The following is a 57,671-nucleotide window of genomic DNA, read 5'->3' as shown; positions in this document are numbered from 1 at the left end:
CCGTCGACGGGAAGGAGCCGATCTTCTTGAAGACCTTCACCTGCTGCTCCGGCGCGGTCAGCCAGGCGGCGAGCTTCGCGGCCTCCTCGGGGTGCGGCGACTGCGCCGGCACCGTCAGGTACGAACCGCCCCAGTTTCCGCCGCCACCCGGGAACACGTCGGCGACGTCCCACTTGCCCTTGCCGTAGGCGCCGGCGTTGTCCTGGATCACGCCGAGCAGCCAGCCCGGGCAGGCCATCGTCGCGAACTTGTCGCTGCGGAACGCCGCGTTCCACGCGTCGCTCCAGGCCGGCAGCCGCGCGGACAGCCCGTCCTTGCTGCCCCCGACCACCTGGTCCCAGGTGTTCTTCAGCAGCGGGTTCTCGTCGCCGAGGAAGCGGTCCTCGTTCGAGTAGTAGGCCTGGATCAGCTGGTTGCGCATCGCTTCCCAGGTCAGCACCGCGGAGTCGTACCAGGCCGAGCCCGGCACGCGCTGCTTGAACTTCCGGCCGGCCGCGAAGTACGACGGCCAGTCCTGGAACAGCTCGGCCACCTTGGCGCGGTCCGTCGGCAGCCCGGCCTTCGCGAACAGGTCGCGGCGGTAGCAGATCGCCTCCGGGCCGATGTCGGTGCCGTAGCCGATGATCTTGCCGTCCTGCGTGGTCGCGCCGGCCACCTTCCAGTCCAGCCAGCGGTTCCGCAGGTCGTCCCCGCCGTACTGGCGCAGGTCGACGAACTTGTCGTCCTTGGCCAGGTACTTGTAGATCCAGCTGACCTCCATCGCCTCGATGTCGGCCAGGCCGGTGCCGCGGGCCAGGTTCGCGTCCAGGTTCTTGACGTGGTCGTCGACGGTCTTGGCGTGCTTCTCCACGATCGTGATGTTCGGGTGCTGCGCCTCGTACTCGGCGTACAGGTCGGCGTACCCGAACTCGTTGAAGGTGGCGATGGTCAGCTCGATCTTCGGCCCGTCGGCACTGGACCCGGCCGATTCGGTGCTGCCGGAGCCACTGCCGCAGGCGGCGACGAGCAGGATCGCGGCGCATGCCAGCACGCCGGCTACGGGGCGATAGCGGGCACTGGGCCGCATGCAAAGCTCCCTGGAACTTGGACGGAGTTGAGAGCGCTCTCGGATCGCGAAAGTGAGCTGAGTCTCAGGGGTCCGCACTGGATATGTCAAGCACCCTGTCGTCACTCTGAGATACGAGGCCGAACAGGTCCGGACATAGTGTCATCGCTGGTCACGCTGCGAATCACGACGATCACCGAGGGCGCTGAACGCCGGGAGTTCGCTGTGCGTGATCAGCGCTTCACAGGTGGGCCGACGGAGTCGCGGACCACGACGACGGTGCCGAGCGTGGTCATCGGCTGCTGGTGCGCGAACGGATCCGCACTCGGCTCCTGACCCGCCAGACCGGCCCGTACGGCGGCCCGTCCGAGCTCCTCCAGCGGCACCCGGACCGTGGTCAGCGCCGGCTGCAGCTCGGTCGCCACCGGTACGTCGTCGTACCCGACCACCGAGACGTCGTCCGGGATCCGCAGACCGCGCTCGCGCAGAGCGGCGTACACACCGGCGGCGACGATGTCGTTGGCGGCGAAGATCGCGGTGAAGTCGAGGCCGTCATCGAGGGCCTTGAGCGTCTGCTGATAACCCCATTGGCGGCCGAACGCGCCGGTCCGGACCAGGCGCGGGTCGTGCTCCAGCTTGCGGGCCGCGAAGGCTTGGTGGAATCCACGCAGCCGGGCGGTGGTCGTGGACAGGCTCGTCGGGCCGCCGAGATACAGGATCTTGGTGTGCCCGGCGCTGAGCAGGTGGTCGGTGATGGCGGCGGCGCCGCCGATGTTGTCGTACTCCACGGCGTACGCCGGGACGCCGTCCTCCAGCCCCGGCCGGCCGCACAGCACCAGGCTGGACCCGCTGCTCGCCAGCTGCCGGGCCCGCTGCCCGACCGCGGCGAAGTACTCCTTGTCCTCGACCGCGCCGCCGACCAGGATCACGGCGTCGGCGCGCTGCTCGAGCAGCAGGTCGACGAACCGCAGCTCGGCGGCCTCACCGCCCTGCGTCGAGCAGACCAGGCAGAGCCGCCCGGAGGCGAGCGCCTCGGCCTGCACGCCGCGGGCGATGTAGGCGAAGAACGGGTCGACGATCTCGCTGACCACGATGCCGACGACGCGGGTGGTGGAACCGGCCAGCGCGCGGGCGTGCGCGTTCGCGACGTACCCGAGGTCGCGCATCGCGCGCTCGACCGCGGCCCGGGTCGAGGCCGCGACCGGATAGTTGCCGTTGACAACTCGGGAGACGGTCGCGGTGGAGACACCGGCCCGGGCGGCCACGTCCCGGATCGTCCGGGCCGCCTCGGGGTCACGCCGGCGCGCCCGTGTCCGGGGCGGTTCCGCCGCCATCACCCACCTCCTCACCCAGCTGTACGCCGGCCCGGGTACCGTCGGCGAACCGCACGGTGACGTGGAACCCGTCCACCGTCACCTCGATGCTCTCCGCCAGCTGCCGCGGCCAGACCGTGTCGCCGGACAGTACCACCGCCGAGACCAGCACCCGCGGACCTTTCCCGTCGTGCTCGGCGTCCAGGTACGGCGTGGCGGAATGCGGGCCGAACGCGTTGGTGTCGAGCCCACGCCGTACGTCGGCGCCGCCGTAGCCGTACAGGCCGATCATCGCGGTGGTCAGTCGATCGATCCGCGTCGCCTGCGCCCAGACATCGCCGGTCTTCGCCTCGGGGCGGTGCTCGCCCGCGACGGCGTACCCTCCGTGCCGCACGACTCCGGCCGGGCCGTCCACGAGGACGCAGCGCACCTCGATGCGCCCGTGCACCAGGCTCGCGATCTCGATCCGCGACTCGCCCGCCCGCCACCAGGAATGCGCGTCGGCGATGCGCTCGATCCGGGTCCGCTCGCCGGCCAGGCTGATGTGGTTGTCGAGCTGCTCGTCGGTGAACTCGGGGCCTGTCCGGCTCGAGTAGGCGAGACGGTTGTAGTGCGGATCGCCTTCGGCTCCGTGGTCGCTGCCGTGGTTGAGGAGGCGGACCAGGCCGTCGTGTTTCGTCGCCTGGACGAGGAAGCCCGGCGCCGGCATCGCCCGGATCTGGTCGTGCTCGTCGAGCGGCAGCGCGGCCTCGCGGGCGGTCCACACCTCGTGGTCGGCCGGGAGCAGCAGCCCGAGGAATCCCTTGGACGCCCAGTACGGCGACGCGGGTCCGGAGTACGGCTGCGTCGTCGGCAGGAAGTGGTGGTGCCAGCCGAGCGTCAGGAGGCCTCGGTCGTCCGGCACACCGTGGTCGACGAAGTGCCTGAGGGTGCCCGAGCAGAGGCGGCGGGTCTGACCCGGAGTGAGCGGCGTGGCCTCGAGGAGCGCGCCCATCCAGTACGGCGCCGCCGTGGCCATCCGGTAGCAGAGGGAGCGACCGAAGTGGATCGGTGCGCCGTCGGTACCGGTCAGATGGACGGCGTCCTCGAGGAAGCGGTGCAGACGTTCCTTGTAGACCTCGAGGCGGCCGGCCGCAGCAGGTCCGGCCATCCGCGTCCACAGGCCTGGGTACAGGTGCATCGCCCAGCCGATGTAGTGGTCGAAGTTCTGCCCGGGGCCGTCGGAGTACCACCCGTCGCCGACGTACCAGTCCTCGATCCGGTCGAGGCCCGCGTCGATGTCGTCCTGCGCGTACGGCGCTCCGACGGAGGCGAGGAACTGCTCGCCGACCACCTGGAACAACCGCCAGTTGTTGTCCCACGTCCGTGACCCGACGAACCCGCTGAGCCAGTCGACGACGTGTTGCTGCTCGCGTCCATCGAGCTTGTCCCACAGCCATTCCCGCGACTCGTGCAGACCGACCGCGATCGCCGCCGCCTCCACCATCTGCTGGGAGCACGGCGTCAACCGCGGCCACTCACCCGCCGCACCGGCCACCAGGCCACGCGCGTACCGCTCGACCAGCCGGTCGTCTCCCCCGGTCGCAGCAATCCGGAACGCGGCCAGCAGGAACGACCGAGCGAACCCCTCCAGCCCGTCACAGTCCGCCCCCGACCAACTCCCCCGCCCCGGCAACCGCACCTGCGCCCCACTCGGCGTGAACCAAGGCACCAGCGAATCGAGCAAGTGATCCGCCACCGCCAGCCAGGTCTCCCGCGTGTACCCGGTCCGCGAAGAAAGAACCCGATCCGGCGCCGGCAACCGCAACTGCCGCACACGCCCCTCCTGCTCCGCATCCACACCCCATCCGGCGCTCACGCGCCCCGCCCCACTCCGCAGGCACGCGACGTCACACGAGGGGATAACCCCTGGCGGTGGGGGTTCTCTGCTGGCACACCAACGGAGAACCCCCAACTCGCGGGGATATCCCCTCGTGCGACGGACAGCCGGATCCTCTGCTCGGTGCGGCTCATGCGATTCGCCTCAGGTCTTCGTGGGTGATGCCGTGGGCGAGGGGCCGGCCGGCGGCCAGTCGCTCGATCTCGGCGATCGCGGAGTCGCCCAGGCGGGTGGATTCGTTGCCCATGGCACCGGCCAGGTGGGGGGTGATGAAGACGTTGGGGAGTCGGAGCATCGGGGAGTCGAGCGGGAGTGGCTCGGGGTCCGTGACGTCGAGGATCGCGTCGAGGCGGCCGGAGACGCACTCCCGTTCCAGGGCGGCGTGATCGACGACCGGGCCGCGCGCGGTGTTGATGAGCACGCCGCCGTCCGGCATCGCGGCCAGCAGCTCCGCCGACACCAGCCCCTCGGTCTCCGGCAGCAGTGGTGCGTGGACGCTGACGATGTCGCTGGCCGCGAACAACTCCGGCAACTCACACCACCGCGCGCCGTACGCCGCAGCCTCCGCCCGACTCAGGAACGGGTCGTACACCAGTACGTCGACGTCGAGCCCGCGGAGCCGTTCGAGCACCAGCCGGCCGATCCGGGACGCCCCGAGGACGCCGACCGTCGTACCCAGCGCGCCGAGGATCGGTGCCCCCGGCAACGGTCGCTTCACGCCCGAGGTCCGGAACCAGTCGCGGTGCCGGAAAGCCCGCTTGCCCGCCATCACGATCGCCGCGACGGTGAACTCCGCGACCGGCACCGCATTCGCGCCCGCCGCCGACGACACCTCCACCCCGCGCTCGAAGACCACCGGGTCCACGAACGTCTTGATCGTCCCGGCCGCATGCACGATCGCCCGCAGCTTCGGCGCCGTGTCGAGCACGTCAGCGGTGATCCGCGGGCACCCCCAGCCGGTCAGCAAGACCTCCGCGTCGGCCAGATCGTCGGCCACCTCCGCGAACGAACCGGCCAACCGCGGCACACCGTCGACCACCCCGCCCCGCGGCAGGCCGGTGTCGAGGCCTCCCGGGACGTCGAGGCCGAGCACCTCGGCGACGGCAGCGAGACGGGCGCGCGCCGCCGGCGTGACCACCTCGGACCAGGTGTCCGCGGGCATCGCCACGAGCGTGCGCAACCGCGGACTGCTGCCCCGGTCGGGTTCAGGATTCGGCACGGATCACTCCTAGTAAACGGTTACTAAGAACCGTAGGCAGACCGTCGACCATCGGTCAAGACAAGTTCCACGAACGTTTGACAGCAAGGCGCCGAACGTTTCATGGTTGCTGCCACCACGACAGCAACCGTTTACTATCAGGAGGCGCCCAATGCACCGCGTCCGCCGCTCCCCCGGCCGCGCCACGTCCTGGTCCGCCCGCCGGGCAGCCTCCCGAGCCGCCCGCCGAGAGCAGCACGGCCGCGGAGGTCCTGGGTTGGGGGCCCGGTTGTGGCGGGATCGCGTGATGCTGTTGCTGGTGTTGCCCGGGTTGCTGTTCTTCGTGGTGTTCCACTACGTGCCGCTGCTCGGCAACGTCATCGTCTTCCAGGACTACCAGCCGTATCTCGGGTTCAAGGAGAGCCCGTGGGTCGGCTTCGGCAACTTCGCGGTGTTCGCCGAGCCGGACTTCTACCGCGCGCTGCTCAACACGCTGAAGTTCGCCGTCCTCCAGCTGGTGCTGTTCTTCCCGGCGCCGATCGGGCTGGCGCTGCTGCTCAACAGCATCGTCAGCCCGAAGATCAAGCGGTTCGTGCAGAGCGTCGTGTACCTGCCGCACTTCATCGGCTGGGTGATCCTGATCTCGATCAGTCAGCAGCTGATCGGCGGCACCGGACTGCTCCCGCAACTGCTCGGCGAGCTCGGTCTGCCACGCGTCGACCTGATGACGAGTTCCGGCTTCTTCCCCTGGCTGGTGACGCTGCAGCTCATCTGGAAGGACGCCGGCTGGGGCACGATCATCTACCTCGCCGCGCTGCTGAACATCGACACCGAGCACTACGAGGCCGCGGCGATCGACGGCGCGGACCGCTGGCGGCGGCTGTGGCACGTCACGCTGCCGGGCATCGTGCCGGTCACGTTGCTGCTGCTGATCCTGAACCTGGGCAGCATCCTGTCGGTCGGGTTCGAGCAGATCCTGCTGCAGCGCGACGCGGTCGGCGCCGACGCGGCCGAGGTCCTCGACACCTACGTCTACTTCCACGGCGTCCTCGACGGCCAATGGGGGCCGGCAGCAGCCGTCGGCCTGGTCAAGGGCGCCATCGGCCTGGTGCTGATCCTCGGCGCCAACAAACTCGCCCACCGTTTCGGCCACGAAGGGATCTACAGCCGATGAAGACCTCGCAGCGGCCGCCGTGGATGGAGGCACCGAGCAAGGCCGGGCTGGCGATCAAGGGCGTGGTGATCGCGGTCGTCTGTCTCCTGGTGCTCTACCCGTTCGTGAACATCGTCGCGACGAGCCTGGCCGGCGAGTCCGAGATCACCCGGCGCGGCGGCATCATCCCGTTGTTCCCGAGCGAGCCGACACTCGCGGCGTACAAGACGATCTTCGCCGGCGGCGTGGTAAGCCATGCGCTGCTGGTCAGCGCGGGCATCACGGTCATCGGTACGGCGCTGAACCTGGTCGTCACGATCGCGCTCGCGTACGGGCTCAGCCGGCCGATCGTCGGCGGGCGGTTCGTGTTGACAGCCGTATTGTTCACAATGCTCTTCGGGGCCGGGATCATCCCGAACTTCCTGCTCGTCAAGGCGCTCGGGCTGTACGACTCGTACGCGTCGCTGATCGTCCCGGGCCTGGTCAGCGCCTTCAACTTCCTGGTGCTGCGCAACTTCTTCCAGAACATCCCGGCCGAGCTGCTCGACAGCGCCCGGATCGACGGCGCCGGCGACCTCGCGATCCTGCTCCGGATCGTGCTGCCGCTGTCGAAGGCGGTGCTCGCCGTCGTCGCGCTGTTCTACGCGGTCGGGCACTGGAACGCGTTCTTCAACGCACTGCTCTACCTCAGCGACACCGGCAAGTGGCCGCTGCCGCTCGTACTGCGCCTCTACGTCCTGCAAGGACAGCCGGTCGGCGGTGCTGCCGAGTCGCCCGGCGAGGCGGTCGCGTCGATCCAGGCCGTGCAGATGGCGGTCGTCGTCGTGGCGCTCGTCCCCATCCTCTGCGTCTACCCGTTCCTGCAGCGCTACTTCACCAAGGGCGTACTCACCGGCGCCATCAAGGGTTAGGAGAAACACCGTGACCACCAGTCGCAGAAGCTTCCTGCGGAGCGCAGTCGGCGTCGCCGTGATGAGCGCCACCGGCGTCCCGACGCTGGTTGCCTGCAGCAACGGCAGTACGGCGTCCGGGCCCGCCCGCGCGTCGTCGGTGACGTTGCCGACGTACGTCGCCTTCGACGGGCCGAAGCCGGACCTCGCCGGCACCGCGGACGGCGTACCGCCGGGATACCTGACGTACCCGAAGGACCTCGTCACCACGGTGAAGACGCCGCCGCTGTCCGGCGGCAAGGTGAGCGTGATGACCGACATCTTCGACCCGCTGCCGCCGGCCAAGGACAAGAACGCAGCCTGGCAGGCGGTCGAGCAGAAGCTCGGCGGCACGCTCGACCTGACGATCGTCCCGGACAGCGACTGGGCGACGAGGTTCCAGACGGTGCTCGCCGCCAACGAACTGCCGGACCTGGTGCTGTTGTCGGATTCGAGTCTTGTCAACAATCTACCGGCCTTCTTGTCGGCAAAGTGCACCGATCTGACGCCGTACCTGTCCGGTGACAAGGTCAAGGACTACCCGAACCTCGCGAACATCTCCCAGGTGATCTGGCAGGCGTGCGTGGTGCAGGACAAGATCTACGGGCTGCCGATCCCGCGCAGCATCACCGGCGGCGCGGGCTTCTACAACAAGCGGCTCTTCGACGCGGCTGGTATCGAGTACCCGGCGACCGCCGAGGACTTCCTGGCCGCCTGCAAGGAGCTGACCAGGCCGCAGCAGGGCCAGTGGGCGATCGTGAACTCCAAGGGCAACACGTTCTTCACGATGATCCAGCAGATGTTCGGCGTCCCGAACGGCTGGAAGGACGACGGCGGCAAGCTGACCCGCAGCTTCGAGACCCCGGAGTACAAGGCCGCCCTCGAGTTCGCCGTCCAGCTCGTCAAGGCCGGCGTGACCGTGCCCGGCTCCGACGGGATCGACGGCACCGCCCGCAAGAACGCGTTCCGCGCAGGCAAGGGCGCGCTGGTGTACGACGGCTTCCCGGCGTACTCCGGGTACGTCAAGGACATGTCCCGGCTGGACCCGAAGAACGACCCGCGGGCGTTCGTGCCGATGGCGCCGAAGGGCGGCAAGGCGAACACCTGGTCGGACAACATCCTGTTCGCGTACACGCTGATGAAGAAGGCCGACGAGCAGCGCGCCAAGGAGCTGCTCGCGGTGGCGAACTTCTTCGCCGCGCCGTTCGGCAGCACCGAGAATCTGCTGCTCACGTACGGCGTCGAGGGCGTCGACTTCACCCGCGACGCGAAGGGCAACCCGACCCTGACCAGCAAGGGCGAGGCCGAGATGACGGTGCCGTGGAAGTACATCACCGCCCCGCCGCAGGCGCTCTACAACGCCCAGTTCCCGACCTATGTCGAGCGCGCGCACGAGGACCTGACCAAGCTGATCGGCATGGTGGTCAAGGACCCAACCGCGAGTCTGATCTCGCCGACCAACGACAAGTCCGGCGGCGACATCGGGCAGGCGCTGACCGACGTCCGCAACGACGTGATCGCCGGGCGGAAGCCGATCAGCGCGTTCGAGGCCGCGGTGCAGAAGTGGGCGAAGGACGGCGGCGACAAGATCCGCGGCGAGTTCGAGTCGGCGCTGAGCGGCGGTGCGAGCCCGCGATGAGCTGGCTGACCGAGGCGAGGTTCGGGCTGTTCGTGCACTGGGGCATCTACGCGGCCGCCGCACGGCACGAGTGGGTGAAGTCGTACGAACAGCTCAGCGACGACGACTACCAGCCGTACTTCGACCACTTCGAGCCGGACCTGTACGACCCGGTGCGCTGGGCGGACGACGCGTGGAACACCGGGATGCGCTACCTGGTGATCACCACCAAGCACCACGACGGGTTCTGCCTGTGGGACTCCAAGCTGACCGACTACTCGGCGCCGAACACGCCCTGGGGCAAGGACCTGCTCGCGCCGATGGTCGACGCGTTCCGGGCGCGCGGGTTCAAGATCGGGCTGTACCACTCGTTGCTCGACTGGCACCACCCGGAGTTCCCGGTCGACCTGTACCACCCGCAGCGCAAGGACGTCGACTTCATCGACCGTACGGCCGACCGCGACGTCTCGAAGTACGCCGACTACCTGCACGGCCAGGTCCGCGAGCTGCTCACGGAGTACGGGCAGATCGACGTGATGTGGTTCGACTTCTCGTACGCCGATCGCGGGTTCAACGCCAAGGGCCCGGACGAGTGGCGGTCGGCCGAACTGCTCGCGATGGTCCGCGAGCTGCAGCCGGGCATCCTTGTCAACAATCGACTGGGACTCGGTGCGGGTGACTTCACCACGCCCGAGCAGGTGCAACCGCCGGGGAACGAGGTTGCTGCCGGCAACGGGACGCAGGTGCCGTGGGAGGCGTGCCACACCCTCAACGGCAGCTGGGGGTACCACCGCGACAACCACGACTGGAAGTCGCCGGCGCTGCTGATCCGGATGCTCGTCGACGCGGTCTCGAAGGGCGGCAACATGCTGCTCAACGTCGGCCCGAACGGGCGTGGCGCGTGGGAGCCGCGCGCACTCGACGTCCTCTCGGGCATCGGGGACTGGATGCGGCTGCACGAACGGTCCGTGCGCGGCTGCGGTCCGAGCTCGTACGTGCCGCCGGCGGACTGCCGCTACACGCAGAACGGGCGGCGGCTGTACCTGCACGTGTTCGCCTGGCCGATGGGTCATCTCCATCTGCCCGGGCTGGGCGACCGCGTCGAGTACGCGCAGTTCCTGCACGATGCATCGGAGGTCAAGCGGGTGGACGTCGATCCGGCGGCGCCCGGGCACACGTACCTCACCGGCCTGCCGGAGAACACGCTGACGCTCAAGCTGCCGAACCGCGCCCCCGAAGTCGACAGCTGCGTGATCGAGCTCTTCCTCCGCGACTGAGCCCGCCCCGAACGACGAAGGCACCCACCTCGACCCGGTGGGTGCCTTCGTCCTTTTGTCTACTCGCGGATTGTCTACTCGCGGATCGCGGACGGGTCGGTCGGCGGCGGGGTCAGGTGCAGCGCGCCGATCCGGGCGATCGCCTCGGCGTCGACCGGGACGCCCCAGGCCCGGAAGAAGTCGCTCAGGTCGTAGCCGGCCGTCTGGCTGGACAGGACGACCAGGTTGCGCAGCCGGAGTACCTCGTCGGTGTAGTCGCTCGCGTACGGCCGCTCGACCCGGACCAGCTTGTGCAGGTCCGGCCAGAAACTGTTGCCGAACGCCAGCCGCAACTGCTCGAACATCACGAGCTTCTCGTAAGGGTCGAACGTCGTGCCGTAGTTCACGCCCGGCGTCCGCAGCTTGCCGGGGGCGCTCTGCCACGGCGTCAGCCCGGTCTTGGCGTCGGGTGCGTGCAGCCGCGGCACCTGGCCGTACTTCGTGGCGAAGACCGCGTTGACCGCGAGCGAGTAGATGTTGACCGTCACCTCCGTCAGCGAACTCGGCTTGTAGGTGATCTGCTGATGCTGGTGACCGAGCTCGTGGTAGATGCCCCAGCCGCGGGTCCGCAGGCCGGACACGGTCAGCATCCGGTCCTGGATCGGCGGCGGGAACGACATGTGCCCGTGCGTCGCGTACGCCCCGACGCCGGTGATCGCCGACGGGTAGCCGACGAAGTGGTACCGGTGCGCCAGGCGGGCGTGCGCCGGCGCGGATCCGTCGTACCCGCTGGTCGCGTCCTCGATCCCGATGATCTCCTCGTAGGTGGCCAGCAGGTCGGTGTGGTTCTCGGTGCGGTACGTCAAGGCCGACGCGCGTTCCACGGTGATCATCGCGTGCGGGCCGACGAGTTCGACGTACGGCGTGGTGCGCTCGTCGAGCTGGCGCTGGAAGTCGGCCTCGCCGGTGCAGCCGAGGACGAAGGACGGCATCGGCTGCGCCTGCTCGCCGATCGAGACCTTGGCCTGACCGGTGTCGCCGATCAGCTTCAGGTAGACGACACCGCCGCCGGCGTCGGTCACGGTGTTGCGACCGACCTGGAGCGGGTACTCGCGGGGCGACTTGAACTCCTTGCGGGCGTCGGCGTCGGGCGCGCCGATCACGAGCGTCGGAGCCTGGCTGCCGGCGTGGACGACCACGGTGAGCGCGGTGGCCGCCGGCAGGTAGAAGCCGGTCGGGCGGAGTTCGCTGGCGCTGAGCGAGTCCTGCGTCCGGTCGAGCTCGGTGGTGCGCGCCGACGGGAGCGCGGGGATGGTAATCGTGCTGGTTTGCGCTCTCGCGACAGCTGGTACGGCGGCCAGCGCCAGGCCGGCTCCGGCTACTTGAAGGACACGTCGCCTGGTGAGCTGCAGGGGGCGGGCGTGCGGCATCATCGAACAACCTCCTGGGGTTGTACTTGCCAGCACCCGGCGACCCGGCCGGCCCTGGTGGCCGGCCCCGGTTGCTTGCGAAAACTCAGTGGAAGGACACGCTGTGGGTGGCACCCTTGGTGCCGCCGACCGCGACGTCCAGGACAAGCTGCTTGCCAGCAGCAACTACCGTGACCGCCGGATCCTTCGCGATCACCTCGCCGACCTGCCGATCGACGGTCAGCCGGACGGTCTGCGCGGTCCGGCTCGGATCGGACACCGCGACAGTCGTCGTCGGTCCCTCCTTGCCGATCACCACCGAAGCAGGCCCGTCACACGCCACCGAAGGCGCTCCGGCGCCGCCCGGCACCTCGGACACGGAGCCTGCGGTCCAGAAGTTCACCAGCACGAGGTTCTCGCGGTGGGATCGAATGGCTTGGACATTCGGATTGTTGACAAGGATCGTCATCCCGGGATCGGCCGCCAACTCGGCCGTCCGCCGGCTGGTTGCGTTGGGCAACACCACGTACGCGTACGAGCCGACGTCCGTTCCGTGCTCCAGGACGAGCTTCGCGTAGCGGCGGGTGTACGGCGTGGTCGAGCCAGCCGTGTCGTTGCCGACGTTGATCTCGGACCAGGCCCCGGTCCGGTCCTCACGCTGCACCCGCAGACGACCACCGGCCGGGAAGACGTAGCCGGCAACGCCGTCCAAGTGGGCCCAAACCGGGTCTGAGTACGTCTGGTCCGCTGCCGGCCGCCCGTCGATCTGCAGCGCGGCCGTCCCGTTCTCGTGGAGATTCCGATTGTCGACAATCGTCTCCACCGGGTAGCCGTCGGTGCCGCTGATCCCGGCGCCGAGCGCCACGATCGAGTCCCGCAGACAGAACCAGGACTTCCTTGCCTGCAAGGTCTTGTCGTGGTTGATCAGGTGCATGCCGACCGCACCGGCGACGCCCCGGTACGACGCTCCGCCGACCCATTCGGCGTACGCCGCGACCGTCCCGGTGCCGCTGCCGGACCCACCCGGTTGCCGCGGCTGCGTGCTGACCGTCGTACCCGGCATGCGCTGCGCGTCGACCGTCGGCCAGTACGCGTCGTTGAACTGGGACTGGTCGTCGTTGTACAGGTACGTCATCCCGTCGCCGACGTACCAGCCGCGGAGGTTCTCGCCGTTGCCCCACTCGTAGCGGGCCATGCGCTTCGACGACATCGCGATCGCGAACGTCCAGCCCGGACGGCGGTGCACGACGCGGTCCTGGTTGTAGAACTGGACGTGCCGCGGCACGGCCGGCGCCGGCGTGACGGCGGCGTCGGCGAGCAGCGCCTTCGCCCGGGAGATCTCGGGGATCGACGCGCCGGGCAGGTAGTCGTCGAGTCGATCGCGGGTGATCCACCCCTTGGCCAGGGCCTTGTAGCGAGACGCGTACGGCTCGGCGACGCCGCTCGCGAGGAGCAGGACGGTCGACGTCGTGCCATGCCCGTTGCGGTGGTCGCCGGCGCGTTCGCGGGAGATCGCCCGGCCGGACACGCAGTCCATCATCAGACCGTCGACGACGAACGGGGCGAAGCTGGCCTCGACGGCGTCGAGCAGTACGGCGCGGTTCGGGTCCGCGATCTCCCAGGTGGAGCCGCCGAGCAAAGCGATCAGGTTCGCGACTCCGCCGAGCGCGACGTTGCCGTACGTACCGACGTACGCGAGGTTGCCGTGCTGGACGAACGAGCCGTCACGATAGAAGCCGTCGCCACTGGTGACGTAGGTGAAGACGCTGTTCTTCCCGGATTCGGCGACGTCGCTGAGCGCGTCACGGGCGGCGGCGAGTTTGGCGGCCGACTTGCCGACGATGCCGCGGAGCGCGACGATCAGCGCCTTGTCGACGCGGTTCGCGCCGGTCTCGCGGAGCGTGGGCGCGTTGGTCCGCCGGTTCGGATCGGGCACGAACCGGTCGACGGCCGTCAGGTACTTCGTGAGCTGGTCGGCCGACAGCACGTCGTACGCCAGGATGCAGGTGTCCAGCAGAGCGCGCGGCGAGCCGATCTCCCAGAACCACCAGTTCCCGGTCTCTTTCAGCGTCTCGTTGTACGCCTTGGCATTCAGGAAGTCGAGCGCGCCGCTGAGCAGCGAGCCGGCGTCGGTCAGCGTGGTCCCGGCGGTCGCACGCGCCAGCGCGATCGTCTTCAGGCGGGTGTAGCTGATGCTGAAGTTGCCACTGCTCGGACTGAGCGGCAGGTCCGGCCAGAGCGCCGGCCGGTCGGCCGCGGTGATCATCGTGTCGACGAACTGCTGGGCCTGCGAGCTCAGGTTCGCGAGCGCGTCGGCGTACGCCGGATCGGCCTCGTCGATCGCGCCACCGGTGCTGAGCTCGGCCCAGCGCGCCCGCAGGACGTCGAACTCGTCCTCGGCGAACGCGCGGGTGGGCAGCCCGAGCGTGCTGAGCGCGCCGGCGGCGAGCCCGGCCTGAAGCAACAGTCGACGACGGATGAAGGGCGGCATCGCGGACTCCTCGGGCGGCAGTAGTAAACGCTTACCGCACAGCCTGCCGTCTGCTCACAACAGTCGTCAACAGCTCACTGTGATCAGTTCTGATCACTTTCACGGCAGCAGGTCGCGGACCACCGCATCGGCGAGCAACCGCCCGCGATCGGTCAGCACGAGCCGCTCGTCGCCCGCCTGCCGGCCTTCGACGACCGCCAGGCCGTTGCCGACGACGTCGTCCACGGCAGCACGCCCCGCCGCGTCCAGCACAGCTAGCGGCAGCCCCGCCGACAGCCGGACCTCGAGCAGCACCCGCTCGATCCGCCGGGTCTCCTCGTCGAGGGTCTCGCGCGCGTGGGCCGGGCTCTCACCCGCGTTGATCCGCTCGGCGTACGCGGTCGGATGCTTGACGTTCCACCAGCGCACCCCGCCGACGTGGCTGTGCGCGCCCGGGCCGATCCCCCACCATGTGTCGCCGCGCCAGTACAGCTCGTTGTGGCGGCAGCGCGCCGCCGTACTGCGGGCCCAGTTGGACACCTCGTACCACCGCAGGCCTTCGGCCGACAGCAACTCGTCGGCCAGCACGTACTTGTCGGCGAGGTCGTCGTCGTCCGGCATCGGCAGCTCACCCCGCCGGATCCGCCGCGCGAGCTGCGTACCGTCCTCGATGATCAAGGCATAAGCGCTGACATGGTCCGGCTGCGCCGACAGCGCCGACTCCAGCGAGGCCCGCCAGTCGTCGAGCGACTCACCCGGGGTGCCGTAGATCAGATCGAGGTTCACGTGTTCGAAGCCGGCCGCGGTCGCTTCCTTCACCGCCTGCAAGGCTCTCCCCGGCGTGTGCTGCCGGTCGAGGATCCGCAGGACGTGCGACGACGCGCTCTGCATGCCGAAGCTCACGCGCGTGAACCCCGCTTCGAGCAACGCCTCGAGGTAGGCCGGATCCACCGACTCCGGGTTGGCCTCGGTCGTCACCTCCGCGCCCGGCGCCAGACCGAACTCGTCCCGCACCGCGGCCAGCATCTTCCCCAGATCCGCGGCGGGCAGGAGGGTCGGCGTACCGCCTCCGAAGAACACCGTCTCGACCGGCCGGTCCAGGTCCTGCAGGATGCTTCGGGCGAGCCGGACCTCGGCGACCGCGGTCTCGGCGTACGACGCCTGCGACCCACCGCCGCCCAGCTCCTTCGCGGTGTAGGTGTTGAAGTCGCAGTACCCGCAGCGCGACGCGCAGAACGGCACGTGCAGGTAGAACCCCAGCGGCCGCTCCGCCGCCTCACGGACGGCAGCGTCCGGCAGCGCCCCGTCCCGGGGCGCAACCTCCCCCTCGGGCAATGTCGACGGCACCCACCCATCGTACGGGGGTACCTAAGGACAGGTGGTCCTCCACCTTCGTCGCGATCGCCACGCTCAAGCCACCCGCGAACAAGCGGACACCTCCTGTCCTTCGGTCCCTCATGTTCCTTGACCAGCTCGCCGAGCGCGGCGGTAGCGGACAGTGCTGCAACGATGACATTCAGCTCATGGCGACCGAGGCTCAGCCTGTCGGACGCGCCACCCGGAACGCGCTCGTGGTCGCGATCATGCTCGGAATGTTGCTCGCGGCCCTCGACCAGACGATCGTGGCGCCCGCGCTGCCGACCATCGTCAGCAACCTCGGCGGCGCCAACCACCTGTCCTGGGTGGTCACGTCGTACCTGCTCGCCGAGACGATCATGACCGCGCTGATCGGGAAGTTCGGCGACCTGTACGGGCGCAAGCCGATGTTCCTGCTCAGCGTCGCGCTGTTCCCGGCCGGCTCCGCGCTGTGCGGGATGGCCGACTCGATGCTCTGGGGTCAACCTGCCGCTCGGTGTCCTCGTGCTGATCGTTGCCTCGATCACCCTTCCGTCGGTGAAGGCCAAGGTCGGGCCGACGGTCGACTACCTCGGCATCCTGTTCATCGGTCTCGCCGCGACAGGGCTGACGCTGGTGACGACCTGGGGCGGCAACGGCCGCGCTCGTCCTAGGGCACCACAAGCGCAACCCGGCACCCGAAGTACTCGCCGAGTCCGGCCTGCCGCTGAGCGCCGCAGAGGCCTGGAGATGTTCCAGCGCTTCGTCGGCGCCTTCCGCAGCTGGATGCTTGCCCGCCTCATCGACTGGGACCCCGACAACTCCGAAGCCTTCTCCCACGCCGTCCACCGCATCGCCGAGCAAATGATCGACCAAGGCCATTCCCTCACCACCGGCAACACGCCGCACTCGCGGCGAGTCAGGAGTAGAGCCCGTCCGTCTCCACCTGCCAGCTCTCCGAGATGGCGTGCGACAGGTCGTCGTCGGGTCCGACCTCGTTCAGGTACTCCGCGACCTTGCTCGCGGTTCGGCTCCGCGGCTCGACCAGCGGTTCGTCGTCGTAGTCCCCGTCCTCGGCGTCGTCGTCCTCGTCGTCGTACGGGCCCGAGCCGGTCGTCGCATCCACCTTGGCGAGCTCGGAGTCGAGCCGTTCGGTCTGTCCACGGGCCACGCCGACCTGTTCGATCCCGAACCGGAGGAGTTTCTCGGAGGCGGTTCCGATCTCGGCGAGCAACTCGCGGGTCAGGCCGGGACGGCTGCCCAGTTCCCGCAGCGTGAGGTTCTCGGCCTTCTGCACCGCGTCCGCGACGCCCTCGGCGTACTCCGGGCTGTCCTGCCGGCCGCTGCGGCGCAGCAACCGCAGATAGCTCGTGGTCGCGACCAGATAGTCCAGGGCGGATTCGCCGTACCCCGCCCGCAGCGCGTCACGGAGCTCGGAGGCCTCATGGACCGCTTCGGGGAACCGCTGCATCCGTTCGAGCACGCGCAGTACGTCGAGTGTCAGGCTGACCGCTTCCTCCGACCGCCGCCGGCGCAACGCCGCGTCCCGGGCGCCCCGCAGTACCCGCAAGGCCTCGTCGAACTGACGGAATGCTTCGAGCGCCTCCACCTCGGCCGACGGCACCAGCGACTCGCCGTTCGGTCCGCGACGCTGATGCGCCAGATCGAGCGCGACCTCGGGCCGGCCGGCGCGCAACTCGGCGGCGATCAGGGGCGCCGTCGCGGCCGCCCAGGTCTGGTCGTCGGCCTCGCGCATGATCTCGTCCGGCAGGCTGATCCGCCCCTCGGCCTGTGCCCACAGGTACTGCTGGCCGCGCGCGGGAAGCTCGTCGATCGAGTCCAGCAGGGACGGCAGCGCATCCTTGTCCCAGTGGGCGGCGAGGGTACTGCCGGTCTGACCGAGCATCAGCCGGTGGTACAGCTCCTCCGCCCGAGCGGCCGGGCCCCGCAGCCGCGCGTAATATCTGTACGCGGCCCGGTGGATCTTTGCGACCTGCGGCTTCTGGTCCCGCTGGAGCTTCGGCAGCATCAGCTTCCGGACGTCCGCGCGATGTCGCAGCGAACGGCCGTCGCTCGTGACCAGCGTCGCCTCCCGCTCCAGCTGCCGGAACAGCTCGTTCGCGTGCCGGTCGGTCTTCACCGTGATACCGCACGGTCTGGCCAGGACGTGCCGGATGACGTCCGGCGTCACCACCCGGACGACCAGTCCGGGGTGCGCGATCCGGCGTACCTCCCGGTTGTCGATGTGCATCAGGATTCGCCGGTACAGGACGCCCTGGATCTGGCCCTCCTGCAGCTCCAGGTCGAGCAGCGGATCATCGGCCTGGCTGACCCGGAGGATCTCGATCGCAAGGCGCAGGCTCAACGGGTTGCGACCGACCAGTCCGATGGTCCGCTCGGCCAGCTCCACCGATGCGGCCACCCCGTCCGCGTCGAGGATCATCTGTACCGCCGACGTGTGGTCCAGCTCGGTCAACGAGATCACCGTGGCGTCCAGCTCCGCACCCAGTCCGGTGTCGAGCGCCCGCCCCGCGATCACGATCCTTGTCATCGGGATCAGGCGCAGTAGCTGGTCGAGAAAGTCCTTCAGCACGTACAGATCGGTGATCCGGCGGCGCTGGACCTCCTCGAAGGTGTCGAGTACGACGAGCAGCCCGCCGCTGACGTACGGCGTGATGAGCTTGGCGGCCCGCGCGATCAGACTCCGGGACAACCGGGTGCTGCTCGTCGGCGCCGACGCGTGCGAGCTGAGGCCGAGGGTCTCCTCGTCGGTGTTCTCCTGAACCCGCAAATCGTCGATCAACGGCCGCAGTCGCTCCGACAGCACCGGCTGCTGGATTGTCAGCTGACGCAGGATCTCGGACATCAGCTGGGCGGGCCGGTCGGCCTCCAGCGCGCCCCGGTCGAAGTTGAGGTACGCGAACAGCCCGTCCGTCCGCCCGGTGATGAACTTCGCCAGCAGTGTCGACTTCCCGACCCCGCCGACACCCGAGATCACCAGCGGTCGCGTGCCGCTGAACAGGTGCTCCTGGAGCAACCCGAGTTCCGTCGTACGTCCGTAGAAGCCGTGGGCGCCGAAGGTCTTCAGCGGGGCGAGCAGTTCCTCCCGGGCCAGGGCCGCCTCGATGGCCTCGACGTTCCGGGCGGCCGGGAAGGCGTCGCTGAGCCAGCGCGCGACCTGCAGGTCCGCCGACAGCGATTCCAGCGTCGGCGGCTCACCGTCCGCCGTCGGCGTCGGGTCGATCGCGCGGGACAAGGCGCTCTGCGCGGGCCCTGTCGGGTTGATCGTCGTACGGCGGAGCGCATCGGCGGCACCTTTCGGGCCGAGGTCTCGCAGGGTCCGTCGGCGTACCGAATCGACCAGGGCCCAGTGCGCGGCGCCGTCCGGCCCGCGCACTCGGCGGCAGTCCTCGATCAGGAACTCGCTGATCACCTCGTCGACCTCGTCGGATTCGCCCGGAACGTCCAGCCACCAGGCATCGAACCAGACCAGGACGGCGGCCTGAGCCCGGAGCAGCTCCCGCGGGCTGGGCGGCTGGATCAGGTGGGTACGACGGCTCCGGACCGCCCGGCCGGCCGCCGTGCGCGGCTCCGGCAGGCTGGTCATGCGCTCTGTCCGATCAAGCTGCAGATGGTCTCCCGCGCGATCCCGTAGATCGTCTCGCCGGCGAGCGCGAACTCGTCCGCGACCGGGTCGCGTCCGTCCCACACCTGGGAGGTCCAGCCGTCGAGCTCGGCGTCGGTCGCCGGATAGCCGAGGTGCGCGGCGGCCACCGCGAACAACTGGCGGACGTCCGGACGCGTGATCGGGCTGATCGGCTCCTTGCGGGTCTGCGGCGGCACCAGGCCGTCGAAGCCGGTGACCACGAGTTTCACCTCACCGAGCTCGGCGTTGACGTCGACGGAGTGCAGCAGCTTCTCGACAAGCCCGCGCGCGTCGGGATCGACGTTGGCCCGGTCGAGTCCGTCGATCACGATCCAGCGCGGTGACCGCACCGGCGGGAAGTTGTCCCGCAACTCGTTCATCAGCAGCCGCGCGCGGGTGTGCGGATCGGGTACGTCGGCGACCACGTCCGCGCTGATGGCGAACTTGAAGTGACCCGCGAGCCGCTGCGCCAACTCGAGCGCGCCGAACCGCTCGGTGCCCCATTCAGCGACGTCGATCAACAGCACGGGGAAGCCCTCCGACCGCGCGAGCACCTGCACGAGCTGGTACGAGTACGTCTTGCCCGAGGCCGACCCGCCGGTGATGTTGAGCGTCCGGAAGCCCTCCTTGTTCAGTTTCCTGAGCTCGGCGCGAAGCTTGCCGCGGTTGATCATCGGCTGCGACATTCCCGAGCCGACGAACATCGCGTCGAGCGGATCCGGCGGCTCGTACCAGGCCGTGCCCCGCTTGGTCAGCTTGAGCTTCAGGTAGTACTCGAGGTCCTCGCGCCGCGCCGGGTACCGGTCCGCCATGTGCGCGACGACGTACCGCAGGCGTCCGCCGCGGCGCAGGTCCAGGACGTACCCGGTCCAGAACGCCTTGGCCTGGAACTGCTCGTCCCAGTAGATGTCGGCGACGTCGATCTCGTCGATCGACTCCAGCTCCTTCTCGACGTCCCGCCGGTACCGCACGAGCTCCGCCAGCAACATCGCCAGCGCCGTGGTTTGTTCGTCCTTCTCATCCGTGGACACCTCGATCCACAGCTGCCCGCTCATGACACCCCCTGCACCCCGGCCGCCGCGAGGTCAGCGACGACTCGGTCGATCCGCTGTCCCTGGTTCCGGTACTCCGGCTTGCCGTCGATCTCCCGCTCGACCCAGCGATGGTGCAACGCGACGACGTTCCACTCCTCGTCGAACACCGGTGCGCCCGACGATCCACCCTCGGTGTCCGTCCAGTACTGGACTACGGAATCGTCCACCGAACGCACCAGGTTGTGGTGCATCCCGATCATCTTCGGGCGGCCACCCGGATGCTGGATGATGTAGACCCGGTCGTCGACGGCCAGGTCGACCGTCGCGGCGGCGATCGACAGCGCCGGGAACCCGGGCGGGATCGGCGTGATCGCCTTCAGCACCGCCCAGTCCCGGTCGGCGCCCGCGGTCACCGAGCCGGCGTCGCAGGCCACGACGAACGGCTGCCTCGGCACCTCGGCCCGGTCGAGCTCCCAGCCGAACCACGCCTCGATCTCGGATGCCGCCGTCAGGACGCCGCCGATCTCCTGGAACACGACGTGATGGTTGGTCAGGATCAGGTCCGCACCGATCCGGAAACCCGTTCCGACGTACCGTTTCTTGCCGATCTTCACCTTGAGCAGGCAGATGGACCGGGCCCGGTCGAGTCCGACCTCGAGGAACGCGATGTCGAGCAACGTGTTCTGGCCCTCGACGATCTGCCGCTCGGCGCCCGCGTCCCCGCTGAACCCCTTCCACGGCGGGCCGCCGTCATCGTTCTCCTCCTCGGCCGGCGGGCTGGCCGGGTTCGCCGCCAGCGAGTCGGCCAGCGCAGGCGCCAGCCGGGGCTGCTTCCCGGCGACGTGCTCCAGCAACGGCCGCACTTGCCCGGTCCTGGCCGCTTCCTTCAGTACGGAACGCCAGATCGACTGCCCCGCTCCGTCGAAGTCGATCTCGCCGCCGTCGATGCCAACGTCGTCGACCACCTCGGCGATCTCCTTGTACCGCCGGTAGACCGAGGTCAGCGTGCGCAGGACGTTCTGTACGACGGGATCGCCGAACGGCAACGGGTAGCGGTCGAGCGGATGATCGGCCATGCCCGGGACCTACTTCTTGCTCGTGCTCGCCAGCACACCGACCAGTGCGCCGCCGATGGACCCCAGCAGCACGGCCAGTCCTTCCGGCATGGTCTTGTCGCTCAGCACCAGGACGAGCCAGCCGACCATGCCGACGATCAGCGCGAGCAGCAACCCGCCGATCACCAGCATGTAGACCGGACGGTTGACCGGCGTGATGTCCGCGGGCGCCAGTTCGTCGCCCTCTTTCTTCCGCTGTGTTGCGGGAATCTCGTGCTCAGGCAGCGTCATGTCCCCCACCCCCAAGCCCAAGATAGCAACGCTCGTCACGTACTGTCACCAGCTGCGCTCTTACGTCTTGCGGGTCCGCGGAGCATCATGGCGGCAGGGGTCGATCGACGAGGGGGAGCCGTGACGGTCGTCGACATTCACTGCCACACGTTCAACGGGGACGACCTCCCGGTCAAGGGGTTCGTCAAGGCTGTGGCCGGGCAACGCAGCCAGCTCGCGAGAGCCCTTGCCTGGGCGCTGGCCGACATCACCCGGGCAATGGCCTCCGGCGCGGAAGAGATCGCCGAGCTCGACCGGCTGATCGAGTCCGGGCCCGGGGAAGACGAAGGAGCCGAGGAATCCGCGGTGAGCCAGGCGGCCGCGGACGGCGAGATTCTGCTCGCCAGGCTGGAGCGCGAGCAACCGGGTCTCGGGGCGGCTGCCGGAGCCGAGGCCGCTGACGGCCGCGAGCCGGGCTCGGGGGACGAGTCGTTCCTCGGCGGCCTCGACGATCTTCGGCGCTATCTGCGCTGGGTCGCGCTGTTCGGCAAGAACCGGCTGGCGCTGACGAGAGCGCTGATCGAGACCTATCCCGAGGTCGACCTGTTCACGCCGATGCTCGTCGATCTCCAAGGCCTCGACGACAGTCCGAAGACCAGTCCGCTGCAGCAACTGGAACTCCAGGAGAAGATCAGCCGGCTGGGCATCCTCGGGCAGCTCGGCGCCCAGGTGCTGCCGTTCGTCGGGTTTGATCCGCGCCGCTTCGGCGCGGTCGCCCTGGTGAAGGAAGCCGTGACCGAGTTCGGGTGCATCGGCGTCAAGATGTATCCGCCGATGGGATTCCTCCCCTGGCGCAACCGGCAGGCCGGCGTCCCCGGCATGAGCGCGGAGCAGGCCCTGGGCGTCGACGACGCGCTGGCGAACCTCTACGACTGGTGCACCGAGCACGACGTCCCGATCACCGCTCACGGGAACCCGACCCAGTTCGCGAAGCGCGCTTACATGGACTTCTCGGGCCCCGAGCGCTGGGCCACGGTCCTGGAGCAATGGGGAGGTCTCCGGCTGAACCTCGGTCACTTCGGATGGAACGGCCGACCCGACTGGCCGCGGAGGATCGCCGAGCTCACCAGCGTCCATCCGAGGTTGTACGCCGACATCGGCAACCACGACCTGGACGACCTGGACGACACCATCGAGGTTCTGGACCAGATCTTCACCGCACAGCAGGAGATGCGACGGCGATTCATGTTCGGCTCGGACTGGTACATGGTCGCGAGCCACCTGGACTTCGAGCACTTCCTGACCAGGGTCCGCGCCGCGTACCTCGCCAAGTTCCCGACCCACCTGGACAGCTTCATGGGCAGCGCGGCCCTGAGTTTCCTGGGCTTCGACGATCCCACCAACGAGAACAACCAACGCGTCCGCGAGCGCTACACGACGTACGGCGCAACTCCACCCGCTTGGCTTGCGACGGAGTCCGACTCCCCGTGAGCTGTCATGCTTGACGGGTGGCTGTGGACGTGGCTGCTGCGATGGCGGGCAGTTTTCTTGGTGGGTTGCCGGAGGAGCTGACCGGGCGGTTGGTCGCGTCGGGTCGGCGGGCCGATTACCCCGCGGGTAGCACGCTGTACCGGGAGGGCGCGGCTCCACAGGCGGTGCTCGTCGTTCGTGGGTTGCTGCGGGTGTTCATGTCGTCGCCCGAGGGCCGCCAGGTGACGGTGCGGTACGCGCGGATCAGCGACGTGCTCGGCATCGCGGTACTCGTCGGCGGGCCGGCGAATGTCGGCGTACAGACGCTGGCGGATTCAACTCTGTTTCGGATCGACGCCGGTCTGCTGACGGCCGCTGCGCGTACGGACAGCCGCGTCGGGTGGGCGTTGGCGGAGGAGCTGAGCCGTCGCCTGTACGAGAACCTGCGGCAGACCGCGGTGAATGCGTTCGGCACGGTGCGGCAGCGGGTCGCCGCACACCTGCTCGACCTGGCATCCACACAACAGAGCCCGCGCGGCGAACTCGCTGCGCACGTGTCCCAGCAGGAACTCGCGGACGCCGTCGGCTCGGTCCGTGAAGTGGTGGCCCGGGTACTGCGGGAGTTCCGGCAGGCCGGCCTGGTCGCGACCGCGGCCGACACCGTGCACATCCTCGACCCGACCGGGCTCCACGACCAGACGTGGAATCCGGAGTGACCACGGCAACTTCCGCGGACGACAAAAGTCACAGACGGGCCGCGCCGCCGGGCGAAGACTGATCTCCTCGGCCCCGAATCCGTCGGGGCCCGAAGGGAGTTCAGATGTCCACGCAAGCGATCAGACTGCCCGCCGGCACCGAAGATCCGGTCCGCGCTGTGTCGGTCATCAGCACCGGCAGCGTCGAGATCCATCCCGAACACGCCCACGGCACGAAGAAGCCGCTGTACTGGTGGCTGCTCACTTCCCGCCGGTGGCTGCCGCCCCGCCCGATCAACGTGTACGTGGTCGAGCACGCCAACGGGCTGGTGCTGTTCGACACCGGACAGGACCGCGCCTCGGTGACCGACCCGTCGTACTTCCCGGGCGGATTCAGCGGCGTCGTGTACGACCGGCTCGCCAAGTTCCACATCGGCGCGGACGAGACCCTCGACGCGCAACTGGGCACGCTCGGGTATTCCGTGAACGACGTCGACAAGGCGGTCATCTCCCATCTGCACCAGGACCACATCGGCGGTATCCCGCAGCTGAGCGGCGACCTCCTGATCACCCCGGCCGAGTGGGCCGAGCTGTCGGGGTTCTCCCCCGAGGCGCGCGGCTTCCTCCGCGCGCACATCGACGTACCCGGCCGGCGCTGGAAGCACGTCAGGTTCACACCGACCGACGATCCCGGCCTGGCGCCGTTCACCGAGATGTACGACGTGATGGGCGACGGGTCGATCGTCCTGCTGCCGACGCCCGGCCACACACCCGGCTCGATGTCGATGCTCGTCCGGCGCCGCGACCTGCCACCACTCCTGATGGTCGGCGACCTCACCTACGAAGCCGGCCTGCTCGAACGCCGCCAACTCCCAGGCGTCGGCGACCGCGGCGAACTTGGACGAACCACCGACCAGGTCCTCGCCCTCGCCGAACACCTACCAGGCCTGGTCATCCTCCCCGCCCACGACCCAACAGCAACCCAACGCCTGATCAACAGCTCCCGCCGCCCGGCCTGAAGCTCCGAGCCCTTCCCACGCCGTGGACCGAATCGCCGAACAAATGATCGGCCAAGGCCAATCCATCACCAACGCCTGAGCCCAGGCTCAGGCCGGTCGGGAGCCGTCGTTCGCCGGATGCCAGGTCGGCAGGTGCTCGGCGTCCCGTGGGTACGCATGCTGATCGTCCACGAGCAGATCGTCGTCCCCACCGCCGCCGAACGGCGGGTTGTCGTAGTCGAACTCCGTCACGAGACTCCCGTCCGGGGTCACCGTGAACGTCGCGTTGTACCAGGTCCCCACGCCGTCCTCGTACATGACGTCGCGCAGATCGTCACACGCCATCTGCGCCTCGACGTCAATACTCTCCCCAGCCTCGACGGCCCCGTCCAGCATCTCCACCGCCAACTGCGTCTCCATCGTCGCAGCCACCGCCGACACCTTCAGCACAGCCCTCGCCCACCCCTCAGGCACAACCCGCAGCACCGCTGCACCCACCGTCTCCAAACTCGCTTGATCAGGAACCGACATCACTACTTCCTTGTCTACGGCGGCGCGGTGAGTTGCGAATGGTCTGCTGAGTGACGACACCGTCGATCGAGTACTTGACCGCAATCAGATCGGGACGATTCTTGTCAGTGCGGTACACCAGGTCAATCTGGACCTCAACCTCGGATCCGGCCTCGAGCGCCGCGCGCCAAGCGTTCTCGGCCCGCTTGTACGCGCTCAGGTTCACCGAATTCCCGGCCATCGGCGTCAGATTCATCTTGCCGATCGGTCCCTTGAAGATCCTGGCAAAGATGTGCCCGGCGTGATCTCCCGGTAGCTTGTCGTCCAACTTGCGCTGCGCTGAGGTGTCTCGTGGGTGCTTCAGGTCGACGACGTCAAGGGTCGCCTTGGCGCGCACAACCCGGCCGGCGCCGTCCGTCTCGTACGTGAACCGCTCGTCGACACGAATCGTGCTGTCCGGTGGCGGCCGGTTCAGCAGGTCCTTGTCGGTGGGATCAGTCGTCGACAGCTCGATGACCTTTCTCGTCGTCTCGGGGGCGAGCGACGTACCGAGGATTCTTCGACCATCGGCCGGTGCGGACGTACGGACGCCAGTGACCATCTGGTCGGCCCAAGCTCGGGCTCGCGGAGGCGCAGCCGCTGCCAGGTGAGCTGCGCGATCGCAGGCGTCCGCAGCCGCTGCGAACTGGTACACCGCCTGCCGCGCTGCTGGATTACTCGCTGAAAAGTCGGCGATGAATGACGCGTTGTCCCGGCACTGTCGTGCGAGGCGCTGGAGATACCCGGCCATCGTCGGCACCCGATCGAGGCAGTCGACCAGCGCGAGCGCGACGCGCTGCAATTCGGACGGCACCGAAGCTATATCTGGTTCGCATAACTAGCGCAGCCCGCCGCGGCTATCTGCAGCGCCTGGACGGCATCGCCCACAGCTTTGGCGGCCGCATCGAGGAGTTCGGAGATATCCCTGTCAGCCCTGGTCGCGGAACCTGCGATCAGCGCTTGGACCTGTGCACTGCTCTGCGCGAAGTTGTTCTGGAAGCCACCAAGCCCACCCGCCGCTCGGTTGGCTTCGAGCGACATGTGGTGCAACTGTTCCTTCAACTGCTGTACGACGGACATGAGTTTTCCTCACCGATGGAACGCGGGGCCGACGCGGGCGTCAGGACCGACACGCCGACCCCGCTGCTTAGTTGAGTGGCTGCTGAACGCTCGTCGCGCTCGAGCTCCCGACTCTCATGGTCACGGTCGGGGACGAGGGATGAAATTGACTCAGTCCGTGGACTCGTCCCACATCAAGCAGCAGACGGTTACGCTCTGTCGGGAAGGATCCACGTCTCGGGAGGGCTGTGACTCGTCGGCGACTGTTTGATCCCGGCACCGTGCCGGCGTCGTTCTGGCGCAGGAGCGACGTACAGGTCGCGTTGGCACGGCGCGATGTGGCCGAGCTGTTCCGCAGGTATCTGGCAGAGTTCACGGACTGCACCCAGACTCAACTCGCGCTGGTGACCGAACATGACCGCTCGGATGTGTCCAACTGGATCAGGGGCACCCGGCACGGTCAGGTTTCTGACATCAACGTGCTGACCCGCATCGCCGAAGGGCTCTGCATGCCCGACGAGGGGCGGATCCTGATGGGGCTCGCACCTGCTGATGCCCTGGTTTCGTCCGTCCGCGACGAACGCGAACTCACTCGAAACAGCGACGCGGTGACCGAGCAAGTGCGTAGGCGAGTGGACGGATCGGACTCGGGAAGCACCAGGATCGCAATCTGCGGGAGCAGGGCGCCCGGAACAAGTTCTACCGTGATCGACGCCGCTGTGCGCTCTCTGGCGCGCCTGGTGATGATCCGCCGCTTGCTCGTGAATCACGGACCGATCGGCATCGGTATCGAGGTGATCACGCACATCGCGGATCACTACCAGCCGCCTGGTCTCCGAGGCGCTGTTGCGATCTTCGGTCGACGGAACGTGATCCTCGACGCAGAGTACGTCGTCGTCGTCGGAGGCGGCAGCGGAACCCAGGCAGAGGCGGATATCGCACTGTCGATGGGCAAGAAGGTCTTGCCTCTCGGCGCAAGCGGCGGCTCAGCGAAGGCTGTCTATCATCAAGCATTCCGCAGCCTGCGGGCGGCGGCATGGACACACGGCGAGATGCGGGACAGTCTCGCCCGATGTGCCGAGATCGGCGACGGGGCCACGCCCGATGCCGTCCAGCAGCTGACTGATGATTTCGTGTACTCGATCGAGAAGCTCATTGATGCCGATGAAGGAGAACCTGCGTGACTGAGCGGCCCTACGTAATGCTGTCGGTGGCGGCGTCCGTCGACGGCTACATCGACGACGACACCGGTGAGCGCCTGCTGCTCTCCAATGACGAGGACTTCGACCGGGTCGACGAGGTACGGGCCGGCGTGGATGCCATTCTCGTCGGCGCGAATACGATCCGTCGCGACAACCCGCGCCTTCTCGTACGCTCGGACGACCGACGCAAGGCTCGTATGGACCGCGGCTTACCGGAGTCGCCTCTCAAGGTGACGGTCAGCGCGACCGGCGACCTCGATCCATCGGCCAAGTTCTTCAGCACAGGTGACGTCGGTAAGGTCGTGTACGTCCCGACTGCGACGGCGGCGAATGCCCTGGACTCCGTCGGGCAAGTCAGCACAGTCGTCGACGCCGGACCCGTGGTCGATCTGGGGTACGTCCTCGACGATCTCGCCCAGCGAGGCGTGCAGCGCCTCATGGTCGAGGGTGGCGGCACGATGCACACACAGTTCTTGGCTGCCGACCTCGCCGATGAGATTCACCTCGTCGTGGCTCCCTTCTTCGTCGGCGACAGCAACGCCCCGAGGTTCGTAGGTGACGCCAGATTTCCGCAGGGTCCGGCGAATCGAATGGAGCTTGCCGACGTGCAGCAGATCGGCGACGTGGTTCTGCTCCGCTATTTGCCCAGGAAGGCAAGCCGTTGACGGACATCACCGACCACCACTGGCTCCAGCAGGCGATCGATCTTTCCCTCCAGTGCCCGCCGTCATCCACTGCGTTCTCGGTGGGTGCGATCGTCGTCGACATCACAGGAGAGGTTCTCGCAACGGGCTACTCGCGCGAGACTGACCCGCATGACCACGCCGAAGAGATTGCTCTGAGCAAGATTTCTGCAGCCGATCCCCGTCTGGCCGAGGCGACGATCTACTCCAGCCTTGAGCCCTGCAGCAAGCGCGCCTCTCGTCCGCGAACCTGCACAGAGTTGATCCTCGCTGCCGGAATCCGCCGGGTCGTCTTTGCCTGGCGCGAGCCATTGGTCTTCGTCGATTGCGAAGGGTCCGAACTCCTGTCGGCGGCGGGTGCCGACGTGGTCGAGCTGTCAGACCTCGCCGACCAGGTTCGGGCGCTCAACGCGCACGTCCTGTAGAAGTGTGACATCAGACTCAGGTCGGTGGCGGGTCGATCCTGATCCCAATTCAAACCCGGCAGTCAAGACCGTCGGCGCTCCGGGGCGCGCGTATGCTCGCGGCCATGCTGAGGGATGGGGTCGAGTACCCGGGGCGCGGGCTTGCCATTGGGCGGGATGTGGACGGGGCGCCGTTCTTCTCGTACTGGTTGACCGGGCGGTCCGCGGCGTCGCAGGCTCGTGAGCTCGTCGTGCGCGAGCGCGAGATCATCGTGCGGGACACGTCCGGCGGGCCGGTCGACGATCTCCGCCATTACACGGCGGCGACCCGTGGGGACGATTGGGTCATCGTCGGGAACGGCACGCAGGTGGGTGAGTTGGCTGCCGCGCGAGCCCGGCAACCCGATCTCCAGGTCGCGCTGCGCGGGTTGACCTACGAGCCCGATCCGCCGATCCGCACCCCGCGCATCACTGCCGGCGCGACACTCACGTCCGCTGGGCTCACGGATGTGGTGATCGGGGCCGCGCGGCCGTACGACGGGGCGCCCGAGCTCACCGAGCATCCGTCGCTGTACGCCGCTCGCATCGCACCAGGCACCGCCCTCACCACGACGACCTACGCCGGCACTGCGGACAACGTCGTCGTCAACGGCCACCCCGAGGTCACGGCGATCGCACTCCCCTGGTCCGAGATCACCGACCTCCTCTGGCAATCCCTGCAGCCGTCGCTGCGCGTCGCCGCGATCACGGTCCGGCTCGACACCAGCACCTTCACCGAGGCAGCCCGGGCCAGAACACCCTGACTGCTCATCGCCGAGTCGTGGCGATTGGCGGACGAGCCGAGCCGCGAGTCGTGGATATTGGTCGGCTCGGACAGCCGAATCTCACGACTCGCGGACCGCCCGCTTACTCGTACATCTTGTCCAGCAGGTCGGAGTATTGGGTCTCGACGTGTTTGCGTTTGAGTTTGAGGCTGGGGGTCATTTCGCCGGACTCGACCGTGAGGTCGCGGTCGAGGATGGTGAACTTCTTGATGGTTTCCCAGCGGTTCAGGCCGGCGTTGAGTTCGTCGACGTAGCCCTGGACCATGGCGCGGGCCGCGTCCGACGTGACGATCTCGGCGTACGGCTTGCCGCCCAGGCCGTTCGCGCTGGCCCAGCCCTGGATCGCGTCGGGGTCGAGGGTGACGAGGGCGGAGACGAAGTTGCGCCGGTTGCCGTGGACGACGAACTGGCTCGCGTACGGGCAGATCGTCTTGAAACGGCCCTCGATCGCCTGCGGTGCGACGTACTTGCCGCCGGACGTCTTGAACAGGTCCTTCTTCCGGTCGGTGATGAACAGGAACTCGTCCTCGAAGTGACCGATGTCGCCGGTGTGGAACCATCCGTCGGCGTCGATCACCTCGGCGGTCTGCTCCGGCTGGTTGTGGTACCCGCTCATCACGCCGTCGCCCTTGATCAGGATCTCGCCGTCCTCGGCGATCTTGAACTGCGTCCCGGGGAACGCCGGCCCGACACTGCCCAGCCGGTACTGCGTGGGCCGGTTCAACGTCGACCCCGCCGCCGTCTCCGACAGCCCGTACCCTTCGAGGATCAGCAACCCGGCCGCGTGGAACCACTCCGCGAGCTTCTTGTCGAGCGCCGCCGACCCGGACACGAAGAACCGGATCCGCCCGCCGAACCGGGCCCGGATCTTCGACAGGACGAGCCGATCGGCCGCCGCGAACTGTGCCGCGAGCAGGCCGCTCGGCTCCTTGCCGGACTGGCGGACCGCGGAAACCTTCGCGCCGACCCCGAAGGCCCAGTCGAACATCTTGGCCTTGACGCCGCCCTCGGCCTGCATCATCGTCACGATCCGCCCGTGCGCCTTCTCGAAGATCCGCGGCGCCGCGGCCATGAACGTCGGCTGGACGACAGCCGCATTGTCGACAATCTTGTCGATCCGCCCGTCCACCGCGGTGGCGAATCCGATCTGGCACTGGACGGCGACCAGCACCTGACCGAACACATGCGACAACGGCAGCCACAGGAACTGCAGGTCGTCCGGCGACAGCACCCGCATCCCCTCGACCGCGGCGCCCTCGTACGTCCACACCGAGTGCGGCAACCGCACGCCCTTCGGGCGCCCCGTCGTGCCGGACGTGTAGATCAACGTGCACAACGTGTCCGGGGTGATGCCTGCAATCCGATCGTCGACAATCGACGGGTGTTCGGCGAGGTAGGTGTCGCCCAGCATGTCCAGTTGGCCGAGCCCGATCACCCAGTCGCCGTCACTCTCGAGCGGCGTGCCGTCGAGCAGCACGACCTTGCGCAGCGACGGCGTCTCGGCGCGGTGCGCGCGGAGCTTGTCCACCTGCGTGGCGTCCTCGGCGAACACCACCTGGACGTCGGCGTCGGCCACGATGAACGCCACGTCGGCCGGGATCGTCGACGGGTAGATCGTGGTGGTCGCGGCGGCGGCCAGTACGGCGGCCAGGTAGCACTCGATCCATTCGATCCGGGTGCTCGAGGCGATCGCGACCCGCTGCTCGGGCTGCACGCCGAGCGCGATCAGGCCGGCGGCGCGCCGGCGGGTCAGTGCTTCGGTCTCCCGCCAGGTCACCGACTTCCACTGCTCTCCACGCGGGAACCGGAACGCCTCCCGCTCGGGCGTCGCCGACACCCGGTCCAGGAACATCTGGGCCATGGTGCCCTTGCGGTTGCTGAGGAGCGCGAGTTGTCCGGAATCGGCAACAGGCTTCATAACTGGCCTCCAATGGGGGTCAAGTAACCGGAGAGTATTCGCAAGGCGCTGGTCCTGACCATGGCACTCGCTTGCCCACGTGCACCTTCTCCATTACGTTTCCGCAACATGCGCATACGGTCGGTGGCTCTTGTCTCACTATCCGTTCTTCTCCTCACTCTGGGCGCTCCGGCCCGCGCGGTGACCCCGCCGTCGGAGTTCGGCTCGGACTACGACGACCCGCGGACGCCCGCGCCGGCGGTGGCCGTCCCGGACACCAGGCACTGCGAGGTGCAGATCGTCCGGAACGAGTTCCGCAACTTCGACCCGTACCGGGCGACGTACACACCCCCGGCCGCCTGCCAGGGCCCGTGGTCGAAGGTCGTGCTGCGGATGCACGGCGCCGTGCAGGGCGTCCAGTACGACCGCCTCGGGCACATCACGATCGGCGGCGTCGGCGTCTTCCGTACGTCGACCCCGGAGCCGAGCGCGGACGGTATCGCCTGGGACGTGGAGAAGGACGTCACGGCGTATGCCCCGCTCCTGCGGACTCCGCAACCCGTCGTCATGGAGCTCGGCAACGTCGTCAACGACACCTACACCGGCGTCCTCGACATCACCGTGACGCTCGACTTCTATATAGCCGATCGCCACACCCCGCCGGCCACGACCGCGAACACCGTGCTCCCGCTGCAGAACCAGACCCGCGAGGACTCCGACCTGATTGGTACGGCGACCTTGCCGCGCAACACGACGCGCCTGCTGGGCGAGGTCTATGTGACCGGATCCGGCGGCGGCTGCGAAGAGTTCTGGGACACATCCGCGCCGGCCGCGACCGGATATTCGTGCCCCGACGGATCGCCATACCGCGAGGTCGACGTGAGCATCGACGGCAAACTTGCCGGGATCGCGCTGCCCTACCCGTACATCTACACCGGCGGCTGGTCGAACCCGTACTCGTGGCGCCCCTCCCCCGCGCCTCGCGCGTTCGACATCAAGCCGCTGACCTACGACCTGACCCCCTTCGCGGGCCTGCTCACCGACGGCAAGCCGCACGAGTTCCGCGTCCACGTCGACGGCGTACCGGCCGGGCAGTCGGGCTGGTTCACGGTGCCGAACCTGCACGTGTGGACGGACGCGCACCGTGCGCAGACGACCGGCAGCCTCACGTCGTACGCCGTCAGCCCGCTGGCCAAGACCGACGACGTGACCGGCGCACCCAACCAGGCCGGATCTGTCGACACCACGGCGTCCCGCAGCCTGGCGATCAGCGGGTACGTCGACACGTCGGCCGGCCGTGTGCGGACGAGCGTGAACCGCGCGCTCAGCAACGTCTCGAAGCACAGCTGGGACGCGGGCGAGTCCCGCGACGTGCTCGACGCGAACTGGCGGGACACCGCGACCACCACGAGCAACGGCCGCGTCGACCGCACCGAGCTCGACTACGGCAAGACCGGCGTACTCACCTTCTTGCCCAACGCAACGATTCCGGGCGGGTACGACGTCGTGACCGACCTGAAGATCCACGACACGATCCGGACGCCGGGCCGCACGAGCACCGAGACGTACGACGGCCGCGCGTCCTGGATCTACGGCGTACCGCGGGACCAGCGGCACGCGACCGGGACCCAGACCGTGCGGTACCGGGCGATCGGGCACGGCTGCTTCGACCACACCCTGACCGCGGTGAACGGCGTGTACACGAAGGACTTCTACCGCTGCTGAGCCAGGCAGTTGCGGACGAGCTGCGCGTCCGGATGGTCGAGCGCGTCCAGGATCTCGAGGGCGGCGGCGTAGCTGGCGCGGGCGCCGTCGCCGCGGCCGGCACGGTCCTGGACGCGCGCCATCGCCATCAGGCAGTCCGCCGTGTCGAGCCGCCGGCCGAGCCCGCGCAGCACGTCCACCGCGACGGTGTACAACGCGATCGCCTCGTCGAACCGCCCGAGCCCGGCGAGCGCGTAGCCGCTGGTGTCGCTGGCGACGGCGCGGCCGAACTCCGAGTCGACCTCGGCGTACAGCTTCAGGGACTGCTGCGCGTAGTCCAGCCCGGCCTCGTACTCGCCGAGCTCGGAGTGGTACCAGCCGAGATTGTTGAGCGCGTTGGCCCGCGCGTCGACATGACCGGTGCGCTCGTAGATCCGCAGCGCCCGCTGGGTGTGCTCGATCGCGCGCCGATGGTCCCCGATCCGCGTGTACACCCGCCCGATCCCGAGTGAACCGTGCGCGACGCCGGCCTCGTCGCCGAGCTCCTCTGCGATACCGAGCGCGAGCTCGTGCTGCCGGATCGCCTCGTCCCACTCCCGCATCGCCATGTGCCCGCGAGCGAGATCGCGCCGCGTGTGTGCCTGCTTGGGCAGATCACCGAGCCGCACCGCCGCCTCGAGCGCCAACTGCTGCGCCTGCGGATACCCGGACCGGCCGCGGAAGTCGAGGTAGTCCGCGATCGTCCAGACGCACAACCACAGCAGTATGTCGGCACGCCCGGCCGCGGCCCGCAGTACGGCGAGATTGTTCGGCTGCTCGGAATCGAACCAGGCGAACGCCTCGTCGCGCGTCGTCGGCGCGACCACCTCGACGTCCACGGGAAGCTCCGGCAGCTCGATCCGGACCCGGCTCGGCGCCAGCAGCACCGCGGCCGCGAACCCGGTGTGGACGAGGTAGTGGAGCAGCCTCTCGAAGGCCTCCGCCGCCTCCCCCGGCTCGCACAACTCCTGCCCGTAGACGCGCAGCAGGTCGTGCAGCACCCAGCGATCCGGCTCGATCTCGATCAGCTGATGGTTCGCGACCAGCTCCGCGATCATCCGCCGGGCATCCCGCACCGGCACGCCGGCCAGCGCGGCCGCCGCACCGGGCGTGATCTCGGTGCCGGGGTGCTGCGTGACCAGCCGGAACATCCGAGCCAGCTCCGGCCGTAACTGCCGGTACGACCAGGAGAAGATCGTCCGTACGCCGACACCGTCCGCGGTCGCCAACGCGTCCAGAGGACCGTCGCCGAGCGCGCTCACGAACGACGCCAGCGCCCGTCGCGGCCGCAACGCGATCTGCGCCGCGAGCAGTGACAGCGCCAGCGGCAGACCGGCGCAGCGCTCCACCAACGCGTCGACACTCGCCGGATCCGACGCGAACCGCCGCGCGCCGATCCTTGCCTCCAGCAACTGCTTCGACTGGAGCGGGTCGAACACGTCCAGCCGGATCGGCTCGGCCTGTTCGGTCGCGACCAGGCCGGCCAGCTCGTTACGGCTGGTGACGACGGTCTGGCACCGGGATCCGGCCGTCGCGAGCGGACGAACCTGATCGCCGGAGCGGGCGTTGTCGAGGACGACCAGGACCGCGCGCTCGGCCAGCAGGCTGCGGTAGAGCGCGACCTGCTCCTCGACGTTCCCCGGCAGCCGATCGGGTGCAGTGCCGAGCGCGACCAGGAAGCGGGACAAGACCGCGTGCGGGTCGGCCGGCTCCGCAACGGGCGAGAAGCCGAGCAGGTCGGCGTACAGGACGCCGTCGGGGAAACGGTCCGCGACCTGGCGCGCCCAGTGGACCGCGAGCGAGGTCTTGCCGACGCCCGCCGGGCCGATGACCAGGCCGAGGCTCGCGGTCGGCAGCAGCTCGTCGAGCCGCCGGAGGTCGTCGGTGCGGCCGGTGAACGCAGGGATGGAAGCCGGCAGCTGCCGCGGCACGACGCTGGATTCCGTTGCGTTGTCGGTCGCGCTGAGCAGCTCGGCGTGCAGGTCTCTGAGCTCGGGACCGGGGTCGGCGCCGAGCAGATCGCGGAGACGCTCGGCCACATCGCCGTACGTCGCCAGGGCGAGCGCGGTCCGGCCGGAGGCCTGGTGGGCGCGGATCAGCTGCGCCCAGAAGCGCTCGCGGGTCGGGTGGCGTTCGGCGAGCTCGGTCAGCTCGGGGACGAGGTCAGCAGACTCGCCGACGGCCAGCCGCGCGTCGAAGTACAGCTCCTGCGCCTGCAGGCGCTCCTCGTCGAGGCGTGGGGTCAGCTCCCGGGCCACGGTGCCGGTGTCGAGGCCCGCGAGCGGCTCGCCACGCCAGAGCGCGAGGCCGGCGGTGAGCGGCTCGACCCGGTCGGCCGGATCGGCGGTCTCGGCGGCGCTGCGGACCAACGTCCGGAACACCTCGATGTCGACCTGCGCCGGCTCGACGTGGAGCGAGTACCCGCCGGCGCCGGTGCGAAGCATGGACCGGCCGGTGTCGCCGAGGACGGTGCGCAAGCGGGAGACATACACCTGCAGTGCGGCGCGCGGGTTGCCCGGCAGCTCGTCCTCGTCCCACAACAGGTCGACGAGCTCGTCGACGGGCACCGTCCGGTTGACCCGCAGCACGAGCGCGGCCAATAGCACCGCGCCCCGGCGCGACGGCAACGGGACGACGTCGCCGCCGGAGGTCCTGATCTCCACCGGCCCCAGCACCCGGAACTCCAGCTTGGCCACCTCCCTCGCCAGAGCCCTCAATCCTAGGGCCCGCCCAGGGTCAGCGCGCGGCGAGCAGCTCCGCGATCTGGACCGCGTTCAGGGCCGCGCCCTTGCGCAGGTTGTCGTTCGAGACGAACAGGACAAGCCCGCGGTTGCCCGGCACCGACTGGTCCTGGCGGATGCGGCCGACGTACGACGGGTCCTGGCCGGCCGCGAGCAGCGGGGTCGGCAGGTCCGTGACGGCGACACCCGGTGCGGCGCCGAGGATCTCGGTCGCGCGCTCCGGGGTGATCGGCTCGGCGAACTCGGCGTGGATGCTCAGCGAGTGGCCGGTGAAGACGGGCACCCGGACGCAGGTGCCGGCCACCGGCAGGTCCGGGATGTGCAGGATCTTCCGGCTCTCGTTGCGGAGCTTCTGCTCCTCGTCGGTCTCACCGGTGCCGTCGGCAACGATCGAGCCGGCCAGCGGCAGCACGTTGAACGCGATCGGCCCGGCGTACACCTTGGGCTCGGGCAGCGTGATCCCGTCGGTGCCGCGGGCGAGCCGGCCGCCGACCGCCGCCAGGTCGCGGGCCTGGTCCTCGAGCTCGCTCACGCCGACGCCGCCGGAGCCGGAGACGGCCTGGTAGGTCGAGACGACGAGACGGGTCAGCCCGGCTTCGCGGTGCAGCGGGGCCAGCACCGGCATCGCGGCCATGGTCGTGCAGTTCGGGTTCGCCACGATGCCCTTCGGGATCGTGGCGAGGTCCTCCGGGTTCACCTCGGAGACGACCAGCGGCACGTCCGGGTCCATCCGCCAGCCGGACGAGTTGTCCACCACGACGGCGCCCGCCGCGGCCACCTTCGGCGCGAGCTCCTTCGACGCCGTCTTCCCGTTCGAGAACAGCGCCAGCTCGAGCCCGGAGAAGTCCGCCGTCGCGGAGTCCTCGACGACGACCTCCCGCTCGCCGAACGGCAGCTTCGTCCCCGCCGACCGCGCCGACGCGAAGAACCGCACCTCGTCCACCGGGAAGTCGCGCTCGACGAGCAACTCCCGCATCACGCCGCCGACCTGACCCGTAGCACCGAAAACACCTACTCGCATGCGCCCGACAGTAGTTGGTCGGCGCTCCCCGCGCCCGCGGGTTTCACGCAGCGGACCCCAGACACTCACCAACCGGCCCGGTTCCGGCGGACGCACGCTCAGCCGGGCCGGCCGATGGCCCGCCGCGCGGGGTTGGTGAGTGCTGGAGGTCCGGACGGCGGCGGCTCAGGCGTCCGCGACCAGCGTGCCGCCGTTGGCGACGTCGGTTTTCTCGATCTCGGTGAAGACGATGCGGACCGAGTCGCGCTTGGCGCCGAGGATGGCGATGGCGGAGTCGGTGACCGCGGCGACGAACTCGCGGCGCTGGTCGAGGGTGCGGCCGGAGAGGAGTTCGACGGTGATGTTCGGCATGAGGCGGTTCTCCTAAGAGGGTCAGTTCCGTGTCGTGGGACAGTGTTTCAGATTTCAGGACAGGGCCGCGGACCGGCGGGCGGCGACCTCGTCGGTCTCGTCCGGGTCGGTGTTCAGCGACTCGACCAGCTCGTCGACGTCCGCGCGGCTCTCCGGCAGCAGCAACCCGAGCCCGACGTACACCACCAGAGAAGTTGCCAGCGGCAACGCGACGACCAGGGTCGTGTCGGTGGAGCCGACGCCGTACTTCACGATCGCCCAGGTGATCAGCCCGATCGCCCAGGAAGCCAGCGCGGCGCGGGACCCGCTGCGCCGGAACCACGGCAGCAGCCCGAGCATCAGCGGGATCGCGATCGGCCCCATCGTCGCGGCGACCAGGTCGACCACGATCTTCAGCACTACGCCCTCGCCGTTGGTCGCGATCGCGATCAGCATGCTCACCGTGACGAACGTGAACGTGACGATCCGCGCCATCTTCAGCGTCGCGGCGTCGGTCAGCCGGCGCACGCGCGGCACCAGCACCGGCGCCAGGTCCCGCGTGATCACCGACGAGATCGCGTTCGCGTCCGAGGCCACCATCGCCATCGTGTGCGAGAAGAACCCGGCCAGCACCAGCCCGATCAGCCCGGTCGGCAGCAGCAGTTGCGCGAGTGCGACGTACGACTGCTCGGCCTTGCCCGGCTGCACCAGCAGCGGCGCCGCACACATCGGGATGAACAGGATCAACGGCCAGACCAGCCACAGGGCCGAGGAGAGCAGGGCGGATTTCTTCGCCGCGGAACCGGATGGTGCGGCCATGTACCGCTGCGCCAGGTTCCACATGCCGCCGTTGTACTCGAACGTCTTGATGAACAGGAACGCGATCAGGAAGATCGGCGTGTAGGGCCCGTTCAGCGCGTCGCCGTGCCCGGCCGGCAACTGGTCCCACATCTTCCACAACGTCGGTACGCCGTCCAGGTGCGCGAGCACCCCGACGAACATCGCGACACCGGCCCCGAACTGGATCACGAACTGCCCGAAGTCGGTGAGCACGTCGGCCCACAGCCCGCCGAGCGTGGCGTACAGCATCGTCACCACACCGGTCAGCAGGATCCCCCACCGGATCGGCACACCGGTGAATCCGTTCAGCAGAACGGCGATCGCGACCCACTTCGAGGCGATGTCGACGACCTTCAGCGCGGCCCCGGAGTACGCGAGCGCCTGCTGGGTCGGCAGGTTGTAGCGGCGCGCGAGGTACTCCAGCGGCGACACGACCCCGTGTTTGGCGCGCAGCCGGTTCCATCGCGCCGCGAACAGGAACGCGCCGATGCCGACACCGACGCCGATCGTCATCGCCCACCAGACGTAGACGGTGATGCCGTACGTGTAGGCGACGGCCGCGAACGCGACGAACATGACCGCGCTGTAGCCGGACATGTGGTGCGAGATGCCGGACAGCCACCAGGGAATCCGGCCTCCGGTCGTGAAGTAGTCCACGACCGTCTTGATCTTGGTGCGTGACCAGACCCCGATCAGCACCATCAACACGAAATAGCCGACCAGGACCGACCAGTCCACAGCGGTCATCGGGGATCCTCCCAGGGGCGATGGGCGAGTGACTGGAAGGTTCCACTGACCAGAACCCAGTGTCAAGAGACGGAACTTGGAACCTTTGCCGAACCTGTTCCAGCGTTGACAGCCTGTTCTGTGGAGTAGAACCTAGTTCCGTGACTCTGCAGATCAGGCACGCCACCCATCCCGAGCAGCTGCCCGGCTTCGACACGGCCGCACTGCGCCGCCACTACCTGGTGGACGACCTCTTCGTCCCCGGCGCCGTCACCGCGGTGCTCACCCACCACGACCGGATCGTGCTCGCCGGCGCCCGTCCCACGCACGGCCCGCTGATCCTCGACACCTATCCCGAGCTGCGCAGCGAGTTCTTCCTCGAGCGCCGCGAGGCCGGCATCGTCAACGTCGGCAGGCCCGGCATGGTCACCGCCGACGGCACGAAGTACGAGCTGGCCACCGGCGCCTGCCTGTACGTCGGACGCGGCGTCCGCGACGTCGTCTTCGAGGGACCCGAGTCCGCGTTCTACGTCTTCTCGGCGCCGGCACACACCGCGTTCCCGACCGCGCAGGTCAACCCCGGCGAGGGCAACCGGCTCGAGCTCGGCGACCAGCAGACCGCGAACCGCCGAACGATCGACCAGTTCATCCATGCGGACGGCGTGCAGAGCTGCCAGATCGTGCTCGGCGTGACGACGCTGCACCCGGGCAGCATCTGGAACACGATGCCCGCGCACACCCACGACCGCCGGACCGAGTGCTACCTGTACTTCGGCCTCCCGGAGACCGAGCGGATCGTGCACCTGCTCGGCGAGCCCGAGGAGACGCGGCACCTGCTGGTCGCGGACCGCCAGGCGGTCATCTCCCCCAGTTGGTCGATCCACTCCGGCTGCGGCACGGCGTCGTACAGCTTCGTCTGGGCGATGGCCGGCGAGAACCAGGCGTTCGGCGACATGGACGGTGTCGACGTCCGGGATCTGCGGTGACGTCCTTCAGCCTCGAAGGACGTACGGCGCTGGTCACCGGGGCCCGGCGCGGCATCGGGGCGGCGATCGCGGCCGGGTACGCCGCGGCCGGCGCCGAGCTGATCCTGATGGCCCGCGACGCCGCGCTCGAGGACACCCTGGAGGCGATCAAGCAGCACGGCGGCGACGCGTCGGTGGTGATCGCCGACTTCGCCGACCCGGCCGCGGTGGAGCGAGCAGCAACAGAGATTGTCGACAACAGGACGGTCGACATCCTGGTCAACAACGCCGGCACCATCCGGCGGGCGCCGGCGGCCGCGACGACGACTGCGGACTGGCAGCACGTGATCGACGTGAACCTCAACTCGACCTGGGCGGTGACCCGGCCGATCGGGGCCGCGATGGCCGAGCGCCGGACCGGGAAGATCGTCACGATCGCGTCGCTGCTGAGTTTCCAGGGCGGGATCACCGTCCCGGCCTACACCGCCAGCAAACACGCGGTCGCGGGGCTGACCCGGGCCCTGGCCAATGAGTGGGGACCGGCGGGTGTCCAGGTGAACGCCATCGCGCCCGGGTACATCGCTACCGACAACACGACCGAGCTGCGGGCGGATCCGGACCGGGAGGCCGCGATCCGGCAACGCATCCCGGCCGGTCGCTGGGGGCGGCCCGAGGACGTCGTCGGCGCCGCGGTGTTCCTTGCGTCCGCGGCCGCGGACTATGTCAACGGCCACGTGCTCGCGGTCGACGGTGGATGGCTGGCGAGATAGGAGTGGCAGGATGTCCGACATGAGTTCGCCCTCGGCCATCGACAAGACGTTGATGGTGCTGGACGCCGTCCTGGAGCACTCGCGGTTCACCGACGTGGTGAACGCGACCGGCCTGGCCAAGTCGACCGTGCACCGGATCATGGCGTCGCTCGTCGAGCACGAGTTCGTCGCCCAGGCCGACGATGGGTCGTACCACCCGGGCCCGAAGGCGCTCCGGCTGGCCGGTCACGCGCTGACGAACGTCGACCTGGCCACGGTCGCCCGTCCGGTGCTCGCGGACCTGGTCGCGCAGACGCGCTGCACGGTGCACGTCGGACTGCTCAACGGTGACGAGGCGATCTACGTCGCGCGCCTCGACGGTCCGAAGCCGTACCGGATGCCGTCGCGAGTCGGCAAGGCGATCTGGCTGCACTGCACCGGCATCGGCAAGGCCCTGCTCGCGGAGAAGGACGACGAGTCGCTCGACGTCCACATCACCCGGACCGGCCTGCCTGCTCGGACGCCGCTGACGCATACGTCGGCCGCCGCGCTGAAGGCGGATCTCGCGCAGACCAGGGCCCGCGGGTACGCGCTCGACGACGAGGAGAACGAGCCGGGCATCCGCTGCGTCGCGGCCGTCATCCACGACCACACCGGCGCCGCGATCGCCGCGGTCAGCATCTCCACGCTGTCCCTCGAACAGTCGATCGCCCAGGTCGCCCTGATGGCCCCCGCCGCGATCGAGGCCGCGCGCAAGATCTCCGCGGCCCTCGGCTACCGCGAACCCACCAACTGACGCGCACCTGCCGCCCAACGGACGATCGGGACGAACAGCACGCCGACGACGGCGAACCAGACGCCGAGGATGATCCAGCCGGGCACCCCGAGGCCGAGCGGCAGCAGGGCGAGCACCGTCGGAGCGACCATGGTGCTGATCGACATGCTGGTGTTCCAGACGCCCTGGTACTGGCCCTGGGCGTGACTGGGCGCGAGGTCGAAGCTGAGCAGGAACGATCCCGACGACTGCAGCAGTTCGCCGATCACCTGGACGAAGGCACCGGCGGCGAGCAGGCCGACCGCGACCGCGGCGTTGCCCCAGGTCGCGCCGGCCATCAGCACCATCGATGCCAGCAGCAACAACCCGGCGGTCCGGGTGGCCCGGGCGGCAGTGGGCGGATCGGCGATACCGCGCGAGGAGCGGACCTGGAACAGCGAGACCACCACGGTGTTGATGATCAGCAGCAGCGCGACCGTCCAGCGCGGCGCCTCGGTGTGGTCGACCACCCAGAGCGGGATCGCGACGTCGAGGACAGCGAAGTGGATGCTCATGCCCGCGTTCAGCGCGGCGACCGCGAGGTATCCGCGGTCGCGCAGCGCGATCCACACCGGCCCGCCGTCGTCGTGGGGCTGCGGCGCCACCCGCGGCACCGCGAGCACGACGAACGCCGCGATGCTGGTCAGGACGGCGTCGAGCACGAACATCAGCCGGTACGCCGTACCGGTGTCGAAGTGCAGCGCGAACGCGCCGACGCCCGCCCCGGCCATGATCCCGATGTTCGTGACCGCCCGCAGGTACGCGCGGGCCGCGACCCGTCCCGCGCCGGTCGTGACCGCGGCGATCAGGGCCGCGCGGACCGCGCCCGCGCCGCGGTCGATCATCGTCAGCACGATGCTCACGAGCAGGAACTGCCAGAAGGTGTGGACGAACAGGTAGATCAGCGAGAGGCCGCACGCCATCAGGCTCAGCACGACGAACAGCCCGCGCGGACCGCGACGGTCCGCGAGATGACCGAGCGGCACGGCGGAGAGCAGCCCGAACAACCCGGCGACCGTCAGCCCGAGTCCGACCTGGGCGATCGACAGGCCGACGATCCGGGTGAAGTACAGCACGCTGACCGTCATCAGCAGCCCGTTGCCGATCCGGCTGAGCAACGTCGCGGCCGCCAGGGCGCGCAGCGGCCCTGCTTCCGGCAAGATTCCCTTCGCCACCGTCGCCGCGGTCATCCTCGGGAGAGCACGCGGTGGGCGGTTTCGCGGAGCTCGTCCATCAGGTCGACGCCGGAGTCGAGCATCCGGCGGAGTTTCGCCGGGTCCTGGGCGCCGAACATCTCCGCGATCGTGACGTCGTGGTCCGGACGGCTGACGATCTCGACCGGGTCGCCGGCGCCGATCGTGCCGTCGCGCAGAACCTTCAGGTACGCGCCGGGGCAGCCGGCCTGGTGGAACCGCTTCACCCAGTGCGGCTCCTGCATGCGGTGCTGGAACGTGATGCACGGGATGCGCGGCGCGCGGACCATCACCTCGACCTCGTCGCCGATCCGCCAGACCTCGCCGAGCAGCGCGCCGCTGATGTCGACTCCCTCGGTGCGCAGGTTCTCGCCGAACAGGCCGGTCGGGATGTCGCGCCCGAGCTCGGCCGCCCACCAGCGCGCGTCCTCCTCGGCGTACGCGTAGAGGGCCTGGTCGGGGCCGCCGTGGTTCTTGGTGTCGCACACCCGGTCGCCGGCGAGTCCGAGCTCGCCGACACCGACCCGGCCGGACTGCGGCCGCTTGTCGATCGCGGTGAAACCCGTCTCCTTGGGACCCGGGATCAGTTCCTCCACCACGTTGACCGTCAGTAGCCGCATACCGGCATCATCACCCGCGGGACGCGGACGGTTCCACTGGTTATGCACGCTGGAGCGGCAGTACGGCGATGATCAGCAACGTCGCCGCCGTCGCCGCGACGCCGATCCAGGCCGCTGCGCCGTACCCGGACTGCCTCGGGAAGACGCCCGTGGTGTGTGCGGCCAGGATCAGTCCGCCGAGCGCGCTGCCGGCGGAGAAGCCGACGCTCCGCACGACCGCGTTGACACTCATCGCGCTGGCCGTTTCACCGCGCGGCGTCGCCGCGAGTATGACGACCGGCATGGCGGCCGAGAACGCGCCGACGCCGAATCCCAGGATGCCGATGGCAACGACCGGGCCGACCAGGTGTGAGCGCGCGACCGCGAAGAGTACGAACGCCGCCAGCACCACCGCCGTACTTGCCGTCAGCAACAGTCGCGGTCCGAGCCGATCCCGCCAGGCGGGCACCAGACGACCGGCGACGAAGCCGAGGACCGAGAACGGCACGAGGACCAGACCAGCTTGGAAGGAGTCGAGCCCGAAGCCGTACCCGGCCGCGGCCGGCGTCTGCACGTAGCGGGTGATCAGGCTGAACAGCAGGTACATCCCGACGCCGCCGATCAGCATCACCAGGTTGGCCGCCGCGATCGCCGGGTGGCGCAGGAGGCGTACGTCGACCAACGGCTTGTCGACTCGCGCCTCCAGGAACGCCCAGCCGGCGAGCACCGCGAGCGATGCCACCAGGATCGTCAGCGCGAGCGCAACGTGCCGCTGCCACAGGGCGGTCTCGCCGATCACCAGGAGCAGCGCGGGGAGGGCGATCGCGAGCAGGACCGCGCCGCGGACGTCGAGGCGGACCGACGGGCGGTCCGGTGCTTGCGGTACGACGAAGAGCGCGGACGCGAAAGCGGCCGCGGTGACGACGAGGCCGAGGCCGTACGCGGCGCGGACACCGCCGAGGTCCGTGATCAGGCCCGAGAGCGGATAGCCGATGCCGATCCCGACGGTTGAGGCCACGGACAGCGAGGCGATCGTTCGTGCGGCCCGGTGCTCGTCCAGGTGGTCGCGCGCGACCGCCATCATCAACACGATCAGGCCGAGGCCGGACCCCTGCAACGCGCGTCCGGCGAGCAGGAACGCGAAGGGCAGCGGCAGCACCGTCAGCAGGCTTCCCACGACCTCCACGCCCAGCATGGCCAGGATGACGGTACGCCGGCGCGGGCCGGAGCCGAGCCGCCCGAGGACCGGGGTCGCGACCGCCCCGGCCAGCAGGGCGATCGTCAGCGTCCACTGCGCGGCTGCCAGCGAGACGTCGTACTGCTCGGCCACCGCGGTGATCAGCGGAGCGCCGAGGCTCCCGATCACGACGGACAGGATGAGCCCGACGCAGACCAGGAAGGTGGGCAGCACCCGGGGCTTGGCAGTCGCCTGTGTGCTCATCGGTTGGTCTCGGTGGTGATGTGGGTGAACAGGCCGGGCTGGATGCGGGTCCGCGCCTGGTGGGACCACGGCTCGTCCACCTCTGGGAGGTCCAGGGCGGCGCTGGTGTTGAGCAGCATGCCGAAGGCGAGGAACGCCTTCACGGTGACCGGGTCCAACTGCGCGGTGTCGGCGACGGACTGCCACAGCCGGGCGAAGCTCGCCCGTACGGCGTCCCGTACCTCACCGTCGCCCGCGGCCGCCGCGGCCGTGCCCTGCAACTGCAGCAGCAGCGTGGTGCGGTCGGCGAGCATGGCGTTGTACTCCTGCCCCATCGCCGTCAGCGCCTCGATCCCGCTCGCGCCGCCGGCCGCCGCGACCATCGCCAGCCGCATCCGCTCGAACGCGGCGTCCACGCACTCCAGGAACAGCAGCTTCTTGGTCCCGAACAGCCGGAACACGTACGCCTGCGTGATCCCCGCCCGGCGCGCGATCGTCTCGGTCGAGGCGCCGGACAACCCGGCGGCCGCGAACTCCTCCTCGGCGATCCCGAGGATCTGCACCCGCCGCGCCCGCCCGCTCATCCGCGTCGCCATGGCTTCGAAGTTAGTAGGTAGTAACTACTAACCACAACCGAATGTCTGCTACCTCACCCCAGGCGGGCGAATCAGTTCTGGACGGCCTTGACGATGGCGATGTTGCGGGTCAGCCAGTCCTGCGGCAGGGACTCGTCGGTCGAGGCGGACTGAAGGGTCCACAGGACGTTGAGCATCTGGCGGACGATCACCCAGGCGCGGGCGCGGTCCTCGTCGAAGCCGGCGGCGTCGACGGCGGTCCAGAACCGTTGCTGCACCGCGAAGCGCAGGTCATGGGCGGCCGTGACCTCGTCCCAGCGGTTCCAGATCAGCGGCGCGACCTCGAAGTGCGGGTCGCCGGACAGCGGCTTGGGGTCGATGACGAGCCACGGTTCACGATCCGCCGCGAGCATGTTCTCGTAGTGCAGATCGGTATGGATCAGCCGCCCGTCGGTCGCGGGGTCGGCGACGAAGTCCTCGGCGAGCGAGATCGCCTGCTCGACGTACCGGTGCGGCACCGGCGCCGACGCGGGCAACTGACGGAATCCCTCGACCCAACGGCGCAGCTCCCCGGACAGGGTTCGGTACTGCGGTCCCGCCGGGACATGCAGCCGCTTGTAGGTCCGCCCAACGATCTCGCAGGCGTCCAGGGCATCGATCGTCGTCAGGTCGCGGGACTCCAGGCGCTCCAGCAGCAGCGCGAACCGGCGCGGGTCCGCGCGCAGCAGCTGGACGGCGCCGTTACCCGCCCAGTCGCGCAGCGCCAGGTGCTCGGTCTCGGCCTCCCAGTGCGGGAACTGCACCTTGAGGACGGCGCGACGCCCGTCGGCGAGCACCGGTACGACGAGGGCGCAGTTGCCGTACGCCGCCGTACCGTCGACCTCCAACCGCCACTCGTCGAGCAGCTCCCGCACCAGCCGCGGAAGCCGATCGAGCCAATCGGCCCAGTCCTGCCCACGAGAAGCGACGACCAGCAGGCCGGCCGGGATCTCGACCGGCACTAGCGGACCGCCGTCCGGCAGGGGCGCACTACTTCTTGCCCGCCTTCTCCGCGGTGTCCGAAGTCCGGAGGGCGGCGATGAAGGCCTCCTGGGGCACCTCGACGCGGCCGACCATCTTCATCCGCTTCTTGCCTTCCTTCTGCTTCTCGAGCAGCTTGCGCTTCCGGGTGATGTCACCGCCGTAGCACTTGGCGAGAACGTCCTTGCGGATCGCGCGGATCGTCTCGCGGGCGATCACCCGGGACCCGATCGCGGCCTGGATCGGCACCTCGAACTGCTGCCGCGGGATCAGCTCCTTGAGCTTGCCCGCCAGCGCCACGCCGTACCCGTAGGCGCTGTCGCGGTGCACGATCGCGGAGAACGCGTCCACAGTCTCGCCGTGCAGCAGGATGTCGACCTTCACCAGCTGCGCGGACTGCTCGCCGGTCGGCTCGTAGTCGAGCGACGCGTAGCCCTTGGTCTTCGACTTCAGCTGGTCGAAGAAGTCGAACACGATCTCCGCCAGCGGCAGCGTGTAGCGCAGCTCGACGCGGTCCTCGGACAGGTAGTCCATGCCCTGCAGCTGCCCGCGCTTCTGCTGGCACAGCTCCATGATCGCGCCGATGTAGTCGCTCGGGCTCAGGATGGTCGCCTTCACGACCGGCTCGTACACCTCGTCGACCTTGCCGTCGGGGTACTCGCTCGGGTTCGTGACCACGTGCTCGGCCCCGTCCTCCATCACCACCCGGTAGACCACGTTCGGCGCGGTCGAGATCAGGTCCAGGTTGAACTCGCGCTCGAGCCGCTCGCGGACGATCTCCATGTGCAGCAGCCCGAGGAAGCCGCAGCGGAACCCGAACCCGAGCGCGCCGGAGGTCTCCGGCTCGTACTGCAGGGCGGCGTCGTTCAGCTGGAGCTTGTCGAGCGCGTCGCGCAGCGTCGGGTAGTCGTCGCCGTCGATCGGGTACAGACCGGCGTACACCATCGGCTGCGGGTGCTTGTAGCCGCCGAGGGCCTGGGTCGCGCCGTTCACGTTCGAGGTGACGGTGTCACCGACGCGGGACTGGCGGACGTCCTTCACCCCGGTGATCAGGTAACCGACCTCGCCCACGCCGATACTCTGCGTCTTGAGCGGCTCCGGCGAGATCACGCCGACCTCGAGCATCTCGTGCACCGCGCCGGTCGACATCATCTTGATCCGGTCCCGGTGGTTCAGCTCGCCGTCGACCACCCGGACGTAGGTGACCACGCCGCGGTAGGTGTCGTAGACCGAGTCGAAGATCAGGGCCCGCGGCGGCGCGTCCTTGATGCCCTTCGGCGGGTCGATCTGCGCGACGATCTCGCTCAGCAGGTCCTCGACGCCCTCGCCGGTCTTCGCCGACACCTTGAGCACGTCGGACGGGTCGCAGCCGATGATGTTCGCCAGCTCAGCGGCGTACTTCTCCGGCTGCGCGCTCGGCAGGTCGATCTTGTTCAGCACCGGGATGATGTGCAGGTCGGCGTTCAGCGCGAGGTACAGGTTCGCCAGGGTCTGGGCCTCGATGCCCTGCGCGGCGTCCACCAGCAGGACGGCGCCCTCGCACGCCTCGAGCGACCGGGAGACCTCGTAGGTGAAGTCGACGTGACCCGGCGTGTCGATCATGTTCAGGATGTACGTCGTGCCGTCCGGGGCGAGCAGGCCGCCCGGGGAGTCCGGGCCCGGCGTGAACGGCAGCCGGACCGCCTGCGACTTGATCGTGATGCCGCGCTCACGCTCGATGTCCATCCGGTCGAGGTACTGCGCCCGCATCGAGCGGTCGTCGACCACTCCGGTGATCTGCAGCATCCGGTCGGCCAGCGTCGACTTGCCGTGGTCGATGTGGGCGATGATGCAGAAGTTCCGGATCAGCGACGGGTCGGTGCGACCCGGCTGCGGCGCGTTCGTGGGGCCAGCTGGCACGGAGGGGATCCAGTTCTCGTCTCGTGGTACCTGAATATCCGGTCAATCATCCCATGCGGGTCCAGCGGATTCGAAAATCAGTGGCACCAGGCCGCTAGCGTGGTGAGGCATGGCGCATGCTGCTGGGGTCCGGTTGCCGTTCGAGAAGCTGCCCGCCGCCGTGCGGGCCTGGGTGGAGCGCTCGCTCGGCTCAGTCGTGGTGACGGCCGTCACGCAGCAGGGCGGCTTCTCCCCCGGCGTCGCCGCCCGCCTGGTCACCGCCTCCGGCCGCAGAGCCTTCCTGAAGGCCGTCGGTACGCCGCTGAACCCGAAGACGCCGGAGCTGTTCCGCCTGGAGATCACCGCCGTGCAGGCCATCGGCCCGCTGCCGATGACGCCCCTGCTCTACGACGTGTACGACGACGGCGACTGGGTCGGGCTGCTCTTCGAGGACATCGAGGGCCGGCTGCCCGCCCACCCGTGGGAACAGGCCGACGCGGATCGGGTGCTGGACGCCCTGGACGAGTTGACCGACGCCCTGGACCCGTCACCGTGGCCGGACGCACCGGTGGCTGCCGTACGGAGTCATGACTTCCTGAGCCGCTGGGAGAGCGTGCTGGCCGACGGTCTCGCCGTACCGGAGTGGATGGACGGCCGGGGGGAGGAGTTCGCGGAGCTGTCCCGGTCCGCGATGCGGGTGCTGGCCGAGGGCAAGGCGCTGTCGCACTGGGACCTGCGCGCGGACAACCTCATCCTGACCGACAACCGGGTGGTGTTCATCGACTGGGCGCACCCGGCCCTGGCGCCACGCTGGACCGACACGGTGATCCTGCACGCGGACATGCGGGGCTCGGTCGACCTGCCGGCGCTGGCGGACGACGAGGCGATCACCGGATTCATCGCGGCCGTCGCCGGTGGGCAGTGGTGGGGAGCGGCGCAGCCCGCGCCACCGGGGCTGCCGACCATCAGGGAGTGGCAGCGCGAGCAGGCGATCGTTCACCTCGACTGGGTGCGGGAACGGATGCAGCGTTTCTGATCGCCACGCGTCTTCAGGGGTGTGACGAATCACGTGGTGAGCATCGGACGCTCGGCACCTGCGCAGGCGGCCGTGTCGGAGCTTTACCAGCAGCACTGGGCCGGACTGGTCCGGCTGGCGGTGCTGATGGTGGACGACCGGCAGGCGGCGGAGGACGTCGTACAGGAGGCTTTTGCCGAGCTGTACCGACGCTGGCCCCTGCGCGGGCCTGATGCGGCCCTGGGGTACCTGCGGACGGCGGTGGTGAACCGGAGCCGGTCAGTACTGCGAAGACGCAAGGTGGCGCGGCTCTACATCCCGCCCCACCAGGCGCCGAACGCGTCCGCCGAGAGCGCCGCCGTACTGAGCGAGGAGCGCTCCCAGGTGCAGCAGGCGCTCCAAGGACTGCCGCGCCGCACGCGTGAGGTCCTCGTACTGCGGTACTACCTGGATCTCGCGTTCGCCGAGATCGCCCAGATTCTCGGGATCGGCGAGTCGTCCGCCCGTGCCACGTCGTCGCGCGGCCTCGCCGTCCTGACCGAACGCCTCGAGGAACTCCGATGACCGACACCGAGACGCGCCTGCGCGACTACCTGCAGGCGCAGGCCGCCACGATCCCCTCCGACGCCGCGGGCCCTGGCCTGGACGAACCCCGGCGTCGCCGCCACTGGCCGGTCCTCGCGGCCGCTGCCGCGATCGTCGTGGTCGTCGTCCTGGCGGCCTCGTTGCTGACCCGCTCCGGCGACGACACCGAGCCGGCACGGCCGCCGGGGCCGCCGGTGCCGGGTACCGCTCCGCAGGTGCCTTACACGGTGGACACGGACGACGCGCTGCACGACGGCAAGCAGGTGGTACGGATTCCCAAGGGCGCCGACGGCTACTTCTTCGGGCGCGTCGCCGGCGGCGGCTGGCTGGGCAGCCTGATGCCCGGTGTGGGCAAGTTCCAGGTCGGGATCCTGACGCCGAAGGGGACCTTCCGGACCATTGGCCCACCTCGGTCGGGTGGTCAGGTGCTGTCTCCGGATCGCAAGCAGGTGGCGCTGTTCCACTACCTGTCCAACACGCGAGGCCAGGTGCTCGTCTTCGACATCACGACCGGGAAGCAAGTCGCACAGCTGCCCGCGGCGCCCGGACAGCCGGACATGCTGGGCTGGAACCAGGACGGGCTGTGGATGGGCCGGGGCAAGGCCGGGCTGGTCGTCTGGCAGCCGGCTACCGGACAGCAGCGAACAGTGTCTGTTCCCGGATTCGACGGGGCGGCGGCGATTCCGCCTGCGGCGGGCACAGTCGTACTGTCGGCGAAGGTCGACGGGAAGCGATGCCTGAAGGCAGGCGCGCTGCGCGACGACGGTTTCAAGCTGCAGCAGCAGTACTGCGACCAGGGCCCGGAACAGCTCTACCCGGTGCTGTCACCCGACGGCCGGACGATGATCCACAGCCAGCGGTCGGAGGCGATCGACGTCAACACCGGCCGGGTCACCAAGCTCAAGCTGCCGAACAAGATGTGGGACACGCTGCCGCTGCCGACCTTCGAGAACGGCAGCTATCTGCTGACCCTCACCGACGGAGGTGCCGGGGAGGGCGGCAAGGCTCTACAGCAGCTGTTCCGCTGCGACGTCACCTCCGGCGACTGCAAGCTCCTGGTGAAGGACGCGAACGGCCTGCAGCTGCATACGCCGTAAGAAAGCTCAGAGCGGCCCGGTCGTTGCCGGGCCGCCCTGGTCGTTCAGCTGTCTACGCGGACCAGTGTGGAGCCGGAGCCGTTGGCCCCGTCCGTGAAGCGCAGCTGACCCAGGTACTTCGTGCCGGCGGTCAGGCCGGTCCAACTGGCCGTCACGTTCGTCTGCCCCGCGACCGTGACCGGCTGGCTGGCCGGTGTGGCCGTCAGGTTGCCCTCGGCCTTCTGCAGCTCCCAGTGGTCGAGTTTCACCTGCTGCTCGTTCGCCCCGGCGTACAGGTCGACGTACACATCCACCTGGCCGCCTGCGGGCTGCGGAATGCTCACCTGCTCCTCGGCGGAGCCCCCGGTGCTGCTGCCGAGCAGGGTCGTCGTGCCAGCCTTGTAGACGAACACGTCCAGGTCAGTGCCTGCCGGATAGTCCGCGTCGAACGTGGAGAACCTGGCGTACGTCGTACCCGCCGGGACGTTGACCGTGAACTTGGCGACGTGGTCGTTGACCTTGGGCGCGGTCGTCGGGAACGACACACCACCCGGGTTCTTCAACGCCGCCTCGTTGACCGTGGCCGGGGTCAGACCCACCGCGGTGGTCTCGAGCGTCCCGGTGTAGCCGGCCGTGACCGGGACCTGCACAGAGCTGTCGGTGCCGGTGCCGTTGACCTGGACCGGTGCCTTGACCGTCAGCGGCTTGATCGCCAGCGTGCTGGCCACGGAGTGCTTCGCCGACTTCCAGATCAGCCGGCCGAACGAGTACTGCTCGAGCGGCGCGCCGTTGTTCTCGATGGTGAGCTTGTACGTTGTGGTGCGGCCCGGGAGCGTGACGAGGATCTTCGGCGTCACGGTCACCTTGAGCCCGGTCAGGCCTTCGACCTTCGGGAAGTAGACCTCCGGGACGCTGCCGACGTTCGTCACGGTCCGGGTCACGGTCTGCTTGCCGGCCAGGTCACCGATCGCGATCGTCGGGTAGTTGAGGTCGCTCAGGTCGATCTTGCCGTTCGCGCACAGCTCGTGCGTGCTCGGCACCTGCCCGGAACCGCAGACGAACTTCGTCCAGTCGGTGTACGTCGAGTCGTAGACCAGGCCCGGGTCCATCCCGAGCTTCGGCTGCACCTGCCCCGCGCCGTACCCGAACGGGTTCGCCTGCGAGCCGGAGTCGTTCTGGATCGACTTGCCGCCGGCGTCCTTGTCGGTGGCGGTCGTCATCAGCGCGGACTTGATCGCCATCGGGGACCAGGTCGGGTGCTTGCTCTTCAGTACGGCCGCGATGCCGGCGATGTGCGGCGTCGACATCGACGTACCGCTCATGAACGCGTACTCGCCACCGGCCGCGCTGAACGCGGTCGTCGCGGCCAGGACGTTCGTGCCGGGCGCCATGATGTCCGGCTTGAGCAGGTCACCGTTGCCGGCCGGGGACGGACCGCGGCTGGAGGAGGCGGCGACCTTGGGGGCGTTGACGCGAACCGGCGTACCCGGGCCGATGGTGGCGGTCGGGTTCGCGGTGCCGCTGACGTACGCCTTCACCGCGGGCGCGGCCTTGTCGTCCAGGTGGACGGTCGGCACCGAGTGCAGATCGGCGTCGAGCGTGCCCGGGGTGATGTTCAGCAGGATCATGCCGACACCGCCGGCGTTCTTCACCTGCAGGCTCTTGTCGACGCGGGCGTTCACGCCGCGATCGCAGACCACGATCTTGCCCGTCACCTTCGCCGGGTCGAGCGTGCCCGCCTGGCAGAGCGTGAGGTTGGTCGGATCGGCGCCCGCGAGGCCGGCGTCCTTGGCCAGCACCACCGGCGCCGACGGCGTACCGGAACCGATACCCGCGCCGGTGTAGGACTTGCCGTCCCCGAGCGTCACGGTGGTCTGGATGTCGCGGTCATGGGTGCCGTTGGCAACAGACGTGACCCAGGGGTAGGTCTTGCCGACGGTCGCGTCGCCCGGACCCGTGTTGCCGGCACTGGTCGCCACGAACACGCCTGCCTTGGCCGCCCGCAGGAACGCGAGTCCGGTCGCGTTCACGTACGTCGACCCGCTGCCGGAGATCGAGTAGTTGATGACGTCGACGCCGTCGGAGACCGCGGCGTCGATCGCGGCCACGATGTCGGCGTCCGTACCGCTGCCGCCGCCGGTCGCGTCGACCGCCCACAGCGCCTTGTAGATCGCCAGGCGGGCGTGCGGCGCCATACCGGAGCCCTTGCCGTAGTCGCGGCCCAGGACGCTCATCTCGACGCCGTAGTTGCCGGCCGCGGTGCTGGCGGTGTGGGTGCCGTGGCCGCCGTAGTCGCGCGGCGACTTGAACTCCTCCGGGATCGGGCGGGTGCCGATGCCCTTGTCGAAGTACCGGGCGCCGATCACCTTGTTGTTGCAGGTGACGGGCGCCTCCTCACCGGCCTGGCAGGTGCCCTTCCACTTCTTCGCGACGATCGCGTCGGATGCTTTTGTGGTCTGCATGGGCGCGAAGCTCGCCCGCTCCGGGACGAAACCGGAGTCGATCATGCCGATGATGACGCCGTCGCCGGCCTTGTCGATACCGCCTGCCTGCTGCCAGGCACCGCCCTTGCCGGACAGGCCGAGGAAGCGCGGCGTGTCGACGGTGTCCGCGTGCTGGATCTCGCTCGGCTCCACACTCTTCACGCCGGACGACTTGGCCAGCTTGACCGCGTCGTCGTACGACATCTCGGCGGAGAACCCGGCGTACGTGTAGCTGTAGTCGTAGAGCTTCTTGACGTCCGGGACGGCCTTGAGCACCTCGTTGCGCTCGCTGGCAAGGTGCTTGACGTAGTCGACGACCGGCGCGGCGGTCTTCAGCAGCTTGCCGCCCGGGACGACCCGGGTGGCGGCGAGACCGGCGATGTCGCCGTCGTACTCCGCGACCGGGGAGTCGTCGAGCTGGACGATGTACGAACCGGTACCGGAGCGCTTGACGTCCGGGTCGGCCGGCGTCGCTGCCGGCTGGCTGGCGTTCGCCGAGCTCACCAGCACCGGCACGCCGGCACAGGCGGCGATCAGTGCGGTGGCGACGACGATCGCCGGTCGTTTGCGGGTCACGAAGTTCCTCCAGGCTGGACGGAGCGATGGCGGAGCCCTGGGCTCGCGGGGCCCTGAGTATGCCGGTCGGGCGTCGCCGGTGTCACGCATGCCGACGCAGGTGCAAGGGAAAACCCCTGATCAGGCAGTGGGCGACGAATCCGACGAGAACCAGGACGAGGACGGCCGCGCCCGCGATCAGCAGAATCCGCCGGCCGCGAGTCAACGGCGAGCCGTCGCTGAGGGCGCCTCCGTCGGTGATGCCGTCCGCCTTCACAAGGAGTGGGAGCGTCCGATCCCCAGGCGCGTGGCCCGCCGGCTTGTTGTCTTCGCCGAGCTGGATCCGCAGGTCCGAGAGCCGACTGTCCCAGCCGTCGATGCCGACCCGGTCGAGCGCGCGCCCGGAGTCGTCGTACTCGTAGTCGATCGTCTCGGTGACGTCCAGGCCGCCGTCCGCGCGGATCTCGTACCGCGCATCACCTTGCCGTCGATCACGGACAGTAGTCTGACGGACGAGGGTTCCACCGCCTCGGCGGAAGCAGGCCGGTTTGGCTGCGGGCGGGGCTTCTTGGTAATCTAGCTCTTCGCGTGCCCACGGGTGGTGTACAGCCGTGCGCGCAACACCATCCTGTATTGACCGCACACACCTGATCGAGGCTCTGCTCCGTGGCGAACATCAAGTCCCAGATCAAGCGCAACCGCCAGAACGAGGCTGCGCGACTTCGCAACAAGTCGGTGAAGTCGACCCTCAAGACGGCTGTTCGCCGCTTCCACGAGGCCGTCGAGGCCGGCGAGGCCGAGAAGGCCAACGAGACCGCCCGCAAGGCCGGTCGCCTGCTCGACAAGGCCGTCAGCAAGGGCGTCATCCACGCCAACCAGGCGGCGAACCGCAAGTCGGCCATCTTCAAGAAGGCCGCTTCTCTCTGACGCCGGGGCCGCTCCTGCGGCCCACCGAACGATCGGCCCGTCCGCAGGACCGGCCGATCGTTTTTGCGTGCCCGCACAGCTTCTGATCCGCATCGCCTGAGTCGTTGATCGGAGTGCCATGAGAATCGTCGTCATCGGTGGCAGTGGTCATATCGGCACCTTCCTCGTCCCGCGGCTCGTCCGCGCCGGCCACGAGGTCGTCAACATCAGCCGCGGCGCGCGGACGGCGTACACCGCTGCTCCGGAATGGCAGCAGGTCCGTGCCGTGCTCGCCGACCGGCAGCAGGAGGACCGCGACGGCACGTTCGGCGACCGGGTCGCCGGGTTGCGCGCCGACGTCGTCGTCGACCTGATCTGCTTCACCCTCGAATCGGCCACCGCGCTGGTCGGCCGGCTCCGCGGCGAGACCGGGCATCTCCTGCACTGCGGATCCATCTGGCGGTACGGTCCGAGCCGCAAGCTCCCGATCGCCGAGGACAGCGACTCAGCCGGGCCGCCCTTCGACGAGTACGGCATCGCGAAGGACCAGATCGGCCGGATGCTGAAGGAGGAGACCGCCTCCGGTGGGCTCGTCAGCACCTCGCTGCACCCCGGCCACATCGTCGGCCCGGGCTGGCACCCGACCGGGCCGCTCGGCAACCTCGACCCCTCCGTGTGGCACACGCTGTCAGCCGGCGAGCCCCTGCGGGTCCCCGGCAGCGGTGCCGAACTCATGCACCACGTCCATGCCGACGACGTGGCCCACGCGTTCCAGCAGGCCATCGACCACCGCGACACGGCCGCCGGCGAGGACTACAACATCGTCGCCCCGACCGCGCTGACGGTCCGCGGCTACGCCGAGATCGCCGCCGGCTGGTTCGGCCGGACCGCCACCCTCGAATCCGTCACCTGGGACGAGTTCCGCCGCTCCACCACCCCAGACCACGCCGACTCCAGCTGGGGCCACCTCCACCGCAGCCAGTGCTTCACCATCGAAAAAGCCAAGACCCAGTTGGCCTACGCTCCCCGCTACGAGCCGGAAGCCGCCATCCACGAAGCCATCCACTGGCTCGCCACCCACAGCCAACTCCCCCTCGCCAACCCGCTGTCCGTCTGACCTCGGCGAGCGCTGGTTCGGGAGGGGGCGCTTGGGGAGAGGTGGTTCAGCGGCGACCGTGGGCTCGGGTGATGGTGAGGACCATGCGTTCGAGGGCGTAGCCGGCGTCGCCTGAGGCGCCTTTGACGTCGGCGTCGGCTTGTGCGACCGCCTTGATAGCGGTCGCGAGGCCACCAGGGGTCCAACCTCGGGACTGTTGCTTGAGCTGCTTCAGCTTCCACGGCGGTACGCCGACCTCACGCGCCAGATCCGCCTCACGCATCCCACTCGGCGCACTCGCGTACTTCGCCAGCCCGCGCAGCCCACCCGCCATCGCACTCGTGACGAGCACCGGCGCGACACCGCAGTCCAGCGCCCACCGGAGCTGCTCCAGCGCCGGCTCGGTCCGCCCGGCGATCGCCGCGTCCGCGACCGCGAAGCTCGTGACCTCCGCGCGCCCGCCGAAGTACTGCCCGATCAGCTCGGACGTCACCGCCTGGCCGCCCGAATCCGACACCAGCTGCGAACACGCCCCGGCCAGCGCCCGCAGGTCATGCCCGACCGCATCCACCAGCGCCGACGCCGCACCCTCGTCCACGGACCCGCCGAGCAGCCGGATCTCCCCCGCCACGAACTGCGGAAGCTCCCACGTCTTCGGCGCCGTCGCGACGACCTCGTTGACCGATGCCTTCCGCAACTTGTCGAGGACGCCCTTGCCTTTCTGCCCGCCGGAGTGCACCAGCACCACGAGTACGTCGTCGGCCGGCGACCCGGCGTACTCGATCAGGTGCGGCGCCATCTCCGCAGGCAGGTTCTCCAGCCCGCGTAGCACCAGCACCCGCTCGCTCGCGAACAACGACGGCCCGGTCAGCTCCGCGAACACCCCGACGTCCAGCGTCGACGCCTCGAGATCCGTCACCTCGACTGCACCGTCGCCCGACGCCGCGTTCTTCGACACCGCCGCGATCGCCGACCGCACGGCCCGATCCGCCAGGAACGACTCGGCCCCGGTCACCAGCAGCACATCACCCAGCTTCGGCGCAGAACCTTTACGAGCAGCCACCCGGTCAGCATCCCACGCCACCCCGACAATCCCGGTGCGCCCCCGCACCAAACCGGCAAGGATGCTTCCTATGACGACAGCATCCACGACCTCACCTGGCACCACGACTGATGCGAGCCCGGGTGGCGCGCTGGGCTCGGGCGGTGAGCCGGCGTTGACTGTCGACGCCTTGGTGGTGGTTGACCTGCAGACTGCGTTCGTCTCCGGATCCGATGCAGTGCCCGGCGCGGCGGGGCTGTTGGATCGGGTGCGTGGGCTGCTGGATCGCGCCCGGGCGGCCGGTGCTGTCGTCGTACATCTGCAGAACGACGGTCCGCCCGGCGCGGACGACGAGCCGGGAACCCCGGGCTGGGAGTTGTTCTTGCCAGTGCAGCCGGGAGCTCGCGAGCACGTCGTACGCAAACCTCGCGACGACGGCTTCGACGCGACGCCGCTCGGGGAGATCCTGGTGTCGGCCGGCGTACGGTCGCTCGCGATCTGCGGCGTGATGTCCGAGATGTGCGTACACGCCACAGCCAAGACCGCCCTGGCCCGCGGCTACCGAGTCGTCCTCCCGCACGACGCCCACGCCACGTACGATGCCCCCGCCGTCCCCGGCGTAGCCGACAAGATCCCCGCCCACATCGTCTCCCGAGTCGCCGCCTGGTCCCTCGGCAACCAACCCAACAACACCTCCCCCGCGTCCTCCGTCACCTTCTGACACGCCGTACGGCCAACGGCCGACCCCACAGGCAGACCTCACCCGCACCACCGACCACCCACCCACCAAGCCGACAACCTCCCGAGCCAAGACGGGACTGTCCGCATAACGGTGTTTCCGGCCCGACGCGCCGACTGTGAGGGTTGGCGGGGAAGGTGCGGCGATGACCGCGACACTGCCGGATGTG

General features: G+C 69.1%; 50 protein-coding genes (1 of these 50 running past the window's edge). 23 read left to right on the top strand and 27 right to left on the bottom strand.

The annotated features are described in order from the left end of the window. The 4 genes from AB0I12_RS42420 to AB0I12_RS42405 all read right to left on the bottom strand — a co-directional run. A protein-coding gene (locus AB0I12_RS42420) for an ABC transporter substrate-binding protein (protein WP_359942152.1) crosses the window boundary here: on the bottom strand, positions 1-1,066 show its 5' portion. It extends 257 nt beyond the left edge of the window; only the first 1,066 of its 1,323 coding nucleotides appear in the window; it begins with the start codon at positions 1,064-1,066; its stop codon lies beyond the left edge, outside the window. A 212-nt stretch (positions 1,067-1,278) separates the two neighbouring features. Beyond that, positions 1,279-2,379 carry a LacI family DNA-binding transcriptional regulator gene (locus AB0I12_RS42415; protein WP_359942149.1) on the bottom strand — a complete coding sequence of 367 codons (1,101 nt, stop codon included), beginning with the start codon at positions 2,377-2,379 and terminating at the stop codon, positions 1,279-1,281. Then, positions 2,339-4,174 carry a DUF2264 domain-containing protein gene (locus AB0I12_RS42410; protein ID WP_359942146.1) on the bottom strand — a complete coding sequence of 612 codons (1,836 nt, stop codon included), beginning with the start codon at positions 4,172-4,174 and terminating at the stop codon, positions 2,339-2,341. Before AB0I12_RS42410 ends, AB0I12_RS42415 begins: the two co-directional genes overlap by 41 nt. 193 nt (positions 4,175-4,367) lie before the next feature. Next, entirely contained in the window at positions 4,368-5,456 is a 1,089-nt protein-coding gene (locus tag AB0I12_RS42405) for a hydroxyacid dehydrogenase (RefSeq protein WP_359942143.1), read from the bottom strand. Positions 5,457-5,742: 286 nt separating this feature from the next. Between AB0I12_RS42405 and AB0I12_RS42400 the strand changes: the two genes are divergently transcribed. Genes AB0I12_RS42400 through AB0I12_RS42385 form a run of 4 tightly spaced genes read left to right on the top strand, consistent with a single transcriptional unit; the run spans position 5,743 to position 10,412 of the window. After that, a complete protein-coding gene (locus AB0I12_RS42400) occupies positions 5,743-6,609 on the top strand; it encodes an ABC transporter permease subunit (protein ID WP_359942140.1) in 867 nt (288 codons plus the stop codon). Beyond that, positions 6,606-7,499 carry a carbohydrate ABC transporter permease gene (locus tag AB0I12_RS42395; RefSeq protein WP_359942137.1) on the top strand — a complete coding sequence of 298 codons (894 nt, stop codon included), beginning with the start codon at positions 6,606-6,608 and terminating at the stop codon, positions 7,497-7,499. The genes AB0I12_RS42400 and AB0I12_RS42395 overlap by 4 nt, the downstream gene beginning before the upstream one ends. Before the next feature lie 10 nt (positions 7,500-7,509). Beyond that, entirely contained in the window at positions 7,510-9,156 is a 1,647-nt protein-coding gene (locus AB0I12_RS42390) for an extracellular solute-binding protein (RefSeq protein ID WP_359942134.1), read from the top strand. Continuing rightward, positions 9,153-10,412, top strand: a complete 1,260-nt coding sequence (locus tag AB0I12_RS42385; RefSeq protein ID WP_359942131.1) for an alpha-L-fucosidase — start codon at positions 9,153-9,155, stop codon at positions 10,410-10,412. The genes AB0I12_RS42390 and AB0I12_RS42385 overlap by 4 nt, the downstream gene beginning before the upstream one ends. A 74-nt stretch (positions 10,413-10,486) precedes the next feature. Here AB0I12_RS42385 and AB0I12_RS42380 read toward each other — a convergent pair whose 3' ends face one another. The 3 genes from AB0I12_RS42380 to hemW all read right to left on the bottom strand — a co-directional run bounded on the left by AB0I12_RS42380 (position 10,487) and on the right by hemW (position 15,617). Next, on the bottom strand, positions 10,487-11,824 hold the full coding sequence (locus AB0I12_RS42380) for a M60 family metallopeptidase (protein ID WP_359942128.1): 1,338 nt from the start codon (positions 11,822-11,824) through the stop codon (positions 10,487-10,489). 82 nt (positions 11,825-11,906) lie between these two features. Further along, a complete protein-coding gene (locus tag AB0I12_RS42375) occupies positions 11,907-14,291 on the bottom strand; it encodes a polysaccharide lyase 8 family protein (RefSeq protein WP_359942125.1) in 2,385 nt (794 codons plus the stop codon). 99 nt (positions 14,292-14,390) lie between these two features. Continuing rightward, positions 14,391-15,617, bottom strand: a complete 1,227-nt coding sequence (gene hemW, locus AB0I12_RS42370; protein WP_359942122.1) for a radical SAM family heme chaperone HemW — start codon at positions 15,615-15,617, stop codon at positions 14,391-14,393. 176 nt (positions 15,618-15,793) lie between these two features. Between hemW and AB0I12_RS42365 the strand changes: the two genes are divergently transcribed. Beyond that, positions 15,794-16,279 (top strand): MFS transporter, encoded by a 486-nt coding sequence (locus AB0I12_RS42365; protein ID WP_359942119.1) that lies wholly within the window; start codon positions 15,794-15,796, stop codon positions 16,277-16,279. Positions 16,280-16,524: 245 nt separating this feature from the next. Here AB0I12_RS42365 and AB0I12_RS42360 read toward each other — a convergent pair whose 3' ends face one another. The 4 genes from AB0I12_RS42360 to AB0I12_RS42345 are packed head-to-tail and all read right to left on the bottom strand — an operon-like array spanning position 16,525 to position 21,631. After that, entirely contained in the window at positions 16,525-19,212 is a 2,688-nt protein-coding gene (locus AB0I12_RS42360) for an AAA family ATPase (protein WP_359942116.1), read from the bottom strand. Further along, positions 19,209-20,306 carry a hypothetical protein gene (locus AB0I12_RS42355; RefSeq protein WP_359942113.1) on the bottom strand — a complete coding sequence of 366 codons (1,098 nt, stop codon included), beginning with the start codon at positions 20,304-20,306 and terminating at the stop codon, positions 19,209-19,211. The genes AB0I12_RS42360 and AB0I12_RS42355 overlap by 4 nt, the downstream gene beginning before the upstream one ends. Continuing rightward, on the bottom strand, positions 20,303-21,361 hold the full coding sequence (locus tag AB0I12_RS42350; RefSeq protein ID WP_359942110.1) for a serine protease: 1,059 nt from the start codon (positions 21,359-21,361) through the stop codon (positions 20,303-20,305). Before AB0I12_RS42350 ends, AB0I12_RS42355 begins: the two co-directional genes overlap by 4 nt. A gap of 9 nt (positions 21,362-21,370) precedes the next feature. Then, the gene (locus tag AB0I12_RS42345; RefSeq protein WP_359942107.1) at positions 21,371-21,631 is read right to left on the bottom strand and encodes a hypothetical protein; all 261 of its coding nucleotides are present in this window, start codon (positions 21,629-21,631) and stop codon (positions 21,371-21,373) included. A 120-nt stretch (positions 21,632-21,751) separates the two neighbouring features. On the opposite strand from AB0I12_RS42345, the gene AB0I12_RS42340 reads away from it, so the two are divergent. The 3 genes from AB0I12_RS42340 to AB0I12_RS42330 all read left to right on the top strand — a co-directional run bounded on the left by AB0I12_RS42340 (position 21,752) and on the right by AB0I12_RS42330 (position 24,794). Next, positions 21,752-23,101 (top strand): amidohydrolase family protein, encoded by a 1,350-nt coding sequence (locus AB0I12_RS42340; protein WP_359942104.1) that lies wholly within the window; start codon positions 21,752-21,754, stop codon positions 23,099-23,101. A gap of 17 nt (positions 23,102-23,118) precedes the next feature. Continuing rightward, complete coding sequence (locus AB0I12_RS42335; protein ID WP_359942101.1) at positions 23,119-23,796, top strand: Crp/Fnr family transcriptional regulator; 678 nt, start codon at positions 23,119-23,121, stop codon at positions 23,794-23,796. Positions 23,797-23,900: 104 nt separating this feature from the next. Beyond that, positions 23,901-24,794, top strand: a complete 894-nt coding sequence (locus AB0I12_RS42330) for an MBL fold metallo-hydrolase (protein WP_359942098.1) — start codon at positions 23,901-23,903, stop codon at positions 24,792-24,794. Between the two features lie 87 nt (positions 24,795-24,881). On the opposite strand, the gene AB0I12_RS42325 is transcribed toward AB0I12_RS42330, so the two are convergent. From AB0I12_RS42325 to AB0I12_RS42315, 3 genes are all read right to left on the bottom strand, one after another. Next, positions 24,882-25,205: a hypothetical protein gene (locus AB0I12_RS42325; protein WP_359942095.1), complete on the bottom strand. Its 324-nt coding sequence runs from the start codon at positions 25,203-25,205 to the stop codon at positions 24,882-24,884. 85 nt (positions 25,206-25,290) lie between these two features. Beyond that, a complete protein-coding gene (locus AB0I12_RS42320; protein WP_359942161.1) occupies positions 25,291-26,073 on the bottom strand; it encodes a DNA/RNA non-specific endonuclease in 783 nt (260 codons plus the stop codon). Between the two features lie 68 nt (positions 26,074-26,141). Then, positions 26,142-26,402: a hypothetical protein gene (locus AB0I12_RS42315; protein WP_359942092.1), complete on the bottom strand. Its 261-nt coding sequence runs from the start codon at positions 26,400-26,402 to the stop codon at positions 26,142-26,144. 227 nt (positions 26,403-26,629) lie between these two features. Here AB0I12_RS42315 and AB0I12_RS42310 point away from each other — a divergent pair, with 227 nt between their 5' ends. From AB0I12_RS42310 to AB0I12_RS42295, 4 genes are all read left to right on the top strand, one after another. Then, entirely contained in the window at positions 26,630-27,565 is a 936-nt protein-coding gene (locus tag AB0I12_RS42310; protein WP_359942090.1) for a hypothetical protein, read from the top strand. After that, positions 27,562-28,248 carry a dihydrofolate reductase family protein gene (locus tag AB0I12_RS42305; RefSeq protein WP_359942087.1) on the top strand — a complete coding sequence of 229 codons (687 nt, stop codon included), beginning with the start codon at positions 27,562-27,564 and terminating at the stop codon, positions 28,246-28,248. The genes AB0I12_RS42310 and AB0I12_RS42305 overlap by 4 nt, the downstream gene beginning before the upstream one ends. Next, positions 28,245-28,691: a deaminase gene (locus tag AB0I12_RS42300; protein ID WP_359942084.1), complete on the top strand. Its 447-nt coding sequence runs from the start codon at positions 28,245-28,247 to the stop codon at positions 28,689-28,691. Before AB0I12_RS42305 ends, AB0I12_RS42300 begins: the two co-directional genes overlap by 4 nt. Positions 28,692-28,795: 104 nt before the next feature. Then, positions 28,796-29,473: an IMP cyclohydrolase gene (locus AB0I12_RS42295; protein WP_359942081.1), complete on the top strand. Its 678-nt coding sequence runs from the start codon at positions 28,796-28,798 to the stop codon at positions 29,471-29,473. A 103-nt stretch (positions 29,474-29,576) separates the two neighbouring features. Here AB0I12_RS42295 and AB0I12_RS42290 read toward each other — a convergent pair whose 3' ends face one another. Continuing rightward, the gene (locus tag AB0I12_RS42290; protein WP_359942078.1) at positions 29,577-31,412 is read right to left on the bottom strand and encodes an AMP-dependent synthetase/ligase; all 1,836 of its coding nucleotides are present in this window, start codon (positions 31,410-31,412) and stop codon (positions 29,577-29,579) included. Positions 31,413-31,592: 180 nt separating this feature from the next. Between AB0I12_RS42290 and AB0I12_RS42285 the strand changes: the two genes are divergently transcribed. Continuing rightward, the gene (locus tag AB0I12_RS42285; RefSeq protein WP_359942075.1) at positions 31,593-33,116 is read left to right on the top strand and encodes a peptide-N4-asparagine amidase; all 1,524 of its coding nucleotides are present in this window, start codon (positions 31,593-31,595) and stop codon (positions 33,114-33,116) included. On the opposite strand, the gene AB0I12_RS42280 is transcribed toward AB0I12_RS42285, so the two are convergent. The 4 genes from AB0I12_RS42280 to AB0I12_RS42265 form a co-directional block, all read right to left on the bottom strand. Then, positions 33,104-35,830, bottom strand: a complete 2,727-nt coding sequence (locus tag AB0I12_RS42280) for a BTAD domain-containing putative transcriptional regulator (RefSeq protein ID WP_359942072.1) — start codon at positions 35,828-35,830, stop codon at positions 33,104-33,106. The genes AB0I12_RS42285 and AB0I12_RS42280 overlap by 13 nt on opposite strands. A 40-nt stretch (positions 35,831-35,870) precedes the next feature. Continuing rightward, a complete protein-coding gene (locus AB0I12_RS42275; RefSeq protein ID WP_359942069.1) occupies positions 35,871-36,896 on the bottom strand; it encodes an aspartate-semialdehyde dehydrogenase in 1,026 nt (341 codons plus the stop codon). A gap of 165 nt (positions 36,897-37,061) precedes the next feature. Further along, positions 37,062-37,247: a tautomerase family protein gene (locus AB0I12_RS42270; RefSeq protein ID WP_359942066.1), complete on the bottom strand. Its 186-nt coding sequence runs from the start codon at positions 37,245-37,247 to the stop codon at positions 37,062-37,064. Between the two features lie 54 nt (positions 37,248-37,301). Beyond that, positions 37,302-38,813 carry a sodium:solute symporter family protein gene (locus tag AB0I12_RS42265; RefSeq protein WP_359942063.1) on the bottom strand — a complete coding sequence of 504 codons (1,512 nt, stop codon included), beginning with the start codon at positions 38,811-38,813 and terminating at the stop codon, positions 37,302-37,304. Positions 38,814-38,953: 140 nt separating this feature from the next. Here AB0I12_RS42265 and kduI point away from each other — a divergent pair, with 140 nt between their 5' ends. From kduI to AB0I12_RS42250, 3 genes are read left to right on the top strand one after another with little or no spacing between them, the layout of a single operon-like run. Beyond that, positions 38,954-39,778: a 5-dehydro-4-deoxy-D-glucuronate isomerase gene (gene kduI, locus AB0I12_RS42260; RefSeq protein ID WP_359942060.1), complete on the top strand. Its 825-nt coding sequence runs from the start codon at positions 38,954-38,956 to the stop codon at positions 39,776-39,778. Then, positions 39,775-40,527, top strand: a complete 753-nt coding sequence (locus tag AB0I12_RS42255) for an SDR family oxidoreductase (protein ID WP_359942057.1) — start codon at positions 39,775-39,777, stop codon at positions 40,525-40,527. Before kduI ends, AB0I12_RS42255 begins: the two co-directional genes overlap by 4 nt. 19 nt (positions 40,528-40,546) lie before the next feature. Further along, positions 40,547-41,302 (top strand): IclR family transcriptional regulator, encoded by a 756-nt coding sequence (locus AB0I12_RS42250; RefSeq protein WP_359942054.1) that lies wholly within the window; start codon positions 40,547-40,549, stop codon positions 41,300-41,302. On the opposite strand, the gene AB0I12_RS42245 is transcribed toward AB0I12_RS42250, so the two are convergent. From AB0I12_RS42245 to lepA, 6 genes are all read right to left on the bottom strand, one after another. After that, positions 41,281-42,510 (bottom strand): MFS transporter, encoded by a 1,230-nt coding sequence (locus AB0I12_RS42245; protein ID WP_359942051.1) that lies wholly within the window; start codon positions 42,508-42,510, stop codon positions 41,281-41,283. The genes AB0I12_RS42250 and AB0I12_RS42245 overlap by 22 nt on opposite strands. After that, positions 42,507-43,133 (bottom strand): MOSC domain-containing protein, encoded by a 627-nt coding sequence (locus AB0I12_RS42240; RefSeq protein WP_359942048.1) that lies wholly within the window; start codon positions 43,131-43,133, stop codon positions 42,507-42,509. Before AB0I12_RS42240 ends, AB0I12_RS42245 begins: the two co-directional genes overlap by 4 nt. Positions 43,134-43,173: 40 nt before the next feature. After that, positions 43,174-44,553 carry an MFS transporter gene (locus AB0I12_RS42235; protein WP_359942045.1) on the bottom strand — a complete coding sequence of 460 codons (1,380 nt, stop codon included), beginning with the start codon at positions 44,551-44,553 and terminating at the stop codon, positions 43,174-43,176. Next, complete coding sequence (locus AB0I12_RS42230; protein ID WP_359942042.1) at positions 44,550-45,128, bottom strand: TetR/AcrR family transcriptional regulator; 579 nt, start codon at positions 45,126-45,128, stop codon at positions 44,550-44,552. The genes AB0I12_RS42235 and AB0I12_RS42230 overlap by 4 nt, the downstream gene beginning before the upstream one ends. 71 nt (positions 45,129-45,199) lie before the next feature. Beyond that, on the bottom strand, positions 45,200-46,108 hold the full coding sequence (locus tag AB0I12_RS42225) for an aminoglycoside phosphotransferase family protein (protein WP_359942040.1): 909 nt from the start codon (positions 46,106-46,108) through the stop codon (positions 45,200-45,202). 28 nt (positions 46,109-46,136) lie between these two features. Beyond that, complete coding sequence (lepA, locus tag AB0I12_RS42220) at positions 46,137-48,026, bottom strand: translation elongation factor 4 (protein WP_359942037.1); 1,890 nt, start codon at positions 48,024-48,026, stop codon at positions 46,137-46,139. Positions 48,027-48,135: 109 nt separating this feature from the next. On the opposite strand from lepA, the gene AB0I12_RS42215 reads away from it, so the two are divergent. The 3 genes from AB0I12_RS42215 to AB0I12_RS42205 are packed head-to-tail and all read left to right on the top strand — an operon-like array spanning position 48,136 to position 50,702. Beyond that, positions 48,136-49,041, top strand: a complete 906-nt coding sequence (locus AB0I12_RS42215; RefSeq protein ID WP_359942034.1) for a hypothetical protein — start codon at positions 48,136-48,138, stop codon at positions 49,039-49,041. 36 nt (positions 49,042-49,077) lie between these two features. Then, the gene (locus AB0I12_RS42210) at positions 49,078-49,584 is read left to right on the top strand and encodes a SigE family RNA polymerase sigma factor (protein WP_359942031.1); all 507 of its coding nucleotides are present in this window, start codon (positions 49,078-49,080) and stop codon (positions 49,582-49,584) included. Further along, positions 49,581-50,702, top strand: a complete 1,122-nt coding sequence (locus tag AB0I12_RS42205; RefSeq protein WP_359942028.1) for a hypothetical protein — start codon at positions 49,581-49,583, stop codon at positions 50,700-50,702. Before AB0I12_RS42210 ends, AB0I12_RS42205 begins: the two co-directional genes overlap by 4 nt. Positions 50,703-50,746: 44 nt before the next feature. Here the strand turns inward: AB0I12_RS42205 and AB0I12_RS42200 are convergent, their stop codons facing one another. Next, positions 50,747-53,740, bottom strand: a complete 2,994-nt coding sequence (locus tag AB0I12_RS42200; RefSeq protein ID WP_359942025.1) for a S8 family serine peptidase — start codon at positions 53,738-53,740, stop codon at positions 50,747-50,749. An 88-nt stretch (positions 53,741-53,828) separates the two neighbouring features. On the opposite strand from AB0I12_RS42200, the gene AB0I12_RS42195 reads away from it, so the two are divergent. The 3 genes from AB0I12_RS42195 (at position 53,829) to AB0I12_RS42185 (ending at position 55,742) form a co-directional block, all read left to right on the top strand. Next, positions 53,829-54,299, top strand: a complete 471-nt coding sequence (locus AB0I12_RS42195) for a hypothetical protein (protein WP_359942022.1) — start codon at positions 53,829-53,831, stop codon at positions 54,297-54,299. Positions 54,300-54,385: 86 nt separating this feature from the next. Further along, positions 54,386-54,646, top strand: coding sequence for a 30S ribosomal protein S20 (gene rpsT, locus AB0I12_RS42190; protein ID WP_141859325.1), 261 nt, complete (start codon positions 54,386-54,388; stop codon positions 54,644-54,646). Between the two features lie 118 nt (positions 54,647-54,764). After that, complete coding sequence (locus AB0I12_RS42185) at positions 54,765-55,742, top strand: NAD-dependent epimerase/dehydratase family protein (RefSeq protein WP_359942018.1); 978 nt, start codon at positions 54,765-54,767, stop codon at positions 55,740-55,742. Between the two features lie 46 nt (positions 55,743-55,788). On the opposite strand, the gene holA is transcribed toward AB0I12_RS42185, so the two are convergent. Continuing rightward, positions 55,789-56,784, bottom strand: coding sequence for a DNA polymerase III subunit delta (holA, locus tag AB0I12_RS42180; protein WP_359942015.1), 996 nt, complete (start codon positions 56,782-56,784; stop codon positions 55,789-55,791). 70 nt (positions 56,785-56,854) lie between these two features. On the opposite strand from holA, the gene AB0I12_RS42175 reads away from it, so the two are divergent. Further along, a complete protein-coding gene (locus AB0I12_RS42175; protein ID WP_359942012.1) occupies positions 56,855-57,484 on the top strand; it encodes an isochorismatase family protein in 630 nt (209 codons plus the stop codon). The last annotated feature ends 187 nt before the right edge of the window (positions 57,485-57,671 follow it).

This window comes from Kribbella sp. NPDC050459, assembly GCF_040655315.1.
Taxonomy (GTDB): domain Bacteria; phylum Actinomycetota; class Actinomycetes; order Propionibacteriales; family Kribbellaceae; genus Kribbella.
Note: the sequence above shows the minus strand (reverse complement) of the source record. Positions and strands in the feature narration are given on the sequence as shown.

What these genes read in the sequence shown, in the direction of transcription:
- AB0I12_RS42275 (WP_359942069.1), bottom strand. Translation starts at nt 36,896, where the DNA reads ATGCGAGTAGGTGTTTTCGGTGCTACGGGTCAGGTCGGCGGCGTGATG.
- AB0I12_RS42415 (WP_359942149.1), bottom strand. Translation starts at nt 2,379, where the DNA reads ATGGCGGCGGAACCGCCCCGGACACGGGCGCGCCGGCGTGACCCCGAG.
- AB0I12_RS42230 (WP_359942042.1), bottom strand. Translation starts at nt 45,128, where the DNA reads ATGGCGACGCGGATGAGCGGGCGGGCGCGGCGGGTGCAGATCCTCGGG.
- AB0I12_RS42195 (WP_359942022.1), top strand. Translation starts at nt 53,829, where the DNA reads ATGCCGACGCAGGTGCAAGGGAAAACCCCTGATCAGGCAGTGGGCGAC.
- AB0I12_RS42185 (WP_359942018.1), top strand. Translation starts at nt 54,765, where the DNA reads ATGAGAATCGTCGTCATCGGTGGCAGTGGTCATATCGGCACCTTCCTC.
- AB0I12_RS42395 (WP_359942137.1), top strand. Translation starts at nt 6,606, where the DNA reads ATGAAGACCTCGCAGCGGCCGCCGTGGATGGAGGCACCGAGCAAGGCC.
- AB0I12_RS42345 (WP_359942107.1), bottom strand. Translation starts at nt 21,631, where the DNA reads ATGACGCTGCCTGAGCACGAGATTCCCGCAACACAGCGGAAGAAAGAG.
- AB0I12_RS42375 (WP_359942125.1), bottom strand. Translation starts at nt 14,291, where the DNA reads ATGCCGCCCTTCATCCGTCGTCGACTGTTGCTTCAGGCCGGGCTCGCC.
- AB0I12_RS42330 (WP_359942098.1), top strand. Translation starts at nt 23,901, where the DNA reads ATGTCCACGCAAGCGATCAGACTGCCCGCCGGCACCGAAGATCCGGTC.
- AB0I12_RS42290 (WP_359942078.1), bottom strand. Translation starts at nt 31,412, where the DNA reads ATGAAGCCTGTTGCCGATTCCGGACAACTCGCGCTCCTCAGCAACCGC.
- AB0I12_RS42240 (WP_359942048.1), bottom strand. Translation starts at nt 43,133, where the DNA reads ATGCGGCTACTGACGGTCAACGTGGTGGAGGAACTGATCCCGGGTCCC.
- AB0I12_RS42320 (WP_359942161.1), bottom strand. Translation starts at nt 26,073, where the DNA reads ATGGCCGGGTATCTCCAGCGCCTCGCACGACAGTGCCGGGACAACGCG.
- AB0I12_RS42175 (WP_359942012.1), top strand. Translation starts at nt 56,855, where the DNA reads ATGACGACAGCATCCACGACCTCACCTGGCACCACGACTGATGCGAGC.
- AB0I12_RS42250 (WP_359942054.1), top strand. Translation starts at nt 40,547, where the DNA reads ATGAGTTCGCCCTCGGCCATCGACAAGACGTTGATGGTGCTGGACGCC.
- AB0I12_RS42205 (WP_359942028.1), top strand. Translation starts at nt 49,581, where the DNA reads ATGACCGACACCGAGACGCGCCTGCGCGACTACCTGCAGGCGCAGGCC.
- AB0I12_RS42235 (WP_359942045.1), bottom strand. Translation starts at nt 44,553, where the DNA reads ATGAGCACACAGGCGACTGCCAAGCCCCGGGTGCTGCCCACCTTCCTG.
- AB0I12_RS42380 (WP_359942128.1), bottom strand. Translation starts at nt 11,824, where the DNA reads ATGATGCCGCACGCCCGCCCCCTGCAGCTCACCAGGCGACGTGTCCTT.
- AB0I12_RS42360 (WP_359942116.1), bottom strand. Translation starts at nt 19,212, where the DNA reads ATGACCAGCCTGCCGGAGCCGCGCACGGCGGCCGGCCGGGCGGTCCGG.
- AB0I12_RS42355 (WP_359942113.1), bottom strand. Translation starts at nt 20,306, where the DNA reads ATGAGCGGGCAGCTGTGGATCGAGGTGTCCACGGATGAGAAGGACGAA.
- AB0I12_RS42400 (WP_359942140.1), top strand. Translation starts at nt 5,743, where the DNA reads ATGCTGTTGCTGGTGTTGCCCGGGTTGCTGTTCTTCGTGGTGTTCCAC.
- AB0I12_RS42385 (WP_359942131.1), top strand. Translation starts at nt 9,153, where the DNA reads ATGAGCTGGCTGACCGAGGCGAGGTTCGGGCTGTTCGTGCACTGGGGC.
- AB0I12_RS42265 (WP_359942063.1), bottom strand. Translation starts at nt 38,813, where the DNA reads ATGACCGCTGTGGACTGGTCGGTCCTGGTCGGCTATTTCGTGTTGATG.
- AB0I12_RS42245 (WP_359942051.1), bottom strand. Translation starts at nt 42,510, where the DNA reads ATGACCGCGGCGACGGTGGCGAAGGGAATCTTGCCGGAAGCAGGGCCG.
- AB0I12_RS42365 (WP_359942119.1), top strand. Translation starts at nt 15,794, where the DNA reads ATGGCGACCGAGGCTCAGCCTGTCGGACGCGCCACCCGGAACGCGCTC.
- AB0I12_RS42215 (WP_359942034.1), top strand. Translation starts at nt 48,136, where the DNA reads ATGGCGCATGCTGCTGGGGTCCGGTTGCCGTTCGAGAAGCTGCCCGCC.
- AB0I12_RS42295 (WP_359942081.1), top strand. Translation starts at nt 28,796, where the DNA reads ATGCTGAGGGATGGGGTCGAGTACCCGGGGCGCGGGCTTGCCATTGGG.
- AB0I12_RS42315 (WP_359942092.1), bottom strand. Translation starts at nt 26,402, where the DNA reads ATGTCCGTCGTACAGCAGTTGAAGGAACAGTTGCACCACATGTCGCTC.
- AB0I12_RS42350 (WP_359942110.1), bottom strand. Translation starts at nt 21,361, where the DNA reads ATGGCCGATCATCCGCTCGACCGCTACCCGTTGCCGTTCGGCGATCCC.
- AB0I12_RS42270 (WP_359942066.1), bottom strand. Translation starts at nt 37,247, where the DNA reads ATGCCGAACATCACCGTCGAACTCCTCTCCGGCCGCACCCTCGACCAG.